The following is a 57,671-nucleotide window of genomic DNA, read 5'->3' as shown; positions in this document are numbered from 1 at the left end:
CCCTCTATGATATCCGCTGCCTTCTCTCCCGCATCGATAATGAACGAATCTTCGTGGTGGCAGAAGCCCTTCGCCGCGGCATCGAACCGGAAGAAATCAATCGTATTACGAGAATCGACCTGTTCTTCATCTATAAAATTCAGAATATTATCAAAATGGAACGCCGCCTCCTGAAGGAAGGACTGACCGAAGAAACACTGAAAGCGGCCAAACGGATCCAGATGCCTGATGAAGCCATTGCCCACTTTGCGGAAGTTTCCGTCAAAGATGTGGAAAACTTCAAGAGAAAACTTAATTTCCATCCGGACTTCAAGATGGTCGATACCTGTGCGGCTGAATTTGAAGCCCATACGCCTTACTACTACTCCACCTATGGAGCAGAAGATGAAGTCAGGCCCCAGGGAAATCATTCTGTCGTCGTCTTTGGCTCCGGTCCAATCCGAATTGGCCAGGGGATCGAATTCGACTACTGCTCTGTCCATGCCTCCTGGGCACTGACAAAGGCAGGGAAGAAATCCATCGTCATCAACAACAATCCGGAAACCGTATCCACCGACTTTGATACCTCCGATTCTCTTTACTTTGAACCGCTTACGGAACAGGATGTGCTGGAAGTCATTGAAAAGGAAAAACCGGAAGGCGTCATCTGTCAGTTCGGCGGACAGACGGCCATCAATCTGGCCACCCCAATGGCCAAGAGAGGCATCCGCATCATCGGTTCCTCCAACGAATCCATCGATATGGCAGAAGATCGTGAACGGTTTGATACCCTCTGCGGTCAGTTGGGCATTCCCCGGCCGAAAGGCTGCCTGGTGGAAAGTGTGGAAGAAGCCATGCAGAAGACGGAAGAGCTGGCTTATCCCCTGATTGTCCGTCCAAGTTACGTACTTGGCGGCCGGGCTATGCAGATTGTTTATGACCAGTCCGAACTCCGTACCTACCTGAAAGAAGCCGTAGTGGCATCTCATGAACATCCTGTCCTCATCGATCAGTACATGGTAGGCCGGGAAGTGGAAATCGATGCCATTTCCGATGGGGTGGATATCTGCATTCCCGGTATTATGGAACAGATTGAACGCTCCGGCGTTCATTCCGGCGACTCCATTGCCGTATATCCTCCGCAGCATCTGTCTCAGGAAGTCATAGATACACTTACGAAATATACGAAAGATATCGCCTGTGCCATGAATGTCAAAGGCCTTGTCAATATTCAGTTCATTGTCGTAAAAGACCAGGTTTATGTCATTGAAGTCAATCCGAGAGCCAGCCGTACAGTTCCTTTCATGAGCAAGATTACAGGGATCAATATGGTTGAATATGCTACCCGTGTGGCTCTGGGCGAATCTTTGAAGTCCCTGGGCCTGCCTCTTGGCCTCGTGCCGGACAAAGGCTATGTGGCCATCAAGGCTCCAGTATTCTCCTTCTCCAAACTGGGCCTTGTGGAAATCAAACTGGGGCCGGAAATGAAATCGACCGGCGAAGTTATGGGCATCGGTCATACCTATCAGGAAGCTCTCTATAAAGCAGTTGTCGCTTCCAATCTGATGGTTCCGGCGGGGGCAAATGTACTCATTACGGTCAGTGACCGGGATAAACCGGAAACGGCAGAGCTGGCAAAAGGTTTCGTGAAACTGGGCTACCATCTGATCTGCACCTCCGGTACCGGCGCTTATTTCAGAGAACTGGGCCTCCCCGTTGAAATCATCAAGAAGATTCATGAAAAAGGTGAAAACTGCGAAAAATACCTGAAATCCGGCAAGGTGGATATGGTACTCAATACCATTTCCTACGGCAGCCAGATTGAACAGGAAGGCTACGATCTCCGCCGTATTGCGGTAGAACTGGCTATTCCGTGCATTACTTCCCTGGATACGGCAAAAGAAGTCCTCCGCGTCATGGCATCCAAAGATGCAGAAGAACTTCATGTAGAAGCCATCCAGGACTATGTGAAGGAGTAAATTATGTCTGGTTATGTAGAAAAAGGGATTATCCGGATCCATAAACAGGTGGGACCGGAAATCTGGCTCATGCAGATTGAGCTGCCCCGCATCGCAAAAGAGGCAAAACCGGGCCAGTTCGTCCATGTGAAAGTGAATGACCCCCGCTATATCCTGCGCCGCCCCATTTCCATAGCCGGTGCCGACGCAGGCAGGGGAATGCTGGAAATCATTTACCGGATCGTGGGGACCGGAACGGAAGCTATGTCTCATATGAAAGTGGGAGATACCATCGACTGCCTGGGCCCTCTGGGTACTTCCTTTGATATGGATAAAGACCATATCGTCGGCGTAGGCGGCGGCGTGGGTATTGCGCCCATCCTCTTCATGTCCCGCCGGGCGAAGCCGGGCCAGATGACCGTCGTCATTGGCGGCAGAAATAAAGAAGAAGTTTTCTGGAAAGATCTTTTCCCGGATTCCCTTAAAAATCTCATCGTCACTACCGATGACGGTTCTTATGGCATTAAAGGCTTCTCCGTATCCGTTCTTCCTGAACTTTTCAAAAAGGAAAAAGTGGATGAAGTCTGTGTCTGCGGACCGGGCATCATGATGAAGATTACCGCCCAGATGGCAAAAGATGCGGATGTGCCCTGCCAGGTATCCATGGAACGGCGTATGGGCTGCGGTATCGGGACCTGTCTTGGCTGCGTATGTGACAGAAAAGACGGCAAAGGCCATTATAAAGTCTGTGAAGACGGACCGGTATTCAATGCGGAGGAGGTTGTATTATGAGTCGTCTGAACGTCAACTTCCTTGGTATTCCCATGGCCAGCCCCGTCATTGGTGCTTCCGGCACTGTAGGCTTTGGACTGGAACTGGCGGATTATGTGGATTTGAAAAAAGTGGGCGCTCTTTCCGGTAAAGGTCTTGCCCCGACTCCCTGGATGGGAAATAACGGCGTACGCATTGCGGAAACCACTTCGGGTATGCTGAACTGCATCGGCCTTGAAAATCCCGGAGCCCCTTATTTCCTGGAACATTATCTTCCGGAAGTGAAAAAGCTTCCTACCGTATTCATTGCCAATATGGTGGGCAAAAGCGTGGAAGAATATGCGGAATGCGCAGCCATGCTGACAGTTCCCGGCATTTCTGCCCTGGAAGTCAATATTTCCTGCCCCAATGTAAAAGTTGGGGGAGCTGCTTTCGGTACGGATCCGAAACAGGCTGCTGCCGTTACAAAAGCTGTTAAGGATGCGACTTCTCTTCCCGTCATTGTGAAACTGTCTCCCAATGTGACAGATATCGTTTCTATAGCAAAAGCTGTGGAAGATGCAGGGGCTGATGCGATTTCCCTGATCAATACACTTTTGGGGATTTCTATCGATATCCGTACGAGAAAACCGGTACTTGGAAATATTACCGGCGGACTTTCCGGCCCTGCCATCAAACCGGTAGCTCTCCGCATGGTATGGCAGGTATCAAAAGCTGTCCATATCCCGGTTTCGGGCCTTGGCGGTGTCATGACCGGCAGGGATGTGGTGGAATTCATGATGGCCGGCGCTTCTATTGTCCAGGTAGGGACGGCAAATCTGGCGGATCCATCGGCTATGGGACGCATCGTGGATGAGCTGGATGAATGGTGCGATCAGAATCATGTTAAAGATGTGAACGAAATTGTTGGAACATTGAAGGCATAAGAGGAAAAGCCGTGAAATGATTTGCCATCGTTTCACGGTTTTTATTTTGTCCTTACATCATCGTAAAATTCCTGTTTTTATCGAAAAAATTTCCTCAACCCCTTTACTTTCTCTCTTTATCGTGATAAAGTATAGCTACGACAAAGATAAGGAGGACCTTATGGCAAAACAACTGGACGACCTGAAGATGGTCCATGAAGAAGAAATGAAAAATTTTGACCGCATCGAAAGTGCAGTCGTTTCAGTCATGAGAAGTCATGGCTGTAAAATTATCCAGACACCTACTTTTGAAGATTACGATACCTATGGGAAATATTTTCCCCAGCTTCAGCGGGAAATGATCAAAACCATCGGTCCTGACGGCGAAGTACTCGTTATGCGGCCGGACGTAACGGTACCCCTTGTGAAGACGGCATCCCGGGAATATCCTGATCCTTCGCAGCTCCTGAAATTCGGGTATGTCTCGGTGGTCTTCCGTGAATATTATGGGAAGTCCACCCATGGGAAATATTTCCTTCAGAGCGGAGTGGAAGTCTTGGGGGATGAGACGCCGGAATGTGATGGAGAAGTCATGGTAATGGCTGCGGAATTTCTTGAATCTGTCGGTATCAGGGATATGCGAATTGATCTGGGAACCGTAGCTTACATGGATGCCCTTTTTGAAGAACTTCATCTGTCCGAAGAGGAACTGTCCAAAGTCCGGGAATATCTGGAGAAGAGAAATCTCGTGGCTTTTGATGCGCTGGTAGACGGGCTTTCCATTACCACTATCCAGAGAAAAGTATTACTGGAGCTGCCGAAGCTGTTCGGACCGTATGGGGCCACGCTGAAAATGGCAGAAGACCTCTGCCTCAACCATAAAATGCTGGAGTCCCTGAAACGACTCAGAAAAGTTTATGAATATCTGGACGTGGCGGGCTACAGTGACCGGGTGAAACTGGATTTTGGTTTCACGTCCCATATGGGCTATTACACGGATCTGGTTTTTAAAATTTATGCCAAAGGAGCCCTGTATTCCCTGATCAGCGGCGGCCGCTATGATTCGCTGGCTGCCCAGTTCCAGGTGCCCAGGCCTGCCTGCGGTTTCGGGATGAATATGAACCTTCTATACGAAGTCATGGCAGAAGCCAACCTTCTGGAGGAAATGGTTCCATCCTGTGACCTTGCCGTGGTTTATGACAATGCAGACAGGAACCTGGTATTGACACTGATGGACTGGAGAAGGAAAGGACACTCCGTCCTGGGAGTCAGCACGAAGAACCGGTTCAATCCGGGCGATTATAAAATGGTCGTATCCTATGGGGATGGACTTTTCAAGATGGGTAAAGACAGCTTCACGAAAGAGGAAATGGAAGCCAAGTTAGGAGGATTCTGATATGCTGCATATAGCACTGGCAAAGGGGCGCATTGCAAAGAAAGTGATGAAATTCCTCGAAGATGGCGGTTTTCATTTCCCTGATTATTCAGATGACAGCAGGAAACTGATTTTCACTGATGACCGGGACCGGATCCGGGTGACCCTCGTCAAATCGCCGGACGTGGCCGTTTATGTCAGGAGAGGCGCTGCCGATGCCGGAATTGTTGGTAAAGACGTACTTATGGAAGATGGGGAAGAGGATGTCTATGAAATAGAAGACCTGGGCATCGGAAAATGCCGTATGGCGGTTTCCGGCATTAAAGGAAACCGGGAGGTCATGAATAAAAGAATTCTCACCGTAGCATCAAAGTATCCTTCTATTGCAAGAAAATATTTCGCAGATCGCTTCCAGCCCATCGATATCATCAAATTGAACGGATCCGTAGAACTGGCTCCTCTGGTGGGACTTTCAGATGTCATCGTGGATATTGTGGAAACGGGAACTACGTTAAAGGAAAATGGCCTGGAGGCCTATGATTATTTCATGGATTTTTCTGCCCGCCTCATCTGCAATAAGGTTTCTTATAAAATGAAGCAGGATGAACTGCAGCAGTTTATCAGCCTTGTAAAGAAAGACTGAATCATAGTAAAATAAACTAAACATAATAAAAGAAAGAAGGATTTTGGTTATGGAATGGATTACAGTACCGGAAAAAGGTTTATCTCTTCGTGAAGTAAGGACCATGACGAACAGAAACGTCAACCTCTCTGAGGATCTGGAAAAGACGGTCTCCGCCATCCTTGAAAAAGTCCGTACCGGGGGAGATGAAGCCATCCGTGAACTGACTCTGAAATTTGATAAAGTGGAACTGAAAGATTTCCGGGTAACGGAAGAAGAAATTGAGGAAGCTTTGACGGAAGTGGGACCGGAATTCATTGAAGTCCTGAAAGAAGCCAAAGGAAATATTGAAGCTTTCCACAAAGAACAGGTCAGAAAGTCCTGGACAAAGGAATTCCGGGATGGCGTAGTTCTTGGCGAACGGTTCCTCCCCATCCAGCGCGTAGGCGTTTACGTTCCCGGTGGACGTGCCGCTTATCCTTCTACCGTTTTAATGGATACGGTTCCTGCAGTAGTAGCAGGATGCCCATCCGTAGCCATGGCTACTCCTCCGGGGAAAGATGGAAAAGTGAATCCGAATATCCTTGCTGCTGCCTATGTGGCAGGAGTCAAGGAAATCTATAAAGTTGGCGGCGCCCAGGGGATTGCCATGCTGGCTTACGGCACGGAAACAGTGGAACCGGTATTCAAAATCGTTGGTCCCGGAAATGCTTTTGTGGCCATGGCAAAACGACTTGTTTTCGGAACGGTTGGCATCGATATGATTGCAGGGCCTTCCGAAGTATGCTGCGTGGCTGACGGAAGCGCCAATCAGAAGTGGATTGCGGCCGACCTCCTTTCCCAGGCGGAACATGATCCGCGGGCTGCCGTATTCCTCATTACTCCGGATAAAGATTTCGGCCTGAAAGTCCAGGAAGAAATGGAAAAGCAGATGAAAGAGCTCTCCCGTTATGAAATCATGAAGAGCTCCGTAGATATGTATGCCAAAGCTTTTCTCTGCAAAGATATTGAGCAGTGCTTTGATATCGTCAATAAAATTGCTCCGGAACATCTGGAAGTGGAACTGGAAGATGCGAAGAAATACCTGCCCCTGGTTTACAATGCAGGCGCTATTTTCCTTGGCCGTTATACTTCTGAACCCATCGGCGATTATCTGGCCGGCCCGAACCATACCCTTCCGACTTCCGGTACCGCGGCATTCTCATCCCCTCTTGGCGTTTACGACTTTGTAAAACACAGCAGCGTGGAATGCTATACGAAAGAAGCGTTTAAGAAGATTTCCAAACATGTCCAGCTTTTTGCGAAGGCAGAAGGACTGACGGCTCATGCTCATGCCATGGAGGTACGTGATGAAGAGTGAATGGTTAAGAAAGACAATCAAAGACTTTGAACCCTATTTCGTGGCTCCAATCGCCGAGAAATATGTCATCAATGCCAATGAAAACTATTTCAATGTGCTTTCCATTCCGTCCGTGAAGAAGGAACTGGTAGAAGCACTGGATACCTTCAAGCCCCAGCTTTATCCCAGGCCCATGGCCGACAACCTCAGGAAAGCCATTTCCGGATATATCGGCTGTGATGAAGATGAAATCATCTGCGGCAACGGCGGCGATGAAATGATTACCTATCTCCTGAATACTTTCCTGAATCCGGGAGATAAAATCCTGGTTCATACACCGACTTTTGATATGTATGAACTGACCGGTGAAGTCCTTGGCGCATCGGCAGTGAAAGTGAAGGATCTGACCGGTTACAGAAGGGACCGGGAAGGAATCCTTGAAGCGGTCAAGAAATATCAGCCGAAAATGACGGTTATCTGTAACCCGAATAACCCAACCGGCGACCTTCTTCCCGCATCTTTTATCGAAGAAGTGCTGAAAGCGGCAGAAAATATCGTTTTCGTGGACGAAGCGTATATGGAATTTGCCCAGCAGGAAAGCGTAATCGGCCTGGTAAAGAAATACCCGAACCTTGTCGTTCTCCGTACTCTTTCCAAAGCTTTTGGTCTGGCCGGCATGCGCTGCGGCTACCTGGTGGCACAGAAAGATTTGATTGAAGCCATTGCCAAAGTGAAAGCTCCTTATAATCTGAATGCCTTCACCCAGCTCTTTGCGCCCATCGTCCTGAAGCATCGGGATGAAATCTTCAAAGTCCGCGATGAAATCGTAAAGGAAAGAAACCGCCTGTATGAAGAACTCGTCAAGATTCCGGGACTGACCGTTTACCCTTCCTGTACGAACTTCCTCCTTGTCCAGGTACAGGTCAAACATGAGGAAATATTCAAAGCACTCAAAGAGAATGATGTATTGGTGAAGATTTACAGGAACAGTGCGGAAATCCCCAATGGCTACCGTATTTCCGTTACCACGAAGGAAGTGGATGACATCCTTCTTTCCGTATTCCGAAAGGAGCTCCAATGAGACAGGCAGAAGTTCAGAGAAAGACAGGGGAAACCGATATCTCCGTTTCCCTTGAAATCGATGGCACCGGCCGGTTTGAAGGAACCAGCGGCATCGGTTTCTTTGACCATATGATGAACCTTCTGGCAGCCCACAGCGGTATGGATATTTCCATTACCTGCAAAGGGGATCTGGAAGTGGATAATCACCATACCATCGAAGATCTGGGGATTACCCTGGGAGAGGCCTTCCTGAAAGCCCTTGGAGACAAAAAGGGGATTCACCGCTACGGATGCTTTTTCTGCCCCATGGATGAAACCCTTTCCCGTATCGTACTGGACCTTTCCGGCCGTCCTTACTTTGTGTATGATGTAAAAATTCCTGTAGAACGGATAGGAAATTTTGAAACGGAAATGACCCGGGAATTTTTCCTTGCCTTTGCCATGCATGGCATGATGAACCTTCATATGGCCTGCCTTTACGGAGAAAACGGGCACCATATCGTGGAATCCCTTTTTAAGGGGATCGGTCATGCGCTGAAAGAAGCAGTTACTGTAGAAGGAAATGCTGTTTTGTCTACAAAAGGGGTGCTCTGATGAAAACGGCCATTATCGATTATGATGCGGGCAACCTGGCCAATGTGGTCCGGGCTGCCAAAAGGGCAGGCCTTGACGTCATAGTGACGAGGAAACCTGAAGAAATCAGGGATGCCCGGTCCCTGGTGCTCCCCGGGGTAGGCGCCATGAAAGATGCCATGGATCACCTCAATGGTTATGGGCTTTCCGACCTGATCAGGGAAGAAGTCAAAAAGGGCAAAAAACTGGCAGGTATCTGCCTCGGCATGCAGGCCCTTTATGAAGTGTCTGAAGAAGATGGGGAAATACCGGCTTTGGGACTCCTTCCCGGGCGGGTTGTCCGTTTCCCCGAGGGTAAACTGAAGGTTCCTCATATGGGCTGGAACGAGCTTGTCATTCACAGGGATCATAAGGTCCTGGCTGATCTTCCTCCCCATGCCTATGTATATTTCGTCCATTCCTATTACAAGACTCCCGGCGATACGGAAGATATCATCGCATCGGCTGATTATGGAGTTACCGTTCCGGCGGTTGTTGGGAAGGATAATATTCTTGGTTTTCAGTTCCATCCGGAAAAATCCGGTCCCGTAGGACTGGGGATATGGAACCGTCTGGCAAAGTGGTTGGTCAAATGAAAATATTTCCTGCAATTGATATAGAAGATGGCCGCTGCGTGCGCCTGCAGCAGGGCAAAATAGAAAATCTCACCGTTTATGGCAATGATCCTGTGAAGATGGCAGAAAAGTGGCAGTCCGAAGGGGCAAAATACCTTCATGTGGTGGACCTGGATGGCGCCTTCAAGGGAAACGGCGTCAATACCCGGATTATTAAAAATATGTGTAAAGCCCTTTCCATCCCGGTGGAAGTGGGCGGAGGAATCCGCACGGAAAAGGCCATCAAAGATTATCTGGATATGGGCGTTTATCGTGTCATTATCGGGTCCAAAGCCGTGGCATCCCCTTATTTTGCCATTCAGGCGGCAAAGACTTATGGAGCAGAGCATATTGCTGTTTCTGTAGATGCCAAGGGAGATGAGGTGGCTACTCATGGATGGGTGGATGGAAGTTCTCAGAAGGTTATGACCTTTGTGAAAACGCTTCTGGGTCATGGCGTAAACAATATCATCTATACCGATATCAGCCGCGACGGCATGCTGGTGGGACCTAACTTTGATATGATGGCAAAACTCCAGTCTCTTCCGGGAATCCATCTTGTGGCTTCCGGCGGCGTATCCTCTGCTGATGATCTCCGGAAACTTTCGGATATGGGAGTCTACGCAGCCATTACAGGCAAGGCCCTTTATGAGGGCAAAGTGACCATGAAGGAAATCGTGGACATTCAGGAATGATGAAATCTCTTTCATAAGATTTCCTTGTTATTCCGAAAGGAGTTTCCTATGCTTGCAAAAAGAATTATTCCCTGCCTCGATGTCAATCATGGCAGGGTAGTCAAGGGAAAGCAGTTCCAGAATCTCATCGACGTGGATGATCCGGCGACCCTGGGAAAGTATTATTCCGACAGCGGGGCCGATGAACTCGTATTTTATGATATTACCGCTACCCATGAGGGACGGGAAACTTTCGTGGATACAGTAAGGGCCATTGCTGAAAAACTCACCATACCCTTCACTGTAGGCGGCGGTATCCGAAAAGCCGATGATTTCCGTACCATGCTGCTTGCCGGAGCGGATAAAGTGTCTGTCAATTCGGCAGCCGTCCTGAATCCCGATATCATTTCCGAGGCGGCAGCCCGTTTTGGCCGGCAGTGCGTGGTACTTTCCATTGACGGGAAAAGAAACGGCCGCGGAGGCTGGGATGTCTATGTGGAAGGCGGCCGTAAAAATACGGGAATCAATGTGGTGGAATGGGCAAAAAAAGGCATGGAACTGGGGGCCGGAGAAATCTGCATGAACTCTATGGATGCCGATGGTGAAAAGGACGGTTATGATCTGGAACTGATGAAGATTCTTTCTGAAGAACTGACCATTCCGATCATTGCATCCGGCGGCGCCGGCAAAATGGAGGATTTCCTGAAAGCCTTTCAGGTCGGTTCTGATGCAGCCCTGGCAGCGTCGGTTTTCCACTTTGGCGAAATCTCCATTCCTGACCTGAAAAAATATCTGGCCGCTCACGGCGTGCCGGTCCGTTTATAAGGAGAAATTATGGAATCTGTTGATATAAAGGATATAAAGTTTGATGAAAAAGGACTGATTCCTGCGGTCATTCAGGATGCCAGGAGCGGGGAAGTGCTCATGGTGGCCTATATGAATAAGGAATCCCTGAAGAAAACCGTGGAATCCGGCGAAACCTGGTTTTGGAGCCGGAGCCGGCAGAAATTCTGGCACAAAGGCGAAGAATCGGCCCATTTCCAGCATGTGAAGCGGATTTATGTGGATTGTGATGCAGATACCCTGGTGGTACAGGTTATTCCTGATGGACCAGCCTGCCATACGAATAACCGCAGCTGCTTCTACAGAAGCCTTTCTGAATGGAATAATACTTCTTCTGAGGGAAACCTGAATATCCTCCATGTGCTCTATGATGAAATCAAAGACCGCCGCATTCACCCGCAGGAAAAATCCTATACCAATTATCTGCAGAGAGAAGGTAAGAACAAGATTGACAAGAAAATCGGCGAAGAAGCTTCTGAAGTCATTATCGCCGACCAGCATCAGGATAAGGAAGAAATCATTGATGAATCCTGCGATCTGCTCTATCATCTTTTCGTGATGTGGGAAAATTCCGGTATCGATCTGTATGACATTATGAAAAAACTGGAAGATCGGGATGAGAAGAAAGGAAATAAGAAAGAAGTGGGGCATCAGGACAAAACATTCTGAGTGCTTAGGCAGTTACTTTCTGAAACATACATAATAAAAGGCAGCATATCATGAGTCATCATGGCAGGCTGCCTTTTTATCGCCAAATTTAAAAGACCGGTGATGTCACCGGTCTTTTAAATACCTTATTCAGCTTTTTTTGCCTTTTCACGAGTCAGTTTGTTGGAATTGTGTTCGTCATCCCACCAAACGATGCCCCTGGTATCAGAAAGGACATTCTTATTGAAAATCGGTTCAAGAATACCTTCCTTGAGCTGTTTTTCATAGTCTTTCAGGCAGGCATGGGCTTTCGGATAGAGAATAATGATTGCCGATACGTTGGTAAGGACCATGAAAGCCATGAAGAGGTCGGCCAGGTTCCAAACGAGCGGAAGGTCTGCAATGGAGCCCCAGAAAATCATAACGGCAATGAGGACGCGGAATAGGTTCAGCGGCCATTTCTTATTGGTGAGGTGACCGATATTGATTTCTCCGTAGTAGTAGTTGCCAATCAGAGATGTGAATGCAAAGAAGAAAATAAGGATGGAAACGGCCTTTGGAGCCCAGTCACCAAAGTACTGTGCCAGATCCCACTGTACCAGCTGGATACCGGTGAGGCCGGTAGAAGCATAATCACCAGTCATGAGGATGATGAAGGCAGAAGCGGAGCAGATAAAGAGGGTATCTACATAGACACCGAAAGCCTGGATCAGGCCCTGTACTGCCGGATGAGATGCATCAGCCGTAGCTGCTGCATTTGGAACGGAACCTTCACCGGCTTCATTGGAGAAGAGACCTCTCTTCAGACCAGTCAGGACAGCTGCACCCATACTGCCGCCGGCAATAGCCTGAAAATCGAAGGCATTGCTGAAGATGATATAAAATGCATGAGGAAGTTCAGTGATGTTATAAATCATGATGCCCAGGGCAGTGATGATATAAACACCTGCCATAATCGGTACCATCCATTCAGTGACTCTGGCAATACGGCCCATACCGCCGCAGATGACGATCATGGCAAATACGGTAACTACACCGCCTACAATCATACGGTCAAAACCAAGGGCATGATTGAGGGCCAGAGAAATGGTATTGGACTGCACAGAATTGTAAATCATGCCATAAGTCACAGAAATCAGGATAGCGAAGAGGGCTGCCCAGAGACCATGGCCAAGACCGTTCTTCAGATAATAAGCCGGACCGCCCCGGAAACCGGCTCCATCGGTTCTGGGAACTTTGTAGAGCTGTGCCAGAGTGGATTCTACGAAACCGGTGGCCGAACCAACTACGGCGATAAACCACATCCAGAAAATAGCCCCGGGCCCCCCGGTTACGATGGCGATGGCAATGCCCGCAATATTGCCAACCCCTACGCGGGAAGCCGTGCTGACACAGAAGGCCTGGAATGGTGAAACTTCATTCCCTTCCGTTTTCGTGCCCGCAGTGCCTGCTATCAGTTTAAACATCCGCCCAAAATAACGGATCTGGACTGCTCTTGTCCTGAAAGTGAAATAAAAGCCGGCCCCTACCAGTAAAATAATGATGACCGATGACCATAAGACGTCATTGATTGCGGAGACAATTGAATTCAGCTGCTCCATTTTTCTCCCCCTTTTCCCTAATAAAAGTGTAAAATGATGTGCCCCATTTAATTATGAAATAATTATAGTATTTTTCTTTAACTTATACAAGAATTTTACATAAATATAAATATTAAAAATCAAAAAGATTCATCACTGTGAAAGGAGAGTTTTATCCCTGCAAAAAACCATGGGCCCGGGGAATACCGGAAATATAATTCTTTGGGATATCTGATCAGAAATAATGCAAATTTCTGTCATTTATCCCCACTGACAGGACATTGGAATTTCAAATTATCAAGGAAAGAGTTAAATAAGACCGATTTTGATGATAAATAGGGTGGTTTTTTACTTTCTTTTACAAAATTGATAAAAAATGGTAAAATACAGGAGTCTACGGAGGTGATTTTTATGCGCACTGCGTGTACATGGGGATGCGCCGCTCTGCTCTGGCTGGCGGCTTCCATGAACGTTTCTGCACAGACTCTCAGCATCGGTATGAATGGCAGCGAAGTCACGGACCTTCAGAACGATCTGGTAGCGGCCGGTTATCTTGCCCGGACTGTGGATGGGGATTTTGGCTCAACCACAAAAGAAGCGGTGGCTTTATTTCAAAAAGCCAAAGGATTGCCGGTCACCGGGAAAGCCGATGATACCACAAGGAAAGCGGTCAAAAAAGCGGCAGGCAAAGGTTACAGGCCCGGAGGCGGCGTCGTTTATGCAGAGGGAAATCGCGGCACCATGATTACCGACATGCAGGAAAGACTGGCGGCTGCCGGTTTTCTGAAAGGGGATATTGACGGCGTTTATGGACAGGATACCACAAAAGCAGTCAGGTCGTTTCAGCAGGAAAAGAAGATTCCTGTTTCGGGCGCTATTGATGAAATGACCTATGCCGCTCTGACTGAAATGAAAAGGATTCCCGCTTCCGCCGAAGAGGAGGGCGAACCTGGACCTGAAGACGATGGGCATTTCGTTTTTGGTATCGGGGACAGGGGAAAAGAAGTTTCTTCGCTCCAGAAAAAATTAATGAAACTGGGCTATCTGGATGGACCGGCAGATGGAATCTACGGCGGGGATACGGCCTCTGCTGTAAAGGGGTTTCAGAGTGATGAAGGTTTACCTTCTACGGGAATGGTTGATGAGGATACACTGGGACATATCACCTCTGTCTATGTATCCCAATCCGGCAATTCAACCCTTTCCAGGGGAGCTTCGGGGAAAAAGGTCATCCGTCTCCAGAATCGCCTTCTTCTTCATGGCTATGATCCCGGCACTGTGGATGGCGTTTACGGAGAAGGCACGGAGGATGCGGTTCGTCGTTTTCAGGAAGAACAGGAACTGGAAGAAACCGGTATCGCCGATGACGACGTCTGGGACCGTCTGGAAAACATGCCTGTCTTTTCCGGAAGCTATAAAAAGATGTTCCATATGCGATCCACGGCCTATACGCCTAATGATGGAGGCGGCGAAGGCAGGACTGCTCTGGGCGGTTATGCAGGAAAAGGCCATGCGGCAGTGGATCCTGAAGTCATTCCACTGGGAAGCATCGTTTTCATAGAAGGTTACGGGTATGCTGTCTGCGATGATATAGGCGGCGCCATTCACGGGAATATCATTGATGTGGGTGTGGATACGTATGACCAGGCCTATCAATGGGGAACAAAAACCAGGGTAACTGTATATCTTGTTCGATAAATCATGGCAGGATTCCAATTCGTGGAGTCCTGCTTTTTGTTATGCAGGCAGCGGGATACTTCGGGCATCCTTGCCTGAACAGAGCTGATTTGCTACAATAAAAGCTATGGGATTTATAAAAACAATAAATGCACTCATGATATATCTTTTATTTGAAAGCAACAGGAGGAATTATGTCCGAATTAACAGCAGTCATTCTGGCAGCCGGACAGGGTACCAGAATGAAATCCCAATTCCCGAAGGTGCTGCATCGGGTGTGCGGCGTGCCTATGGTGGAGCAGGTCATCCGGGTGGTTCGTCAGGCAGAATTCAAAAAGTGCGTAGTCATTACGGGATTTAAAGAGGAACTGGTTCGCCGGGAACTGGAAGGGAAAGAGGTTTCTTTTGTTCACCAGCAGGAACAGCTTGGCACCGGCCATGCAGTCATCCAGGCAGTGCCGGAATTTGAAAAGGACCGGGAAGGTTACGTCCTCGTTATCTGTGGGGATACTCCATTGCTCCGGGCAGAAACACTGGCAGAATTATCCCGGGTATGTCAGGAAAACGATGCGGCTGCCACCGTGCTGACCGCTATTCTTGATAATCCTTTCGGTTATGGCCGTGTCCTTCGGGATGAAAATGGAAATATGACTTCCATTGTGGAACAGAAGGATGGCACGCCGGAGCAGCTGGCAGTCCATGAAATCAATACAGGTACCTATGTATTCAAGGTGGGCCCTCTTCTGGATGCACTGAAAAGAATCGATAATAAGAATGCCCAGGGTGAATATTATCTGACAGATGTCTTTGAAATCATGATCAAAGATGGTCTCAAAGTTATCCCTGTAGCGGCAAAAGACGCTGATGAAACTATGGGTGTCAATTCCAGAATCCAACTGGCTGCCGCTGACCGGATTCTCCGTCTTCGCAAGGCAGAAGAACTGATGGCACAAGGCGTCAGCATCATCAATCCTGAAAATACATATGTGGAGCAGGATGTAGTGGTTGGTCAGGATACGATCCTTTTCCCCGGGACTATTCTCCAGGGGCACACGGTGGTCGGAAAAGGCTGCGAAATTGGCCCCGATACACAGCTTACCAATGTGACCGTAGGAGATGAGACCCGCCTCAATCGTGTCTATGCCCATGAATGCACGATCGGCAGCTTCGATGAAATCGGGCCTTTTGTTCATCTCCGCCCGGATACGGTGCTTCATGATCATATCAAGATTGGCAATTTCGTGGAAGTCAAGAATTCCACTGTCGGCGATGGCACGAAACTTCCGCACCTCATTTACTGCGGGGATTCAGACCTTGGTAAAAACGTTAATTTCGGCTGCGGCACGGTAACCGTTAATTTTGACGGGAAGAATAAACATCGCTGCACCGTCGATGATCATGCCTTTATTGGCTGCAATACGAATCTGGTCGCTCCGGTCCATATTGGGGAAAGGGCCTTTACTGCTGCCGGTTCCACAATTACCAAAGATGTCCCGGCAGAAGCGCTTTCCGTGGCCCGTGCAAGACAGACCAATATCAAGGGCTGGGTCAAGGAAGATACTTATAAAGACTGAAATGAGCTGCATTGGATATTTTCTTGATTTTAGCACTGTTATTTTATACTGAACCTGTTATATAATAAAAATATGAAGTAGTGGACTGGAGTTTCAAGGTATTTCCGCTATTCCAGGGAGAATATTTCATCACTTTCAACATTTGAAAGAAAAGGGAGAGGCAGCAAAATGGACATGGAAGACACTTCAAGACTGAAGATTTTTACGGGAACCGCAAATCCGGCTCTGGCGAAGGAAATTTCCGATTATATCGGTGTTCCCCTTGGCAAGTCCCTGTGCGGACGTTTCAATAATGGTGAAATTCAGGTCATGATCAATGAAAGCGTTCGCGGAAAGGACTGCTTCATTATCCAGTCTACCGGCGCGCCGGTTAATGATAACCTGATGGAAATGCTCATCATGGTAGATGCCCTGAAGAGAGCTTCTGCCCGTCATATTACCGTTGTCGTTCCTTACTATGGATATGCCCGTCAGGATCGTAAGACGAGAGGTCGTGAACCGATCAGTGCCAAACTGGTAGCTGACCTGATGTCTGCAGCCGGTGTAACCAGAGTCGTCACCATGGACCTTCATGCAGGCCAGATTCAGGGCTTCTTCAATGTTCCTGTAGATCATCTGATGAGCGCATCTCTCCTGGCTGATTATGTAAAATCCAAGAACCTGGATAACCTGACCATCGTTTCCCCGGACCTCGGCGGCGTAACGAGAGCCAGAGACCTGGCTGATCGTGTTGGCGCACCGATTGCCATCATTGAAAAACGCCGTCCGGAACCGGGTGTTGCCAAGGTTATGAATATCATTGGTGACGTAAAAGGCAGAAACTGCTTCATCGTCGATGATATCGTAGATACCGCAGGATCCCTCTGTGAAGGGGCTAAAGCGCTTGCTGAATATGGCGCTAAAGGTGTTTATGCGGCTGTATGCCATCCGGTACTGACGGATCCGGCAGCTGAAAGAATCAAAAATTCCAACCTGAAAGAACTGATCGTGACAAACTCCCTGCCGATTTCCAAAGACAAGATGCAGGACAAGCTCACTGTTCTTTCCATCGCTCCGCTTCTCGGCGAAGCCATTCTCCGCATTTTCCATGACGCTTCCGTAAGCCAGCTTTTTGATAAATAATGAAAATCATTGCAGGTCTCGGAAACCCGGGAAAAGAATATGAACATACCCGTCACAATATGGGCTTTGACGTCATTGACGAGCTGGCCCGCCGCTGGAATGTGACGAACTGGAAAAGTGACATGAAGGCGGAAATCGCCCAGGTTATTTATAATGGGGAAAAAGTGCTTCTGGTAAAGCCCATGACCTATATGAATAACAGCGGTGAAGCGGTGGGGGCTATTTCCAAATACTACAAAGTCGGACTTGACGATATTTACATCATCTGTGATGATCTGGATCTGCCTCCGGGCAAAACCAGGATCCGGAAGAAAGGCTCTGCCGGCGGCCATAACGGGATGAAATCCCTCATTGCCCATCTGGGCAGCGAAAATTTCAATCGTTTTCGTATCGGCGTGGGGCATCCGAAGGACGGTCATACGGTGGTGGATCATGTGCTTTCCCGTCCCTATGGGGAAGATATAGAAAAAATTGAAGAAGCAAAGCTTCATACTGCAGACTCTGTCGAAGCAGCGTTGAAGGATGGCGTGGACCATGCCATGAATGCGTTCAATCCGAAAAGAAAAGGATAAAAGAAGAGGCAGTTTCGAAGGAAGCTGCCTTTTTTGTGGAAGAAGGGAGAAATCATGAAAGGAAAGCTCATTGTGCTGGAAGGCATTGACGGAAGCGGAAAAGAGACCCAGGCAAAGCTTCTGGAGCGGAAACTGAAAGATGCAGGGAAAAAGGTCATCCATATTTCCTTCCCCAATTACGAAAGCCCTTCCTCGTCCCTTGTCAAAATGTACCTTCATGGTGATTTTGGAAAGAATCCGGAGGATGTCAACCCTTATGCGGCTTCACTTTTCTATGCGGTCGACCGCTTTGCTTCCTACCGTACCCAATGGAAATCTTTTTACGAGAATGGCGGCATCGTCATCGCGGACCGGTATACCACCAGCAATATGGTGCACCAGATGACAAAGTATGAGAATGAAGACAGCCGGAAACGATTTCTCTCCTGGCTGGAAAAAACAGAATACGGCGAGCTGGAACTTCCCCGGCCGGACCTTGTGATTCTTCTTGATATTCCTTTGGAAATATCGGAACGGCTTGTCCGTGAGAGGGCAGAAAAGGGAGGCTCCATGGATATTCATGAACAGCATCTGGATTACCTCCGGAAATGTCATGATGCTTATCAGGAATTAGTCAAAACTTTCCAATGGACCAGGATTGCCTGTGCGGAGAATGGAAAACTCCGGGCCATTGAGGATATTGGAAAGGATATTGAGACAGCGGTGAATGAAATCCTGTGCTGACTTTGGATGATAAGAATTTTGCAAAATCAGCTTGCGTTTCCATGAGCGTTTGTTATAATGAAAAAAGAATTCAATCTCTTCAGGGCGGGGTGAAAGTCCCCACCGGTGGTAATAGCCCACGAGCCTTTATGGCAGGTCCGGTGTGATTCCGGAGCCGACGGTACAGTCCGGATGAAAGAAGAGTGGAAATGAATTTATATCCACCTCCCTGAACGAAAGGAAGGTGGATTTTTTGCGTATTGATGATGATAGAAAATATATGGCCCGGGCCCTGGAGCTGGCACTTCGCGGAATGGGGCATACCAGACCGAATCCCCTGGTGGGAGCGGTCATTGTCAAAGATGACAGGATTATCGGTGAAGGCTGGCATGAACAGTATGGCGGTCCTCATGCGGAAGTGAATGCATTTAAAAACTGCAGTGAAGATCCGGAAGGGGCTACCCTTTATGTGAGCCTTGAACCCTGTTCCCATTATGGTAAAACCCCGCCCTGCGCAGACCTTATTATCAGGAAAGGGATTGACCGGGTAGTGACAGCCATGGTGGATCCGAATCCCCTGGTGGCGGGCAAAGGAATCCGTAAACTTAAGGATGCCGGAATATTCGTAACCCTGGGAATTATGGAAAAAGAGGCCAGAAAGCTGAATGAGGTATTTATAAAATATATTTCTCAACACAAGCCTTTTATCCTATACAAGGCGGCCATGTCCCTTGACGGCAAGACAGCCTGTCACACCGGTGACTCCAAATGGATTTCTTCAGAAGATTCCAGGGAGGAAGTCCATCTCTTAAGAGGCTGTTATAAAGGCATTATGGCAGGAGCCGGGACGGTTATTTCTGATGATCCCATGCTGACTGCCAGATCGGAAGGGATGGAGGATCCTGTCCGCATCATTGTAGACGGGAAATTGTCAGCTCCCCTGGAAGCCAAAGTATTTAATGAACCGGGACAGGCCATCGTAATTACGACCAGTCAGTCAGATGAGAAAAAGAGAAAAGCTCTTTCTGCACTGGGCGTGGACATCATTATGACGGATGGCGAAAAAGAAGGCCAGGTGGATTTGGAGGCTGCCATGACAGGCCTGGCATTGAAAGGAATTGACGGTATCCTTCTCGAAGGCGGCTCTACTCTTGCCGCTTCTGCTTTTGAAGCAGGAATCGTGGATAAAGTACGCCTTTATATGGCTCCCATGGTTATCGGAGGGGCAGGCGCTCCGGGGCTCATCGGGGGCATCGGGGCATCCGCTGTAAAAGATGCCGTAAGACTCCGGGATATTTCCACGGAACGCTCCGGCCGGGACCTGGTCATCGAAGCTTATGTGGATCATGGTGAAAAAGACCGGGCAGAGCAGCGTATTGAGAAATTGGAAAAAGAACTTGAAAAAAAGCCGGACGTGGATTTTATGGAAGTGAAGGAATCATAAAATGTTTACCGGAATTGTAGAGGAAACGGGAACCATTGCCGGAATCCATAAACAAAGCCACTCGGAAAGGCTGACCATCCGGTGTCATAAAGTCCTGGAAGGAACAAAAATTGGCGACAGCATCGCCGTAAACGGGACCTGTCTTACCGTGACGGCCCTGACAAAAGATACTTTTGATGCCGATGCGACTCCGGAAACCATGAGAAGGACAGCTTTTTCACTTTTCAGACCCGGCAGCCCCGTCAATCTGGAAAGGGCCCTGCGTCTGGGAGATCGTCTGGGCGGGCACATCATGCTGGGGCATGTGGACGGCACGGGAAAGATTATTTCCATGGAAAAAGTAGAAAATTCCGTCTCCATCAGGATTTCCACAGACCGTAAGTGGATGCGTTATATCATTGAAAAAGGATCCGTTGCAGTGGATGGCATCAGTCTCACTGTGGCGGAAAGAAATAAAGATTCATTTTCCATCGCCCTTATTCCCCATACCGGCCTTACAACAACATTATTAATGAAAAAGCCGGGGGAAATAGTCAATATCGAGTGCGATTATCTTGGAAAATATGTAGAGCAGCTCATGAAGCCGGCAGAAACCGGAAACCTGACCATGAGTATGCTTGAAACTTTGGGGCAGGGAGGACACTATGGAGTATAAGTTTGACAGTATAGAAGAAATCATTGATGAAATAAAAAAAGGTCATGTAGTCATCATGCAGGATGCGGAATCCCGGGAAAATGAAGGGGACTATATCTGCGCCGCTGAATTTGCGACTCCCCATAATGTCAATCTGATGGCGTCGGAGGCAAAAGGGGTCATCTGCATGCCCATGGCGGAGGAAATCGTAAATTCCCTGAGGCTCCGTCCCATGATCAATCACAATACCGATAACCATCAGACTGCTTTTCTGGAATCCATTGATTATAAAGATTCCGGTACCGGCGTATCGGCAGCGGCCCGTTCCATGACGGCCCTTGAGGCCATCAAAGATGGGGCAAAACCGGAGGATTTCAGGAAACCCGGTCATCTTTTCCCGCTGAAAGCAAGAAGGTGGGGTGTCCTGGAACGGCAGGGCCATACAGAGGCCACTGTGGATCTGGCCCGCCTGGCAGGCCTCAAGCCGGCAGGCCTGTGCTGCGAAATCATGAATGATGACGGTACCATGGCCAGAAGAGAAGACCTTTTCAGACTGGCCAGAGCCAAAGGCATGAAAATCGGTAATATCCGGGAACTTATCGAATACAGAAAAAAGCATGAAAAACTGGTAGAGGAAGTGACAGAAGCCGACCTTCCTACGAAATATGGTCATTTCCGCATTCATGGCTTTGTCAATCTGGTGAACGGGGAACATCATGTGGCCCTGACTATGGGAGATTTTTCCGATGGAGTCCCGGTACTCTGCCGCATTCATTCTGAATGCCTGACAGGCGACTGCTTCGGATCTCTTCGCTGTGACTGCGGACAGCAGCTTTCGGCCGCTCTCCGCCAGATTGCAAAAGAGGGGAGAGGCATCCTTGTTTATCTCCGTCAGGAAGGAAGGGGAATCGGGCTTATCAACAAAATCCGGGCCTATGCGCTGCAGGATGAAGGCTATGACACGGTGGAAGCCAATCTGAAACTCGGTTTTGCCGCCGACCTTCGGGAATATATGACAGGAGCCCAGATCCTTCACCTTCTGGGAGCCAGCCATATCCGCCTTTTGACCAACAATCCCCAGAAACTGGATGATGTGAAAGAATATGGCATTATCATCACGGAAAGGGTGCCCATTGAAGTGGCGCCAACAAAAGAAGACCAGTTTTACCTGAAGACAAAACAGGAAAAAATGGGGCATATGCTCAAACTTGACAAAGATGTGGAAGAACCGGAAGCATGAACTTCCGTAAATAGAAAGTAAAAAGGAGAAAGATTATGAATATTATTTCCGGAAAATTTAATGAAAGCGATATCAGGGTAGGTATCATTGCTTCCCGTTTCAATGAAGTCATCGTCTCCAAACTGATTGACGGTGCCGTGGACGGTTTGACCCGTCATGGCGTGGATATGGATCAAGTGGATCTGGCCTGGGTGCCGGGGGCTTTTGAAATTCCCCTGGCTGCAAAGAAAATGGCGGAAAGCGGGCGATATGATGCGGTCATCTGCCTGGGAGCCGTCATCCGTGGAGAGACAGACCATTACGAACATGTGGCCACCGAAGTGACAAAGGGAGTGGCCATGGCCTCCCTTTCCAGCGGAATCCCGGTTCTCTATGGAGTCCTCACTACGGATACCATTGAACAGGCGATCAATCGCGCAGGGCTGAAATCGGGCAACAAAGGATTCGAATGTGCCATGGACGCCCTGGAAATGGCCAGCCTTTTCAAAAAACTGGAAAAATAAAAGAAAGCCTGCTGAAAAGGCAGGCTTTCTTCGTGGCGCAGCTGATTTTCCTGAAGAAAAACGATTTCCAAAGATTTGGTAAAAAATGATATAATTAAAAGACAACTTTAAAATTACAATCTGAATTCGGGAGGTCAGTCGTGGAAACAGAACGGCTCAACGGGAAAAAATATTTTACTCTGACATATGGCTGTCAGATGAATGAATCGGATACGGAACGAATCAACGGGCAGCTGGAAGAAATAGGCTATGAACCGGCAGCAAGACTGGAAGATGCGGATATCGTCATTATGAATACCTGCAGCGTCCGGCAGAATGCAGAAGAAAAGGTATATGGCAAAATCGGCGAAATCAAAAAACTGAAGGATAAGAATCCCCATATGCTGCTCGGCATTGCCGGCTGTATGGCGCAGGAAAACAAGGGAAAGCTCATTGAGCGGATGCCGGTCATTGATTTCGTCATCGGGCCCTATCATATCCACGATTTGAAGGACATTATTTCCAGAGAAAATGCCCGGGGCGGCCATGTGGTCAAGACGGAAAGAAATCCTCACAGCGTCAGCGATTACAGTGAACTCCGGGCCGTCAGAAAGTCGAAGATTTTCGCCTGGATCCCGATTATGCAGGGCTGCAATAAATTCTGCACCTACTGCATCGTTCCCTATGTACGGGGAAGGGAAATCAGCCGCACCATCGATGATATCTGCAAAGAAATAAAAAGCCTTGCTGCCGAAGGGTACAAGGAAATCACCCTTCTTGGGCAGAATGTCAATTCCTATGGGCTTGATTTCAGAAACGGGACGAATTTTGCAGATCTCATCCGCGCCATCGATGAAATTGACGGGATTGAGCGGGTCCGCTACATGACCTCTCACCCGCGGGATATGACTTTTGATATGGTGGATGCCATGGCGGCATCTCCCAAAGTGGTCCGTCATATGCATCTTCCCGTACAGCATGGGTCCAATGATATGCTGAAACGGATGAATCGTGGATATACCATTGAACACTTCAAGGAGCTTCTTGCCTATGTCCGTGAAAAGATGCCGGATATTGCGGTGACGACGGACCTCATTACCGGTTTCCCGGGAGAAACGGAAGAAATGCATCAGGAAACACTGAATCTTCTCAAAGAGGTTCGTTTTGACTCTGCCTATACCTTTATCTATTCCCCCAGAACAGGGACTCCGGCGGCCCGCATGGAAGACCAGATTGATGATGCCACGAAACATCGCCGTCTACAGGAACTGATGGATACGGAAAACGTGATTTCTCTTGAACTCAATAAGGCTATGGAAGGGAAAATCCATGAAATCATTGTGGAAGGCCCATCGAAACAGGATGAAAACATCTGGTATGGCAGGACTTCTTCCAATAAAATGATTCTTTTTCCCTATAAGGATGGAATTCAGGTGGGCGATACGGTGGCTGCCAGAGTCAATGTCGGCCAGACCTGGGTGCTGAAAGGTGAACTTGTGTAATCTTGATATCCGAAATTGATGATTTGATTCAGAAGGCCGATGGGAGTACAGCAGGGGTGATACCATGGCAAAAACGCCTTTAATGGAACAATATAAAAAGGTAAAAGACGAATACAGCGATTGTCTCCTCTTTTATCGTCTCGGCGATTTTTATGAACTTTTTTATGATGATGCGGTGACAGCTTCCCATGAACTGGAACTGACCCTGACGGGGAAAAATGCCGGCCCCGAAGGAAGGGTGCCCATGTGCGGCGTGCCTTTCAGGGCGGCGGAGATTTACATTTACCGTCTCATTCAGAAAGGCTATAAGGTGGCCATCTGTGAACAGCTGGAAGATCCGAAAAAGGCAAAGGGCCTTGTCAAGCGGGACGTCATTCGTGTCATCACACCGGGGACGATCCTTTTTGAGAATTCCATTGCTGACAAATCAAATAATTACCTCATTTATATGATGGAAGCAGAAAAGGAAATCGATGCCGTGCTGGCCGATATTTCCACCGGTGAATGCTGGTGGGGTGTCTGGGACCGCAGGAAAGAGCAGGATGATTTTTTCGATATGCTTTCCGTCTATTCTCCTGCCGAAGCCGTCTGTGCCGTTTCTGATGATTTATATGGCAAACTGACCAGCTTCTGCGCTGCCCGGCTTGGAGCATGCCTCATTTCCAGGGCAGCCGGTGAGGAAGAAGGGCCCCTGCCGCCTGCCTGCGATGAAATTGAAAATGAAAATATAAAGCTTGTTTTCCGCCGTCTGGGTGGATATCTCAAGGATGTGATGAAGACGGATGTGGTTGAATTCCACTCCATTTCACCCATTCGGGAAGATCATACCCTAATTTTGTCAGAGGAATCTTTAAGGAATCTGGAAATTACAAGAAATATGAGGGACGGCGGCCGAAAAGGGACACTCTTGGAACTTCTGGATTATACCCATACCGCCATGGGAGCTAGGCTTCTCCGCCGCTGGCTGGAAAGACCGCTCACTGACGTGAACCGCATTACCCTTCGCCAGGATGGTATCGAAGAGCTGACCGGCCATGTGACGGAACTGACCAATCTGGAAGATATGCTGTCCCAGGTGTTTGACTTTGAACGAATCCTGGGCCGTATCGAGGCCAATTCCACTTCTCCGAAAGATCTGCTTGCTTTAAAAGCAAGTCTCAAAATGATTCCCCAGATCAAGAACCTGCTCTCCGGCGCTGGTTCGGTGATCCTTAAGAAGCTGAATACCCAGCTTGGAATCCACGGTCCTGTGTATGACCTGCTTGACCGGTCCATGAACGAAAACGGGACAGGAAATATAAAGGATGGCAAGTATATCAGGGAAGGGTACTCGGCAGAACTTGATGAAGTTCGCGCTCTTTCGGAAAACAGCCAGAAATTCATTGCGGAACTGGAGGAAAGAGAAAAAGAAAAGACCGGGATCAAGCTCAAAATCGGTTTCAACAGCGTATTTGGATATTATTTTGAAATTTCCAATGCCAACAAGATTCCGATTCCCCCCTATTACATGAGAAAACAGACCCTGGTCAATGCGGAGCGCTATATTACGCCGGAACTGAAAGATTTTGAGGCAAAGGCACTGACGGCCAAAGAAAAGACGGAAGAGCTGGAACTTAAAATTTATCAGGCCGTGAAGGCGGAAATCCGCCCGGAAATTCCGGATATGCAAAAAACCGCCAGGGCTCTCGCCCAGCTGGACTGCCTGGCAAGCCTTTCCAGGGCTGCTCTCAAAGACCGGTATACGAGACCACAGATTACGAGTCCCAAAGAAGGCCATATTTCCATTAAGGACGGCCGCCATCCCATGGTGGAACATGCACTGAAACATGAAATGTTCGTGCCCAATGACACGGAACTGAACCACCGGGATCAGGAAATCCTCGTCATTACCGGACCCAATATGGCCGGCAAATCCACTTATATGCGCCAGGTGGCCGTTCTGACCATTATGGCCCAGACCGGATCTTTCATCCCCGCAAGGAGTGCCGTTCTGGCTCCGGTGGACCGTATATTTACAAGGGTCGGGGCCAGTGATGATATTTCTACCGGTCAGAGTACATTCATGGTGGAAATGCAGGAAGTTTCCTACATCCTTAGAAATGCTACGAAAAACAGCCTCATCCTGCTTGACGAAATCGGGCGGGGAACCAGTACCTATGACGGCATGAGCATCGCAAGGGCTGTGGTAGAATATATTGATAAGAAAATTCATGGATATACTCTCTTTGCCACCCATTATCATGAACTTTCGGATATGGCGGAAGAGAGCAGTCATATCAGGAATTACACGGTTACTGTCAAAGAACGGGGAAAGGATATCACCTTCCTTCGCCGGATCGTTCCGGGCTGTGCGGACAGGAGTTACGGGATTCACGTGGCAAGGCTCGCAGGCCTTCCGGAATCGCTCCTGAAGAGGGCCGATGATATCCTCCATGGGCTGGAGGAAGAAGACGGGAAAATTTCTCCTTCTCCGGTCAAAAAGCAGGAAGGCCCGGCAGCACTTGATTTATTTACATCTCCCATTATTGATGAACTGGCTGATTTGGATGTCATGAGCAAGACTCCCATTGAGGCCATGGAAATATTATTCCGCCTCAGCAAGGCGGCAAAGGAGGGCCGGTAATGGCACTGATTCATGTTCTTGATGAAGTGACGGCAAACCAGATTGCGGCCGGTGAAGTCGTTGAACGTCCGGTGAATGCGGTAAAAGAGCTGGTAGAAAATGCAGTAGATGCCGGAGCTCATGAAATCGAAGTGGAAATTGCGGACGGCGGCATGACCTATATCCGTGTCACTGATGATGGCTGCGGCATGAGCGAAGAGGATGCAAAACTCTCAGTCATCCGCCATGCGACAAGCAAAATTTCCAGCGTGGATAACATTTATCATATCGCGTCTCTTGGCTTCCGCGGAGAAGCACTGCCGAGTATCATGTCTGTTTCCCGTTCTTCCATTACGACCCGAAGACCCGAGGATATAGAGGGTACTGTTCTTGAAATGGAAGGTGGAGAAGTCAGGGAAATAAAATCCTGCGGCGCTCCGGCGGGGACGACCGTAGAAGTGCGGGAACTTTTCTATAACGTGCCCGCGAGAAAAAAATTCCTGAAATCGGAAAGGACGGAATCTTCCCGGATCAATACGATGGTGGGGAAACTGGCTCTTGCCAATCCGGATATCGCTTTCCGCCTTATCAATAATGGCCGTACGGTGATTGAAACGGCAGGAAACGGACGCCTTATGGATGCGGTTTCTGCCCTGTATGGCACGAAAACGGCCGGTGAAATGCTCCCGGTCAGTGAAGAAGGAGAAAATGTTTCCCTGGAAGGGATGATTTCCAAACCTTCGCTCTTAAAGAGCAGCCGCCAGTATCAGACAATCATTATTAACCGCAGAGTCGTGGAAAGCGCAGTAGTTTCCAAAGCGGTGGACAATGCGTATCATTCCCTCCTGCCGAAGAATGGCTATCCTTTGATGGTCCTTTCATTCCAGGTGCCCCCGGAAAGTATTGACGTCAATGTACACCCGCAGAAAAGGGAAATCAAGTTTTCCGATGAACAGGGACTTTTCCGGCTTGTTTATCATGCGGTGCTTGGGACTCTGACTTCCCAGACTGCGGCCGACAGCATTGCAAGAGAAATGATTCGGGATCCGGGCCATGAAATCGTTCATGGGGGAAATTTCAAGCCGGGAGATATCCGTGTGGAAGATCATCCCGTCGGTAAACCGGACATCGGCCTTTTCAATAAACCGGCCGCTTCCTGGGGAGAGCCCCGGACCGGATATAATCCTCCTCCCAATCGGCCTCCTTTCCCTATGGGAGAAAAGTCTCATTCATCGGAAACTTCCTTTACGCCTGAACTCAGCAGGAAAGAAATTTTTTCCAATCAGTCTTTCTTCCCTTCAAAAACTCCGGAAGAGGCGAAAATGGTGCCGACTGCCCCGGAAACAGTACCTCTCTTTGAAATCAAAGAAGAATCAGCGCCGGTGATACCACTGGGACAGGTTTCTGACTGTTTTATTCTCTGCCAGCATGGCAAAGATTTGCTGATTATCGATCAGCATGCGGCTCATGAACGGGTCCGTTATGACCGTCTGGCTTCCCGGGCTGAAGGAATCCCGGTACAGGAAATCCTGGTGCCTTATCTGATCCATGTGGATAGTGAAGATATCCCGCTTCTTGATGAACACAGGATGGATATTGAGAGACTGGGTATAACTTTCGAACAGGCGGGGCCGGATGTCATTCGCATCACAGGGGCTCCTGAAGACCTTTCGGAATCGGAAATGGAAAGGGTGGTGAGCGAACTCCGCAAAGCCTTTCATGAAGCCGATATGCCCTCTCCGGAAACCCTTCGCCATCGCATGATGGCCTATGCCGCCTGCCGGGGAGCTATCAAAAGGGGGGATCCCCTCAATATCCGTCAGATGAAGGAACTGATTGTGGACCTCTTCCATACGACACGCCCCTTTGTCTGCCCCCATGGCCGACCGACCATTGTGAAGTTTACGCCTGATGAACTGGGAAGGCTTTTCAAGCGCCCATGAATACGGGAATTACGACAATCCGCAAATGCAGGCCGGCTATCAAAGCAGAGGCGCTGGAACGGGCAGAAACACTCCATCTTCCTTACTTTCAGAGAGAAAATATGCTTTCTGATATGGCTCAAAAGTATGGGATGGAAGGGTTTCTGGTTTATGGGAAAAAACTGCCTTATTACTGGTCCGGCGGAGAGGAATACCGCTTTCATCTGGGCACTTCGGTCCTTCGGATAGAGCAGATGAAAAGGGGAAATCAGGACCGCCTCTGCAGCCTTCTTCCGGAAGGCCATGTATCTGTCCTTGACGCCACATTTGGCCAGGGGGGAGATTCCATGACCATGAGCTGGTTCCTGGGAGAAAGAGGAAATGTGACCTCTCTTGAGAAAAGTACACCTCTTTATGAAATAGGGAGAGCTGCCATTTCCGATTTTGCAGATTCCAGGGAGGAAGAACTTGTTTCTGCCCTTCATCGAATCACTCTCCTTCATGAAGATTTCAAGGATTTTCTCCGGCATGCGGAACCGAAAAGTTTTGATGTGATATATTTCGATACCATGTTTCGGGCACCGGTCAAAAGGAAAGAAAATCATATGGAAGGTTTCCGGAATGCTGCCTGCTATGACCGGCTGGATGAAGAAATCATCAGGATGGCTTTGCATATTGCCGGAAAAAGAATTATAGTAAAAGAAAGACCTTTTTCCATCCTTTTTTCTTCCGGCGTTTTCAGTTCCATCCATGCCCGAAAAGGGCAGACAACCGCCTATGGAGTCATCGACGTATGAAGAAAGATAAACTGATAACCATACTGGGACCTACTGCATCAGGCAAAACGGAGCTTGCCGTCTACCTTGCGGGAGAACTTGGGTCATCCATTATTTCCGGAGATGCCTTCCAGATTTATAAGCATCTGGACATCGGTACGGCCAAGGTAACGAAGGAAGAAGCAAAAGGCATTCCTCATTTCCTGGTGGATGAACTGGAACCGGATGAACCTTATTCAGCGGCAGACTTTCAGGAAAAGGCAGCGAAGATCATCCATGATGAAAATGAAGCCGGCCGCATTCCCATCGTCTGCGGGGGGACCGGTCTATACATTCAGGGGCTTCTGGAAGGATATTCTTTCCTTCCCAAAGTAAAAGGCCGAAGCCGGTGGGAAGCGCTGCTTGAAGAAAAAGGAAAAGAAGCTCTGATCGCTGCACTCCGTGACTTTGGAGAAACCGATATTCCTCCCGATCCCCAGCGCATGATGCGTAAACTGGAACTTTTAGAAGCGGGAGAGGGGAAAAAAGAAGCAAATAAATCAAATTCCCTCATATATGACGGACCTGTTTTAGGAATTGCTATGGACAGGAGCGTTTTATATGATAAAATAAATAAACGAGTCCATCTCATGATAGAAGCAGGACTCTTGAAGGAAGTCGAATCCATTCTGGCTTCCGGAATTTCTGAATCAGCCCAGTCACTGAAAGGAATCGGATACAAGGAAATGATTCCCGTAGTGAAAGGGGAGCGTACCTTAGAGGAAGGGGAAGCGCTGATCCGGAAAAATACCCGGCACTTTGCCAAGAGGCAGCTGACCTGGTATAGACGAATGCCATATATTCACTGGGTGGAACAGGGCCCATCGGCGAAAGACATATGGTACAGGGAAATTAAAGCCTATGTCATTTCATATTTCAGAGGAGAAGAAAAAGATGGAAGGTAAAATGAATCTGCAGGACACGTTTTTAAATGAAGCGCGAAAGGAAAATGTTCCGGTTGCGATTTTTCTGATGAACGGCGTCCAGCTTAAAGGCAAGGTAAAATCCTTCGACAGCTTTACGGTTCTTCTGGTCAGCGAAAACCGCTCCCAGCTCATTTATAAACATGCTATTTCTACCATTCAAAGGATCTGATTAATTTAAATGAATAAGAAACTCGAACAGGTACAGAAAGAGGCGCTCGCTCTTTGTGCGCCTGTTTTTCATGAAATGGAAGAGATTTCCCTCTTCAATACGGAGAAAGTCCTTCAGGCTTTCCGCAAACATCATCTTTCCGCCTACCACTTTGCCGCTTCCAATGGCTATGGCTATGGCGATCCGGGACGTGAAATGCTGGAGGATATCTGGTGTGACGTATTCCATGCGGAAGCTGCCCTCGTACGGCCCCATTTCGTATCCGGCACTCATGCTTTAGCCACTGTACTTCTGGCGCTTCTCCAGCCGGGAGATACTATGGTTTCTGCCGTAGGGGCACCTTATGATACCATGGAAAGCGTTATCGGTATTACCGGAAATGCGCCGGGAAACCTGAAATCCAAAGGAGTTCATTATAAAGAAGTTCCTCTCAAGGGAAATACCTATGATCTGGAAGGTATTGCAGCAGCTGTAGACGAACATACAAAGCTGGTAGAAATCCAGCGTTCCCGGGGCTACATGCTTCGTGATTCTCTGTTTCCTGCCGATATCAGGAAAATTATCGAAACCGTGAAAGCAAAAAATCCGGATACCATCTGCTTCGTGGATAACTGCTACGGCGAATTTACGAATAAAGAAGAACCCATCGAACTGGGTGCCGATATTACAGCGGGTTCCCTCATTAAAAATGCCGGCGGCGGACTTGCCCCGACAGGAGCTTATATCTGCGGCAGAAAAGACCTTGTCGATCTTTGCTCCTATGTATGGACGGCTCCGGGCCTTGGGGCAGAAATGGGCTCTTATGCAGCTTCTTACCGTCCTTTCTTCCAGGGACTTTTCCTTGCTCCCCACATGACCCGGCAGGCCATGATGAGCGCCGAATTCTGCTCCGCCGTTTTCAGCCTTATCGGCTTTAAAACTTCTCCCGAGCCCGGTCATCTCCGCACAGATCTCATTACCACGGTAACTCTCGATTCTGAAGAAAATATGTGCCGCTTTGCCGAAGCCATCCAGAACTGGTCCCCCGTGGATTCCGATGCCACTCCGGTACCGGGACCCATGCCGGGATATGTGGATCCTATCATTATGGCAGCCGGCACTTTTGTACAAGGCTCCACGATTGAAATGTCTGCCGACGGTCCTGTCCGCCCGCCCTATGTCATGTATTTCCAGGGAGGACTTACCTTTGAACATGCTCAGCTCGCCATCATGGGAGCTGCGGAAAAGGTACTGGAAGCCCAGGGAAAACTTTAATGGTAAGCCGGACCTTAAACAAACGAAATAAGGATACTTAACAATTCTGATCAGTTGTGCTATAATAGTTTCCGTTATGGGGCTATAGCTCAGTTGGTCAGAGCGCTTCGCTCACATCGAAGAGGTCTCCGGTTCGAACCCAGATAGTCCCACCAACCCGCCTGATGGCGGGTTTTCTTATGCCTGAAATCATCCGGGTCCGTTCTTTATGGTTTAATTTGATACTTGAATTTAAAAGACTTTTCCTATATAATGTTTATTACATGGCCGGTTAGTCAAACGGTTAAGACGCTGCGTTCTCAGCGCAGAGAGTATGGGTTCGAATCCCATACCGGTCACCATGCAAAAGGAGCACTGAATGTGCTCCTTTTGCTTTTTGGAGGTCTTATGACAAGTGATGGAAAACTGACGGAAAGGGAAATTCATCAGACCATATGGGCGTCGGCCATTGGAGCAGCCTTTATCGGCGGCGGGGCGACTCTTGTTTTCCCCTTTTTGCCGCTGTTTCTTCTGGAACTTGGGGCAGATCGGGAGAATGTGGCTCTCTGGAACTCTGTCGTCGTGTCAGGCATGTTCATCGTGGGAGCCCTGATCATGCCGGTCTGGGGTGCCCTGGCAGACAGGGTGGGCATGAAGAAAATGATTCTCCGCTCAGCACTCTGCCTTTCTATTTCCTATTTCCTTTCTTTCTTCGACCAAAGTCCTCTGCATCTTCTGGGAGCCCGCCTCTTTCAGGGATTCTCTTTCGGCTTCAATCCGGTGAGCCAGGCACTGCTCGCTGAAATTTCGGATATTCATGCCGGTTCTGCCATCGGGACGCTGGTAGGCGGACGGGCGGCCGGCACTATGCTGGGACCATTCCTGGGGGGAATTCTGGGTTCCCTTGCCGGGCTCCGCCTTCCATTCCTCATCGCGGGAATTGGTGACATAGGAGCATTTCTTCTGGTCCTGTTCTTGGTGAAGGAGCCGGCAGTAAAGACAAATAAAAAGCATAAGGGAGGGATTATTACGTCCTTCCACCGTTTGTCGGGAAACAATAAATTTCTTACGCTGATTGGTCTGATCATTATCAACCAGTGCGCCATGCTCATTATTAATCCTCTCATTTCCCTTCATATCATAGAGCTTACGGGATCTTCAGACCATGCAGCCCTCCTTTCAGGCCTGATCTGCGGTGCGTCCGGCATAGCCGGCGTACTGGGCGGACCTTTCTGGGGAAAACGGGGAGAAAAATGGGGATTTAAAAAGGTGATGGTCCTCTCCTTTGCGGGAGCCGGACTGTTTTCCCTTCTGCAATTCCTGGCGCCATCGGTTTTGCTTTTTGGGATGACCCAGTTGGGGTTTGGCTTCTTTACTATTGGCGGCGTCACCTCTATTACCGGCGGAGTTTCAAAAGTAGTGGATCCGGAAGAAGCAGGAAGCGCTTATGGCATCAATGCAGAGGCCATGAATATCGGGAATTGCCTGGGACCGCTTCTTGGGGGCCTCATTGCTTCCCGGACGGGAAGCCTTGGACTGGTTTTTATTTCTTCAGCCATACTTCAGCTGGCAGCGGCGGCATTTATTTATATCAAAGTAAAAGAGCTGTAACCGGAAATCGGTTCAGCTCTTTTTTAATTGAATATATTGGACCGGAAACATATAGCAGGCAGTACCCATGAACAGGGAGAGGAGAACCTGCCTTTTCGATAGGCTTACGGAAAATGGCAAGCATGATGATCATGGAGGGGATAATAAAAGAATGAGGTCCAGGGAAATACAGGCAGCAGGCGAACGTAAGAAATCCGATGACGGCGGTATCATGTTTCTTTTCCTTCAGCAGTTGTTCAAGAAATATGACAAGGAACAGGGCGGTCATGTCAAATCACAGCCCCTCCGTTTTGAAATGAATGAGAGACCCCATCAGTCCTCCGAGGCAGGCGCCGGAGACCCGGTAAAGATAGTCAAGCAGGGACCCGGAACATATACCGGCTTTTATCCACATCATAAGGGATGGAGGCGGAATAATTGAGTGCAAATGTTTCATCGCACATCCAGTAAATGAGGAATGGCTTTTTCCAGCCTGTCCCGCCATATGGATCCAGCATGGCAAGGCCGTAAAAGAGGTGGCGGGCCTGGATGGTCACCGATATCAGGAAAGCCTGCCAGGGGGCAAAATGGAAATATCATTTTCCAGGTGCCCGCATAAATCCGTTTATCTGATCGATCGTTGTGTTATAATTTTATTAAATCGAAACAGGAGGTATTTTATATATGAAGCAGCATAGAAACTGGGTGATTGCCGCTTTTGTCATACTTCTGGCAATTGCCATAGCAGCGGGTACATCCGATTTATGGAGGCCCGGCAAGGTGAATGAAAAAGGAAAAGGGTATGTGGCAGTGATTCGTATCGATGGGCCTATTTATGGAGGACCTGATACAGAAGCCCTTTTTTCAAACGGCGGAAATGTGACCAGCGAACAGCTGATGAAAGAATTCAAAATGGCCCGTCAGGATCCTCAGGCAAAAGCCATCCTTGTACGGATCAACAGCCCCGGCGGTTCTACCGGAGCCACCCAGGAGATTTCTGAGGAAATGGATAAAATCAGGAGCAGCGGGAAACCCATTGTGATTTCCATGGGGGATATGTGCGCCTCTGCCGGTTACTGGCTTGCCAGCAAGGGAAATTATATTTTTGCCACCCCGGCCACCATTACGGGAAGTATCGGGGTATATATGGATTACAGCAATATCGAAGGCCTCATGGACAAGCTGGGGGTTAAAAATGAAAAGATAAAGAGCGGCGCCCATAAAGATATCCTTTCCATGTATCGACCCATGACGGAAGAGGAAAGATCCATGGTCCAGTCCATGGTGGATGATATTTATAATCAGTTTGTCCAGACTGTGGCAGATGGCCGTAAAATGGATGAGGCAAAAGTAAGAACGATAGCCGACGGCAGGATTATGACCGGGAAGCAGGCACAGGATCTGGGCCTGGTTGATGCCATGGGCAACTATTATGATGCCTTGAGCTATGCGGCCTCCAGCGGTGGTATTGAGGGGGAAAATATACCTGTCAAATCTTACAGCGGCGGTATGTCCCTTAGAGGGATCCTTTCCGGCGAGGCAAAGGGATTTGCTGATATTTTTGCGGCAAAGCTGGCAGAGTCCTTTTCAAAAGTGCTGCTTCAGTCCGATTCCCTGATGGTGAAGTAAGGAGGGCGTTATGAATCAGTTACTGGATCTGGCTTATGATATGGTGACAGCGCCCTCGAAGGCCCTCTCTGTCATTGTGAATGAAGAAAAATTGAAAGAGGCCTTCCTGCTCTGGTTGTTCGTGGTATTTGTTATTTCCCTTTCCATTTTTCAGCAGGGGCCCGGGCTTCTCCTCCAGTTTCTCGGCCTTTTGGTTTTTATGGGAGCAGCGCTTCTGATTCACAGTGCAGTGACCGATTATATTTCCGGCCTCTTTGGCGGAATGGGCACTGCCCGGGGAATTACGGCCGGTTTCATGGCTGCATCGCTTCCCTTATCCCTGTCTGTTGTTTTTACTTTTATTGAGGCGATAGGGGTAACGGCGCTGAGCGGTATCGGGGGATTTGTTCTTTTTCTCTGGTCTTTCTATCTGGATGTGGCAGCAATCAGTGAAAATTACAATTTCCACAAGGGAAAGGCTTTTCTGATTGCCCTTGCCCCCTATGTGCTGACTGTTATTTTCCTGATTCTTCTGGCTGCATTGGGAGTAGCCTCTGCATTGGCAGGCATTTCCGGAATCGATGACCTTCAGGGTATTGAATCCATGATAGGACAGATGTAAAATAAAATAGACAAAGGCGTCAGATGGATATCCGGCGCTTTTTTCTGTTTTGATGGAAATAAAGAAATGGTTCATGGTGATTGGGTCATTTTGTGGTAAAAGGATGGTAATTTAAAATTTTTTATACTTATGGTATAATGAACCATAAGTATGAGCTGATTTGACAGCAAAGCCATTAATCTGATACTTTTATCGAATATAAACTCAGAATATAGACAAATTGATAAGGAGGAATACCATATGTGCGGTATTGTTGGCTACGTAGGTAATGGGAATGCTTCTGACTTCCTGATTGACGGACTTCGTCGTCTGGAATACAGAGGCTATGATTCTGCAGGTATCGCTGTATATGATCACGGAGAAATAAAGATTGAAAAGAAACAGGGCCGTCTGGTGAACTTGGAAAATGTTCTGAAAGATCATCCCCTTTCCGGTCATATCGGCATCGGTCATACCCGCTGGGCAACCCATGGGAAACCCTCCGATGTGAATGCCCATCCCCATGGAGACTGCCATAATCATTTCGTCATTGTCCATAACGGTATCATTGAAAATTACATGACCCTGAAAAAGGACCTTATGGCGAAAGGGCATGTATTTAAATCGGAAACGGATACGGAAATCGTGGCCCATGTGCTGGAAGAAGTGGATGACGGGGATTTCCTTTCCACCGTTCAAAAAATGCTGACCATCATCGAAGGCTCTTACAGCCTTGTCATCCTGGATGCCGCTCATCCGGATACCATTATCTGCACAAAGAAGAATAACCCTCTTATTATCGGCCTTGGAAAAGGGGAAAATTTCATTGCCTCCGACATCCCGGCCGTCATCAACCATACAAGAGACATCTACATTCTTCAGGACGAAGAACTGGCCATCGTAACGAAGGGCAGCGTCCAGCTGCTTGATCGGGATGGAAATCCGATTCATAAGGAAATCCAGAAAGTCACCTGGTCTGCGGCAGCGGCTGAAAAAGGCGGCTATCCCCATTTCATGCTAAAAGAAATTTTTGAGCAGCCTAAAGCAGTCCATGACACGGTCGCTATTCATCTGAACAAGGATGGCTCTGTCAATTTTGATGACCTGGGCTGGACAAAGGAATGCTTTGAAGGAATTACCAATATCCTCATTACCGCCTGCGGCACTGCATACCATGCGGGACTGGTGGCAAAACATTATATCGAAAGATTTGTGAAAATTCCGGTATCCGTGGAAATCGCTTCCGAATATCGATACAGCAAGCCACTGACCTCAGAGCATACTCTCTGCATCGTGGTCAGCCAGTCCGGCGAGACCATTGATACCCTGGAAGCGCTGAAGGAAGCCAAACGTCACGGAGCGAGAAGTCTGGCCGTAACCAATTCCATTGGTTCTTCCATTGCCAGGGAAGCTGATCATGTGGTATATACACTGGCAGGCCCGGAAATTGCCGTGGCTTCTACCAAGGCATATACGACCCAGCTCGTGGCGCTCCTCCTTCTTGCCCTCTATATGAGCCAGCTGAAAAACAGTATTTCTGCTGACCTCATTCAGAAGATTACGGAGGGCCTTAAAGATCTGCCGAAGCAGATTGAAAAGGTACTTGGCGAAAAAGACCATATGTCTGATGTGGCAGACCGCCTCATCAAAGCCCATGATATTTTCTATCTCGGCCGGTCCATCGATTATGCCATTGCCATGGAAGGGGCGCTGAAACTGAAAGAAGTTTCCTATATTCACGCAGAATCCTATGCAGCCGGTGAACTGAAGCATGGGACCCTGGCCCTGATTACGCAGGAAACGCCTGTCATCGCCGTAGCAACTCAGGACAATGTAAGTTCCAAGATGTACAGCAATATCCAGGAAGTCAAGGCAAGAGGAGCAGAAGTCCTCGGCATCGGTTATGACGATGATGAGGAAATCGGGAAATACACGACCGAGACCGTCCGCATTCCAAGAGTAGACCCCTTCATTGCGCCCATTCTTTCCGTCATCCCCATGCAGCTCCTGGCATACTATACCAGCATCAAGAGAGGCAACGATGTGGATAAGCCAAGAAACCTGGCAAAATCCGTAACCGTGGAATAATATTTCCTCATGTTTAATGATAAAGCAGGACTGATGCATTGCAGGAGTCCTGCTTTTACTGATTATTGGCCTGAAACATTGCCAAAACGTATTTTAGAGAATAGAATATAGAAAGCAGATATTTCGTGCCCGGCACAAAGTTCCGGGATATCCATTCATTACGGCACGTCCGGTGGATGTACTGACTTTACAGAATCAGGAGTTGTGTTTATGAAAAAAATCATTTTAACCGGTGACCGCCCGACCGGCCACCTTCATCTGGGGCATTATGTAGGTTCCCTTCGTGAAAGAGTGGAACTCCAGAATTCCAATACTTTTGATGAAATCTATATAGAAATCGCCGATGCCCAGGCATTGACAGACAATGCGGACAATCCGGAAAAGGTCAGAAAGAATGTACTCCAGGTAGCCCTTGACTATCTTTCCGTAGGCATTGACCCATCCAGGGCCTGCATTTTCATCCAGTCTGCCATTCCGGCTATTGCGGAACTGACCGTTTATTATCTGAACCTGGTTACCGTGGCAAGGCTGGAAAGAAATCCTACGGTCAAGGCAGAAATCCAGCAGAAACATTTTGAAGCCAGCATTCCGGCAGGTTTCATGTGCTACCCGGTCAGCCAGGCTGCCGATATTACTGCATTCATGGCCACTACTGTTCCGGTAGGGGAAGACCAGGAACCGATGCTGGAACAGACAAGGGAAATTGTCCGTAAATTCAACGATATCTATGGTGAAACCCTGGTGGAACCATCCATTTACCTGACCACCAATAAAGCGGGACTCCGCCTGCCGGGAATCGACGGCAAGGCCAAGATGAGCAAGTCCCTGGGAAATGGCATTTATCTTTGCGATACACCGGAAGATGTGGAAAAGAAGATCATGTCCATGTATACGGACCCGACCCATTTAAGAAGAGACGATCCCGGTCATCTGGAAGGGAATACAGTATTTACCTATCTCGATGCCTTCTGCAGGCCCGAATATTTCCCTGAATTCCTGCCGGAATATGCAAATCTGGACGAACTGAAAGCTCACTATACCAAAGGCGGTCTGGGAGACGTCAAAGTCAAACGGTTCCTGAATAAGGTCATGCAGGCTGAGCTGGAACCCATCCGTGCCCGCCGCCATGAATGGGATCAGCATCTGGATGATGTCATGGATATCCTTAAGGACGGTACCGCCAAAGCCAATGCCAAAGCCAATGAAACGCTGCACAGTGTAAAGAAAGCCATGAGAATCAATTATTTCGAAGATGGCAATCTTCTGAAATAACTTAAAAGCAAAAGCCATGAAGGATGCCCTTCATGGCTTTTATGATGCGATTGATTGAATCTTATTTCTTTTCTGAAAGGTTCAGGGAACGGACCTGCTTCCTGAGCGGAAGGATAGAATAGGGGGCTGCGGAGAATTCATCGACGCCCATGCGGAGAAATGTCTCGGTCATGGAAAGATCTGAACCCAGTTCCCCGCAGATACCGGCCCAGATGCCTTCCTTATGGGCATTTTCCACCGTCATCCGGATCAGCTTCATCACGGCCGGATGATAGGGGTTGAAGAATTCAGAAAGTATGCGGCTTGTCCGGTCTACTACAAGAGTATACTGGGAAAGGTCATTGGTGCCGATGGAGAAGAAGTCCACCTCCTTTGCCAGTTTGTCACTGATGAGGGCAGCTGCCGGGGTTTCAATCATGATGCCCACTTCCATATGATGATCGTAGGCGATTCCTTTTTTATCAAGTTCCATTTTCACTTCATTGAGGATTTCTTTTGCCTTCCATACCTCCCAGACCGAAGTGATGAGGGGGAACATGACAGCGGCCCTGCCATAGGCGCTGGCACGGAGAATGGCACGAAGCTGGGTCTTGAAAATATCCGGATGCTTCAGGCAGATGCGGATGGCCCGAAGCCCCAGGGCCGGGTTTTCTTCTTCTGGCAGATGAAAAGCGGAAACCTCTTTGTCAGCGCCAATATCGAGGGTTCGGATGATGACCCGTTTGCCCGCCATGGTTTCCAGGGCAAGTTTGTAAATATTGAACTGCTCTTCTTCGTCAGGAAGGGACTCTCTTCCCATATAGATAAATTCACTTCTGAAAAGACCGATGCCTTCTGCATCATTTTTGAGAACTGCAGCCAGATCAGAGGCAGAAGAAACATTGGCAGCGATTTCCACCTTTTTGCCATCCTTCGTCACGCTTGGCAGGCCTTTCAGCTGCTGCAGAAGTTCTTTAAGACGGATACTCTGGTCCCGCTTCCCTTTCATTACGGAAAGAATTCCTTCCGTTGGCTCCAGATAGGCAGTACCGGTAAAACCGTCAATAACGGCCGTTTTACCATCGTAGGAATCATCGATATCTATTCCTGTGGATACAATGGCAGGAACTCCCAGGGCCCTGGCCAGAATTGCGGTATGGGAGGCAGGGGTGCCTTCTTTTGTGATAAAGCCAAGAATCTTACCGGTATCCATCTGGATGGTTTCATTCGGGGTCAGATCATCGGCATAGAGAATGCAGGGCTCATCGCCGGCAAGGAGAGCCTTTTTCTGGCAAAGCGTGCGTAAAAGAATGCGGGCGATTTCCCGGATATCGGAAATATGGGATACCATGTAAGCATCAGTATCTGTGCCATAAACCTCGGAAAAATTCTTTTCAGCCTGTGCTACGGCAGCTTCTGCATTGATGCTCTGATTCCTGATCATGGCACGAACGGAATCGATAAATTCAGAGGAAGTCAGCATCTGCTGGTAAATTTTGAAAATAGCCGCGTTGTCAAGGCCTACCCGTGAGACCGCTTCCTGATAGAATTCCTTCATCCTGGCAGCCGCTGCATTTCTGGCGGAGTCGAAACGGGCAACTTCTGTTTCCGGCCGCTCCACTTTTTTCTCTTTGACGTCAAATCCTTTCCTTCTGAAAATGCGGAGCGGTCCAATTGTGACCAGTCCGGCAATACTTTTGCCTGTGATTTTTTCCATGTATGTCAAATCCTTTCATTTTGAAGGCGAATCGTTCGGGATTCGGGGAAGGGGTCAATTTTCAATTCCTTTCCTTCCCATAATTCCTTTATCGTAATAATGTCTGATTTTTTTCATCTCCGTAATGAGATCAGCAGCATCAAGAACTGCTTCCGGGGCATTTCGGCCGGTAAAGACGAGTTCCACATTTTCTTTCCGGGCGGAAAGAATCCGCTTCGTATCCTCATCGGTGGCCAGCTCATACCAGCATGCCATATTATATTCATCAAGGATGACCACATCATAGGAACCGGAGACGGCTTTCACGGCATCATCGATACCTTTCAGCACCATGTTTCTATAGTCCTTCGGAGGATGACCGGCAGGGTACACGACCAGTTTATCTCCCCAGGCCTTGATCTCCTCATCGGTCAACATACCTTCTTTAGCAATAAAATAGGGCTTCCCAAGAGTAATCAGTGTGATACCGGGAAGATTCTTCAGTATCTGTTGTTCGGAATAGGCAAGAGACTTCATGAACTGGATAATGCATACCTTTTTCCCTGCGCCGATAGCACGGATAGCAAGACCGATGGCAGCTGTGGTTTTCCCTTTCCCGTCACCTGTATAAACTTCAATAAATCCTTTCATTTTGAGCTCCCGTCAGAAAGAAAATAATTTTAACCGCTTGAAAATTATATGATTAAAAGGCATTAAACTCAGCAATATCTATAATTCATTTTTATAGCTGCTCATATATTATACAATATTCAGAAATATAGAGAAAGTGATAAATAGTCCGCCTGCTCAAAACAGGAAAATCTGTCTTGGGGCATCATAGCAGAGGATCGTAAATTTTCTGTTAAAAAAAGAGTCCCGAATATTTCAATTCAAGACTCTTTCACAGACAACGGTTATTGAAGAAACCATGTTTCTTATACATTTTACGGATGATACATCCTGCTATAAGCAGGAAAAGAAGTACAATGAAACGTATGCCATGTTCCGAGAAATAAATCAGGTCGTGTCCCAGCCATACTTCTACGATAACGGAAGGAATTTTACCGATTAATGTGGCTTTCAGATGTTCCCGGCTTGTGAGCTTTGTGAGGACGGCAAGGGCGGTAAAAAGAATATTGGGAGAATAGGGGATGGCTCTGGCCATGGCCATATGCTTCACGCAGCTGTATTTATCCAGCTTGGTAAGCATATGTTTCTTTTCTATCAGCCCGCGAGCCTCTTTCCTGAAGAAAATACGGCCGATATGGAAGCTGATTTCAATGCCCGCGACTTCACCGACCCAGGAAATAAGAATCCCCGGCAGCAGCCCGAAAAGGGCTCCGTTCACCGTGAGAAAGGGAATGGTGGGAATGCCAAAGACATTGCAGAAAACAAGCAGCCCGATACTTACCAGGAAGGCACCATATCCGAAGGAAGAAATGTAATCTCCCAGACCATCTACGTCTCCGGCCATAGTCAGATGAAGAATCTGATGATAAAATTCCGGATAAAACGTACGGACGGCATAAAAGGATATGATGGCAGCAACAACAAGGATCAGGAAACCGATCACCTTTTTATATTTGTCAATCATATTTTTATCCTTTTGGCCACGCAAAAGAAGCCGTAACGGTTATCGCAGGCCCATGGGAACCGGTCTGCATAATTGAACGCACAAAGAAATAATCGTCAGCAGCAAAGTAAATGTCTGTCATCAACACGTAAAGTTCTTGAAAATTCACTTTTTCCAACCTATTATAATACAAACGAGGGGCATTTGCCAACATGCATAGTACACTATGTGCGAAGAATATTCCGATATTTTCTGACTTTTCTGCGATTCATTCCCATCCGTGCTGTATGATTTTAAACAAAGAACACTCATGCCTTTAGAAAATGACGAAGGACAGGAAAGACGAAGGACAGGAAAGACGAAGGACAGGAAAGACGAAGGACAGAAAATTTTATTTCCTGTAAGATGGAAATAAAAATGGTCCTTGCTTTTATGGATAAATCCTGCTATTATAACTTCATATACATAGAGGCAAAGATGGGAAGAAGCTGCGGATTTATTTTCAGAGAGCTGCCGGCAGGTGAGAGGCGGTAATGAAGAAACAGCGGGTCACCCCTGAGCCGGCAGTAAGCCCGTGGCGCACGTTATACGCAAATGAGAGATCATTTATGATTATTTAGGTGGTACCGCGGAAGCACTCTTTCGTCCTATAGGGATGAAGGAGATTTTTTATTTTAGGAGTGAAAAATATGGCAGACTTTGAAGATCTTGGAAAATATGATCCCGCCGCAATTGAACAGAAATGGTACAAATTCTGGGAGGACAATGACGTATTTCATGATGAACCGGAGCCGGAGAAAGAACCGTACAGCATCGTTCTTCCTCCGCCAAACGTAACCGGACAGCTGCACATGGGCCATGCCCTGGACAATACACTTCAGGATATCCTGATCCGTTACAAGAGGATGCAGGGCTATAACGTGCTCTGGCTCCCGGGCAAAGACCATGCCGGCATCGCCACCCAGGTCAAGGTAGAAAAGCAGATTGCCGAAGAAGGACTCAACAAATATGACCTTGGTCGTGAAAAATTTCTGGACCGCGTGTGGCAGTGGAAAGAAAAATACGGAAACCGTATCGGCCTCCAGATTCGCAGACTTGGTTCTTCCTGCGACTGGAAGAGAGAACGGTTTACCATGGACGATGTCTGTGCCCGGGCTGTCCGGGAAGTCTTCGTTTCCCTCTATGAAAAAGGACTGATTTATCAGGGATTCCGTATCACCAACTGGTGCCCCCGCTGCCAGACCGCCCTTTCTGATATTGAAGTCGAACACGAAGATGAAGTGGGACATCTCTGGTATTTCAACTATCCTATTGCTGGTGAAGACGGTTATGTCCAGATTGCCACCACCCGTCCGGAAACCATCCCCGGCGATACCGCCGTGGCTGTCAATCCAAATGATGAGCGATACACGAAACTCGTGGGCAAGATGGTGAAGCTCCCCACCACGGACCGGGAAATCCCAATTATTGCCGATGATTATGTAGATATGGCCTATGGTACCGGCTGTGTAAAAATTACCCCGGCCCATGACCCCAACGACTTTGAAGTGGGCCAGCGCCATAATCTGGAAACCATCGTTATCATGAATAAAGACGGTACCATGAATGAAAAAGCAGGAAAATACAATGGCATGGACCGTTATGAATGCAGAAAGGCCATTATTGAAGATTTCAAAAATGCCGGCCTTCTCGTAAAAATTGAAGAAACAAAGCATGCCGTAGGTCACTGCTCCCGCTGCAAGACCGTTGTTGAACCGATGACCACAAAGCAGTGGTTCGTCAAGATGAAACCTCTCGCCGGCCCGGCTATGGATGCCGTTACTTCCGGAAAAACCAAATTCGTGCCGGAAAGATTCTCCCGTACCTATATCCAGTGGCTGGAAAACATCCATGACTGGTGTATTTCCCGTCAGCTCTGGTGGGGTCATCGTATCCCGGTATGGTACTGCGATGACTGCGGCGAAACCAGTGCATCCCGCACAGATTTGACAGTCTGCCCGAAGTGCGGCTCTTCCCATATCCATCAGGATCCCGATGTTCTCGATACCTGGTTCTCCTCTGCTCTCTGGCCATTCTCCACCATGGGATGGCCTGACAAGACCCCGGTTTTGAACCAGTGGTATCCGACCTCCACCATGGTCACCGGCTATGATATCATTTTCTTCTGGGTTGCCCGCATGATGTTCATGTCCATGGAATTCATGCATGAAATCCCGTTCAAATACGTTTTCATTCATGGCCTTGTCCGCGATTCCCAGGGGAGAAAGATGAGTAAATCCCTTGGAAACGGTATCGATCCGCTGGAAGTCATTGACAAGTATGGCGCTGATGCCCTCCGCTTTACCCTGGTTACGGGCAATACCCCGGGTAATGATATGCGCTTCTACTATGAAAAGGTAGAAGGCAATAGAAACTTTGCCAATAAACTGTGGAATGCCACCAAGTTCACCCTTATGAACCTGGAAGACTATGATAAGGATTTCATACCGTCCAAAGACCAGTTCACTCTGGCGGACAAATGGATCCTTGACCGTCTGGCTGCTACAGAAGATTATGTCAGCACCAACCTGGATAAATACGAACTTGGCGAAGCGGCCGATTCCATTTATAACTTTGCCTGGAACTATTTCTGCGACTGGTATATCGAAACCTCCAAGCCCCGTCTTTATGGCGAACATAACACGGACCGCAAAGTCAATCAGTATGTCCTCGTCTATACCCTGACCCGCATGCTGGCACTTCTCCATCCGTTTATGCCGTTCATTACCGAACACCTCTGGCAGCACCTGCCCCATGAAGGAAAGATCCTGGCCCGGGCTCCCTGGCCGACTGCCGATGAAAACCTTCGTTTCCCTGAAGAAGCTGAGCAGTTTGAAAGAATCATGGATTCCATCAAAGCTGTTCGAAATATGCGGGCTGAAGCCAATGTGGCCCCGAACAAGATGTGCCATATCCAGCTTTCCATCTTGAGAGACGACCTGAAAGACTGCGTCACCTCCCATGAAGATTACTTTGAAAAACTGGGCCATGTGGAAAAGATTACTCTTCTGGCAGCAGGAGCACCGAAACCGGAAAATGCACTGACCACAGTGGTTACCGGTATGGAAGTTTATCTGGAACTGAAGGGCCTGATTGATATAACAAAAGAAAAGGAACGTATCGAAAAGAGCAAGGCGGCTCTGGAAAAGGAAATCGCCCGTACCTCCGGAAAACTGAAAAATAAAGGCTTCCTCGCCAAAGCGCCGGCACCAGTGGTTGAAAAAGAAAAAACGAAACTGGCTGAATTCGAGGAAAAGATGAAATCCCTCAATGAACGTCTCGATTTCCTGAACCAGCTCTAATTTATCTGAGAAAATCAGAAAGATGACTCCCTCGCCATGTTTTCATGGCAGGGAGGACTTCTTATGTAAAGGAGAAAATATGAATTATGAAGAATCCGCAGCCTGGCTGGAACAGGCTGCATCCTTCGGCATCAAACCGGGTCTTGAACGCATAAAGGCCATGCTTGAAAAACTTGACCATCCGGAACTGGCTTATAAAGTCATTCATGTTACCGGAACAAACGGCAAGGGCAGTGTCGTAGCCATGATTACAAGTGTACTTGAAAATGCGACTCTCCGTATCGGCCGTTATGTTTCCCCTCATCTCATCAACTACACGGAACGGATCTATGTGGGAGGCCATGATATTTCCCGCGAAGATTTTGCAAAGGCAGCTTCTGTAGTCCGTGAAGCGTCAGAAAAAGTGGTGTCAGATGGAGTAGAAGCGCCGACAGAATTTGAACTTCTCACGGCAATGGCTTTCTGGTATTTCAAAGAACAGAAAGTGGACTATGCAGTCATGGAAGTGGGCATGGGCGGTCTTTATGATTCCACCAATGTCATTCTGCCGGTAGTTTCCGTCATTACCAATGTGGCTATGGACCATATGAAATATCTGGGAAATACGCTGCAGGAAATTGCTCACCAGAAAGCTGGAATTATCAAGGAAGGCATTCCTGTAGTCACCGCGGCCCAGCATGTGGCTTTGAAGCAGCTGAAAAAAGAAGCCCATGAAAAGAAATCCCGCATCTATTTCTATGGCAGGGATTTTGAAATCTCTGCCCGTCAGAGATGGCAGAATGGACAGGTCATGACCCTGAAACGCAAAGATTTGCCTAAGGAACTGGAAGACAGCCTTCTTTATGTTCCTTTTGTGGGCGCCCATCAGGCAGTCAATGCGGCAGTGGCGACCATGGCACTTTCCATCATCATGAAACAGGACCAGCGAATCAATGAAAATGATCTTCGCGAAGGCCTGGCCCGGACAAACTGGCAGGGACGTTTTGAAATCCATACGATCCATGATGTGACATATGTCCTTGATGGAGCTCATAATCCTGCTGGTGCTGAAGCTCTCCAGGAAGCGTTGCAGGAACAGTATCCGAAGAATCGCCGACTTCTTGTATTTACATCTCTGGCCGACAAGGATACGGAAACAGTCATCCAGATGCTTGTCCGCAAGGACGATATCGTATTTGCCTGCGAAGCTCCGACACCGCGTACCAGGAAGACAAAGGAAATCGGAGATATGATTGAAGCCCAGCATATTAAGGCTGAGTTCCATGAAGAACCATCCGTCAGGGAAGCTTTGGAAGCAGCTGCGAAAACAGCTAAAAAAGAGGATATTGTCCTTGTCTGCGGTTCTCTCTATATTCTTGGAGAGGCCATCCGTTTCATTGAAGAAAAAGAAATGGCGGCAAAACAGCAGGAAACGGAAAGTACGAAGGCTGAAGAAACGAAACAGGATAAATAATGAAAAAACAGGATCTGCAAAGGGTCCTGTTTTTTTTCATTGTTTTTATCTATGAGAAAGTTTCATTAAAATATGATATAAAGTTCTAATTGCTCTTTTCGATGGAGTATTGCCATGTTATAATAAGCTTGAACAGAGTATGTGTGCCCTGCAAATCTGAAAGTATAAGATACCGGGGCACTTGAACTGATTTCAGCATTTCAACAGGAGGCTTTCTTATGATTACGGAACATGAAATATTTCTTACCGATCCATCGGAAAAAGCAAAAATTATTGAATTCCTGAAAGAATTTGATTTAACCTTTACCGGCAATATCGATTACACCATGGGGCTTTTTGATGACGGGCAGCTGATTGGCACCGGATCGCTTGGCGGCCGCGTCATGAGGGATATCGCAATTCGTAAAGATTATCAGAAGAAGGGACTCACCCGCAGGATTATCCGAAATCTGCAGGGGGAATCCAATCGCCGGGGGATTACGGGCAACCAGATTTTCACGAAACCAAAGAATGTGCCGGTTTTCGAGCATATGGGCTTTAAATGTGTGGCAGTTGCCGAACCTTATGCGGCTCTTCTGGAACGGGGTACGGATACGCTGGAAGATTATCTTTCCAGGGTGCGTTCCATTCTGGGGACAGGAGAAGGCAAAAACCGCGGGGCCATCGTGATGAACTGCAACCCATTTACACTGGGGCACAGAAGCCTTGTAGAATATGCCCATAACAACTGCGATGAAGTTATCATCTTTGCCGTCCAGGAAGATCGTTCCATTTTTCCGTTCTCTGACCGGTTCTCCCTGATTAAACAGGGGGTTCGGGATATGAAAGGGGTAGAAGTCATCAGCGGCGGCGATTTCATTATTTCCAATGCCACCTTCCCAACCTATTTCATCAAAGGTACCGATGAACTGGCTGCCCAGACAAAGCTGGATGCCACCGTTTTTGCCACCCGTATTGCTCCGGCCCTCAATATCACGGTTCGCTTCGTAGGGGAGGAACCGACCGATAAGACCACCCTGGCCTACAATAATGCCATGAGAGAAGTATTTGCCGAAAATGGTATTGAACTGAAAGAAATACCGAGGGAGCAGAAAGGAAACCAGATCGTTTCCGCATCCTCCGTCCGCAAAGCTCTGGCGGAAGATGACTGGGAAACGGTTTACCGTATGGTGCCAAAGACAACGCTGATTTACCTGAAGAGCGAAGCCGGACAGGCCGTGATCCGCAAAATCAAGATGACCGAAGCTTTCAAGGAAATGGAAGCAAAACTGAAGGCTGAAAAAGCAGCTCAGAAATAAAAAATCAAATGAAAAAAGAGGCAGGAATTTTAGAATCCTGTCTCTTTTTTATTTGTATTATTTCAGCCCCAGTTCATCTTTATGAGCTGTCATGCCATCAATACATGCCTGCATCACGATTCCCTGGTCCAGACCGAGCATGGCAAATCCCTGCTTAATGACGTCCCTGTTGCAGCCTGCCGCAAAACGCTTGTCCTTGAATTTTTTCTTCAGACCTTTCAGTTCCATGCCCGTAATGCCTTCCGGACGCATGAGAGCATAGGCCATGACTACCCCGGTCAGTTCATCTACGGTGAAAAGGCTTTTTTCGATATCCGTAGTCGGTTCTACTTCATCGGTGCAGAGTCCCCAGCCGTGGGAAATAATGGTTTTGATATCTTCTTCGTCCACGCCTTCCGGTGCCAGAAATTCACGGACGTGATGGCAGTGTTCATTGGGAAATTTTTCGTAATCCACGTCATGGAGATAACCGATGGCTTCCCAGTGGTCTTTGTCGGCTCCAAAATGTTCAGCCATGGCTCCCATGGCTGCGCTGACGGCAATGGCGTGGGTAAATAAATGATCTTCTGTCGTGAATTTGGGCAGAATTTCTTTTGCTTTGGCAAGAGTTAGCTGACTCATACAATTCCTCCTTATTTGATGATTGTTTTTAGAATAGGCCATAAAAAAATCGTTGTCAATATGGCAGGTCAAAAAATGGATAAGCGCGAGGCCTTTTTGAGATGAAAATTCATTTTTAAATGGAGCCATGATAAAATAAAAATAGAAATCAATATAAAAGGAGGGATATCATGAGCCCTATGGAAAAACTGGTTCAAATGCTGAAAGGGCATAGCCGCATCGTATTCTTTGGAGGCGCCGGGGTCTCCACGGAATCCAATATTCCTGATTTTCGTGGAAAAAACGGATTGTATCGCCAGAAGAACAACCTGCCCTGGACGCCGGAGGAAATGCTTTCTCACCATTTTTACGAAGAACATCCAAATGAATTTTTTACCATGTTCCGCACCATGAATGAGGGAATGATGCAGGCAAAGCCAAACCGGGCCCACTATGCCCTGGCTAAACTGGAAGAGATAGGGAAACTCCGGGGCGTAGTGACTCAGAATATTGACGGCCTTCACCAGAAAGCGGGCAGCAGAAATGTGATGGAGCTTCATGGTTCCATTTTGAGAAATACCTGTCAGTGCTGCGGGAAATCATATAATCTTTACGAATTCATGAATCTTCCCGGACCGGTTCCGCATTGCCCTTCCTGTGGCGGCATTGTCAAACCGGATGTAGTGCTTTATGAAGAATCCCTGGATACGAATACCATTGAGGATGCCCTTTTTGAAATAGAGCATGCGGATATGCTGATTATCGGCGGCACAAGTCTTGTAGTTTATCCGGCGGCAGGATTTATCAGCTACTTTGGCGGGGATGCCCTTGTCATGATCAATCAGGACCCGACGCCCCGGGATAAAGACTGCAGCCTTGTATTCCATGACAGCGTAGGAAAAGTGCTGGGGGATGCTGTGGAAGCTCTTGGCTGAGGGATTTTCCAGAGAACTGGCGGGTATCCTTTAGAATTCGATATTGACAGTTTCCGTCTGACTCATCTATAATAATGAATAAGCATTGCAGGTCTGTGGCTGAAAGTCGATGGTAGTCGCAGCCAAAGCGATCCACGTAACGCAGAAAAAATTTCTGCTGAGCATGGTGCGGTTTAGAAGTAAGTCCTGCCGGGAAAACCGAGAGGGTGAGTAGTGAGAGGAAGACACCGGGTAGCGAAAGCTCCAGCAGGCGGGTGTGGGGTCAAAAGCCAGGTCAGCTGCTGTGCTTACCATAACAGGCGATGAACAAAAGAAGTACCGGGAGTAATCCTTCAGAGAGGACATGGATGGTGGAAATGTCCGTTGACCTTTCGGGAAATGCCTTTGTGAGCTGAAAAGGGGAAATGAAAGTATCCTTTTCCGTAAGTTTGCGATAAAAACATGGAGCGGCTTATGCCGACAGAGTGGATAACGGGCCACCGTCTCTGTGAGGCGGCGGCTTTTTCTATGGGTATTATCGGTTCCTGTTCATCATGATTCTGGCAGCAGGCCAGATGGTTTACATAATCACTCAGTAATTGGGGGAATAGAAATGGAAGAAATTAAAGTTTACAACACACTGACAAAGGAAAAAGAAGTATTCAAGCCCGTGACGCCGGGAGAAGCTAAAATTTACGTCTGCGGCGTAACGCCTTATAATCATCCGCATATCGGCAACGCCCGCCCGGCCGTGACCTGGGACGTCATCCGCCGGTATCTGGAATATATCGGTTATAAAGTGACTTTTGTACAGAACTTTACCGATGTGGATGACAAGATCATTAATAAGGCCAATGCGGAAGGCTCTGACTGGAAAACGATTTCCGACCGCTATATCGATGCTTATTTCAAGGTCATGGATGCCCTTCATGTACGCCGGGCCAATGTATATCCCCGCGTTTCCGAACACATGAAGGATATCATCCATATGGTCGAAACCCTGATCGAAAAGGGTCATGCCTATGTCCTTGGCGGCGATGTGTATTACGATATTTCCACTTTTGAACATTACGGGCAGCTCTCGGGCAGGAAAATCGAAGATATGCTGGCAGGTGCCCGCATCGAAGTGAATGATGAAAAGAAAAATCCGGGGGACTTTGCCCTCTGGAAGGCGGCAAAACCGGGTGAACCATTCTGGGAAAGCCCCTGGGGTAAAGGCCGTCCGGGCTGGCATATTGAGTGCTCTGCCATGTCCATTCACTATCTTGGAAAGAATTTTGATTTCCACGGCGGCGGATCCGACCTGATTTTCCCGCATCATGAAAATGAGATTGCCCAGTCTGAAGGCTGCACCGGCTGCCATTTCGTGGACTACTGGCTCCACAATGGCTTCATTACCATCAATTCCGAAAAAATGAGCAAGTCCCTGAATAATTTCTTCCTTGCCAAAGATGTGCTTGAGAAATATTCCGGTGATGCGCTCCGTTATTTCCTGCTGTCTACCCATTACAGGAGCCCGCTTGACTTCTCTGATGACCGTCTGGAAGAAGCAGAAAAGAATATGGATAAGCTGAAAGACGTCATTGCCAGGGTCAAGGAACTTTCCGCTAAAGAAGGAAATGAAATCACGGAAGCTTCCGGGGCACTTGTTAAATCAGCCGAAGAGGATATGAAAGTCTTCCACGAGGCCATGGATGATGATTTCAATACAGGCCTTGCGACGGGCGCCATGTTTGATCTGGCAAAGGCGATTAACGTTTATTACAATGAAGTTCATAACGGGGCCGGTTTTGACAAGGCATCCTTTGAAAAGGCGGGAAAGGCATTCAAGACCATCCTGGATATTCTCGGCATCCTTGAAAAGGAATGGAAGAAGCGGGATGCTTACGATGATAAAGACTACAATGACCTGATGAGCGTGATTCTGGAAGTCCGCCAGTCTGCAAGGAAAGCAAAACAGTACAAACTGGCTGATGAGATTCGCGATAAACTGGGTGAAATTGGTATCATCATTGAAGATACGCCAACAGGGGCAAGGTGGAAAAAGCGTGGAGTTTAAAAGAGTCCTCTTTCTGAAGAAGCAGATGGCCCATAAAATCGGAAAAGATTCTCCTGTACTGAGTGAACAGGAAGTCTTTGCCATGGATGCCCTGACACTGGCCTATATGGGAGATGTATGCTGGTCTTTCTTTATCAGGAAAGTGCTTATCGACACGGGCATTTATAATGTGCAGATATTAAACAGTCTTGCTTCCGAAATGGTTTCTGCCCGCTGGCAGAGCCGTATCCTTTTTGAAATCATGGAGCTTTTGAATGAGCGGGAGCTCAAGGTCTGCAAGAGGGCAAGAAATACGAATTCCCATGTACCGAAAAGCGCAACTGTGGAAGAATACCGGGAATCCACGGCTTTTGAGGCTCTCCTCGGTTATCTGAAACTATCGGGAAATGAAGAGAGACTGGATTTCCTGATGGAAAGAAGTTTGAAATATCTGGCAGGGGAAATGAGTCATGAGAACTGATAAGGAGAGACTATCCGGAAAAGTCCTGCAGGAAAGCGAGAAACGGCGGGAAAAACCGCAGAGGAAGAACCGCCGGATTTCCCATGCCGCCGCACCGGCCCAGCCTTTGTGGATCTGCGGGCGCAACAGTGTTGCCGAATTTTTGACAAGCGGTGCCATTCAGAAACTGTTCGTGAAGGCCGGCAAAAAAGATGACCGCCTTATTTCCATCATCAGTCGGGCAGAAAAATCTCATGTGCCCATGGTAGAAGTGGAAGAGGAAAAGCTGGATCAGTTGTCAGGAGGTGTCATTCATCAGGGCATCGGGGCCCTTTTGAAACCTTATGAATTTGCTGACCTGGATCAAGTACTTTCCGACTGGGAAGGAAAGTCGCCTATTCTCGTGCTTCTTGATGGGCTGGAAGATGTCCGCAATTTGGGAGCTATTGTCCGCACTGCCGAGTGTGCAGGAGCAGCGGCAGTACTTCTGCCGAAACATAAAAGTCCTCCGGTAACGGCAGCCGCCATGAAGACTGCGGCCGGCGCTTTTGCTTATCTTCCTGTCTGTCAGACCGGGAATATCAGGCAGACCCTGGAATATCTGAAATCGAAAGGGTTCTGGGTGGTTGGCGCAGATATGGACGGGGAAAGTCTTTATTTCGATGCCAATCTGAAAGGACCTATCGTCATTGTCATGGGAGCCGAAGGGAAGGGCGTAGGTCAGCTCACTCGAAAGATGTGTGATTTCTGTGTACGAATTCCTATGAGCGGTAAGGTTTCCTCCCTGAATGTCTCTGTAGCAGCAGCACTTCTCATTTATGAAGCAGTAAGGCAAAGGAGCTCTTTATGAGAGATTTATACCTGGTTGACGGATATAATGTCATATTCTGGATGCCAGATGTCTTTGACCGGGATGATTTGGAATCAAGCCGCAAGAAACTCATCGACCTGATGCAGGATTACGGCGCTCATAACAATATTGAGGTCATCGTCGTTTTCGATGGTCAGGGACAGTCTATCAAGGCCAGAAAAGAAACCATCACGAAATCATTTTCCGTTGTATTTACGCCAAGCCGCATGACGGCGGACAGCTATATTGAAAAGGAATCATATGTCAGGAGGGATGAATACCGCCATATTTTCGTGGTAACTTCTGACGGAGCAGAGCAGAGCCAGGTCCTTGGTAATGGCGCGTATCGGGTGGCGGTAGCCGATCTTTTCAGGGCCATGAATGAGGATAAGAAGGCGCAGAATACGTTCATCAGCCACAATAACAGGGCCAATCTTCGAAGTGAAATCGGCATGGCCATTCCCTCCTCCGTGCAGGAAAAACTGAATAAACTAAGGACGGGAAAATAAGGGAAATCAGGAATGCTCTTACGGATGGCAGAAAGATTGAATTTCCCTGTTGACTGAATTCACCGGGTAGTATAAAATAAAGCTTGATTATTGGCTTGATTAAATCGTGGCAGCTGTACGATACAGTCTCATACGGCTTTAGAGGAGGATTTAGAGTGAAGTACGTTTTGATTGGATTAACACTGATTGTTTCCCTGTTCCTGATCGTTGTTGTTGTTGCCCAGGAATCGAAACAGGCAGGTATGGGAACCGCTATCGGGGGCGGCACGGAAAATGGAAATAACGGTCAGACTCGCGGCAAGGACGCAGTTCTCTCCAAGTTTACCATGGTATCCGGCGTCATTTTTGCCGTACTCTGTCTTGTGCTGGGAAGATATATGAATACTTTCTGACCAAGAAGGAAAGAGGCTTGCTAAAAGCAGGCCTTTTTTTAATTTATACTTGCACCATGTTTTTATTTCATGTACAGTTAAAGAAGAACAGTTTATTTTCATCCTGAATAAGAAATTGATTGAAATAGAGGAGCAGTAAATGGAGAAGAAAGAACTTTTACCCTATAAGCCGGGCGTGATTCTTCAGGGAACTTATAAATCCTATGGATCCCGGTTCGGCTTCCTTTTGACCGATGAGGATCATGAGGATGTGTATATTGCAGATAGAGATCATCTGAACGCGGTTAATAATGATATTGTAGAAGTAAAGACAATTGCCGGGGAAACCGGCAGGCATAATACGGAGGGCCGGATTCTCCGGGTTGTGGAAAGAGCAAATGATTCTTTCGTATGCACCTACGAGATGGTGGAAGGCGGAGGAGAAGCTGTTCCGATCGATGAAAAAGTGAATATGGTCATCGTCATTCCTGAAGGACAGGAAATGGGAGCTACCACCGGGGCCAGGGTCATGGTGGAAGTCACCCGCTGGCCCGGGGAATGGACGGATGCGGAAGGCCGGGTAACCGAAATTATCGGCTATAAAGGAGATAAAGGAATCGATATCGATATCATCATCGCACAGCACCGGCTGCGTCATCAGTTTTCTGATGAACTGATGAAGGAAGCCGACAGCCTGCCCCGTGCAATCATGCCTGAAGAAGGAGTAAAAGATTTCAGGGATGTGCCTATTGTCACTATCGATGGCCCTGACTCCAAAGATCTTGACGATGCGGTCTATTGTAAAAAGAAAGAAAACGGGCATTTCGAGCTCGGAGTTCATATTGCTGATGTATCCAGATATGTGAAGAAGGGAACTCTTCTTGATGACGAGGCCTATGCCAGAGGGACCAGTGTCTATCTCGCAGATCGTGTCATCCCCATGCTTCCTTTCCAGCTCTCCAATGACCTCTGCAGCCTGAATCATGATGAGGACCGATATGCCATGTCCTGCATCATGGATGTATCCCCGGATGGGGAAGTAAAGACAGAACTCATTACACCTTCCCTTGTACGTGTCGCCAGACGGTGTAATTATCCTGAAATCAATAAAGCATTCACGGAAGGTGTGGCACCGGACGATTTGAAAGTTCACCTTCCCATGCTCCTGGATCTAAAGGAATGTGCCGATGCTCTCCGAAATAACAGGACTCGCCGGGGCGCTCTTGATTTTGATTTTCCTGAATACAAAATCGTTCTTGATGAAGAGGGGACCCCTCTCCGTATTGTGAAAATCATACGCGGCGATTCGGAAAAAATGATCGAAGATGCCATGATTGCTGCCAACGAGGCGGTAGCACGGTTTCTGGAAAGCACCGGGCATACTTCCGTATTCCGTGTCCATGACCATCCGGATCCGGAAAAGCTGGCATCCCTGAAGAGGCTTGCCGCCATCATGGGTCTTCCTATCCATATCCCGGAAGATCCGGAACCCGCAGATATCCAGAAACTTCTGGAATCTGCGAAAGGGAAAGACTTTGAAGCAGTCATTCAGGTCATGACGCTCCGGTCCCTTCCCCAGGCCTGCTACAGCACTGATAATAATGGACATTTCGGCATTGCCAGCACCTGCTATACCCATTTCACATCCCCCATCCGCCGCTATCCGGACCTCATGGTACACCGGCTGATTCGCCAGGCCCTTTGTGATGAAATGACAAAAGCAGACAGGAAGAAACAGACGGAATTCCTTCTCCGCGCCGTGGAACACTGCTCGGAAATGGAGCAGAATGCCACAGAAACGGAAAGAGATGTGGATGACCTGAAGATGACGGAATACATGGTGCCTTTTGTTGGGGAACCGTTTGATGCACGCATCACGGGAGTCACAAGGTTTGGCATATTTGTGGGTCTTGATAATGGAGTGGAAGGTCTTGTCCATGTGGATTCCATGGATGATGATGAATATATTTACCAGGAAGATACCATGACCATGAAAGGCCGATTCTCCGGTACCACCTATGCCATGGGTATGCCGGTCAGGGTCACCCTCGTCAAGGCGGACAAGGAAAGAAGAGAAGTGGATTTCATCCTTGGGGAAATTCATTCACCACTGAATCTGGAAAAGAAGACCCGTTCTTCTTCCAAATCTCATTCGAAAAAGAAAAATAAAAAAGGAAAATCCAAACGGAAGGGAAAGAGATAATTCCCCGGCAGAGGAGGTTTTCATGGCTAAAGAAAAATCGGCGCCCCCGGTATCCGTGAACCGGCAGGCCCGTCATAATTATTTCATACACGATACTTACGAATGCGGCATCGCCCTGACCGGTACGGAAGTGAAATCCATCCGTGCAGGTAAGGTGAACCTTCGGGACAGCTTCGCCAAAATTGAAAGAGGAGAAGCGTATCTATGGAATGCCCATATCAGTCCTTATGAACAGGGAAATATTTTCAATCATGATCCCCTGCGGACAAGGAAACTTCTTCTCCATAAGAAGGAAATCATGAAAATAGAGGGCCAGTTGAAAACGAAAGGCTATACGCTGGTTCCGCTGAAAATGTATTTCCATCATGGAAAAGTCAAGCTTGAAATCGGTCTTGCCACCGGCAAGAAACTGTATGACAAACGGCAGGATATGGCTGAAAAAGCAGCCAAAAGAGATCTGGACAGGCGTATCAAAGAGCAAAGACTGGGTTAATGAAAAAAGGGCAGGAAATCTGCCCTTTTTCGTCGCTTTTTCTTTTTTCCCTTTATAGTCGATCCGATTGCTGGTATAATGATAGAAATATGTGTTTTAGCAAGGAGAAAGAAATGGATAGATCAAAGAAACCTTTTCACAAGGACAACAGGAAACCGTTTCATAAAGACAGAAAGGGAGGCTCCCGTCCTTTTATAAAGAGAAAACTCGAACCGGGTGTTGAATTTGTAGATAGAGAACTGGGCGTCGGTATCGTGCGCAGCGTGACCGAAGACGGCATCACCGTGGCTTTTGGGGACGTAGAAAAAGTCATTCCCCGTAAAAAACGGGATTTTCATGATAAACCGGCAAATAGAACTCCGGCTGCTGCGAAACCTATGGAAAAGAAAGTATTCACCTTTGATGTACAGCCCGGAGATATCCCTCAAAAGAAGGAAACATTCGAAAAAAGCGGCAAAAGGGAAGTTACTGTCGGCCTTGAAGTCAATGATGAGGTACTGGGAAAGGGACTTGTCAGCCGCATTACGGAACGGGGCGTCTATGTTACTTACGAAAAGACCGGCGAAAATGTTCTTTATCCCCTTGGTCTTCCTTCAAAACTTATGAAGAGCGCCTTCCCTGAAGCGAAGAAGGCAAAAAAAGAAACCCAGCCCAAAGGCAGGGGCCGCCTTTACCGGGTTCCGGAACAGAAGAAACCGGAAGAAGCACCGAAAGTGGTTCCTCATAAGGCCAAAGAGACTCATCGCGGAAATACCCATTATATCGATCTCGGGATCGGTACCATGGTCCTTTCCCCGCTTTATGGAGAAGGCGTTATTACAGAAATTGCGGAAGGCCATATGAAAGTTCAGTTTTTAAACAAGACCGCCGACTACACCTACCCTGAAGCATTTGCGAATGGGGACATTGAAGTGGTAGAACAGGAATAAAAACTATAATCATGCGCAAAAAAACAGCTGCCAGAGCAGCTGTTTTTTTAGTGTGCCGGGCATGGTACGATTCTAGCTGGTGAAAGTCCAGTTACAGGTATTTGTCGCCGAGTGTAGCGGAGCGCAAGCTGTAAACAGTAATGTTTGCAGTGAAGGAAGCGCATAGCGAAACTGCGAGCCTACGAACAGAAACCGGATATAAGGCCG

The 57,671-nt window shown here is 48.0% G+C and carries 52 protein-coding genes, 2 tRNA genes and 1 riboswitch (1 of these 55 running past the window's edge); of the genes, 48 read left to right on the top strand and 6 right to left on the bottom strand.

The window, feature by feature from the left end; genetic code table 11:
- The 12 genes from carB to hisIE all read left to right on the top strand — a co-directional run.
- Positions 1-1,958, top strand: partial view of a carbamoyl-phosphate synthase large subunit gene (carB, locus tag VZT47_RS03040; protein ID WP_330223508.1) — the 3' portion only. 1,243 nt of this gene lie to the left of the window's left edge; the window shows 1,958 of its 3,201 coding nt (coding positions 1,244-3,201); its start codon lies beyond the left edge, outside the window; it ends in the stop codon at positions 1,956-1,958.
- 3 nt (positions 1,959-1,961) lie between these two features.
- A complete protein-coding gene (locus VZT47_RS03035) occupies positions 1,962-2,729 on the top strand; it encodes a dihydroorotate dehydrogenase electron transfer subunit (RefSeq protein ID WP_330223507.1) in 768 nt (255 codons plus the stop codon).
- A complete protein-coding gene (locus VZT47_RS03030; protein ID WP_330223506.1) occupies positions 2,726-3,634 on the top strand; it encodes a dihydroorotate dehydrogenase in 909 nt (302 codons plus the stop codon). The genes VZT47_RS03035 and VZT47_RS03030 overlap by 4 nt, the downstream gene beginning before the upstream one ends.
- Before the next feature lie 160 nt (positions 3,635-3,794).
- Positions 3,795-5,009 carry an ATP phosphoribosyltransferase regulatory subunit gene (locus VZT47_RS03025; protein ID WP_330223505.1) on the top strand — a complete coding sequence of 405 codons (1,215 nt, stop codon included), beginning with the start codon at positions 3,795-3,797 and terminating at the stop codon, positions 5,007-5,009.
- Between the two features lies 1 nt (position 5,010).
- The gene (gene hisG / locus VZT47_RS03020) at positions 5,011-5,631 is read left to right on the top strand and encodes an ATP phosphoribosyltransferase (protein WP_330223504.1); all 621 of its coding nucleotides are present in this window, start codon (positions 5,011-5,013) and stop codon (positions 5,629-5,631) included.
- Positions 5,632-5,680: 49 nt separating this feature from the next.
- Complete coding sequence (gene hisD, locus VZT47_RS03015; protein WP_330223503.1) at positions 5,681-6,970, top strand: histidinol dehydrogenase; 1,290 nt, start codon at positions 5,681-5,683, stop codon at positions 6,968-6,970.
- Positions 6,960-8,030 (top strand): histidinol-phosphate transaminase, encoded by a 1,071-nt coding sequence (gene hisC, locus VZT47_RS03010; protein ID WP_330223502.1) that lies wholly within the window; start codon positions 6,960-6,962, stop codon positions 8,028-8,030. The genes hisD and hisC overlap by 11 nt, the downstream gene beginning before the upstream one ends.
- Entirely contained in the window at positions 8,027-8,605 is a 579-nt protein-coding gene (hisB, locus tag VZT47_RS03005; RefSeq protein WP_330223501.1) for an imidazoleglycerol-phosphate dehydratase HisB, read from the top strand. Before hisC ends, hisB begins: the two co-directional genes overlap by 4 nt.
- A complete protein-coding gene (hisH, locus tag VZT47_RS03000; protein ID WP_330223500.1) occupies positions 8,605-9,219 on the top strand; it encodes an imidazole glycerol phosphate synthase subunit HisH in 615 nt (204 codons plus the stop codon). The genes hisB and hisH overlap by 1 nt, the downstream gene beginning before the upstream one ends.
- Entirely contained in the window at positions 9,216-9,932 is a 717-nt protein-coding gene (gene hisA / locus VZT47_RS02995) for a 1-(5-phosphoribosyl)-5-[(5-phosphoribosylamino)methylideneamino]imidazole-4-carboxamide isomerase (protein WP_296953453.1), read from the top strand. The genes hisH and hisA overlap by 4 nt, the downstream gene beginning before the upstream one ends.
- Positions 9,933-9,980: 48 nt before the next feature.
- Positions 9,981-10,736 (top strand): imidazole glycerol phosphate synthase subunit HisF, encoded by a 756-nt coding sequence (gene hisF / locus VZT47_RS02990; protein WP_330223499.1) that lies wholly within the window; start codon positions 9,981-9,983, stop codon positions 10,734-10,736.
- A gap of 9 nt (positions 10,737-10,745) precedes the next feature.
- Positions 10,746-11,423 (top strand): bifunctional phosphoribosyl-AMP cyclohydrolase/phosphoribosyl-ATP diphosphatase HisIE, encoded by a 678-nt coding sequence (gene hisIE, locus VZT47_RS02985; RefSeq protein WP_330223498.1) that lies wholly within the window; start codon positions 10,746-10,748, stop codon positions 11,421-11,423.
- A 125-nt stretch (positions 11,424-11,548) separates the two neighbouring features.
- On the opposite strand, the gene VZT47_RS02980 is transcribed toward hisIE, so the two are convergent.
- On the bottom strand, positions 11,549-13,003 hold the full coding sequence (locus tag VZT47_RS02980) for an alanine/glycine:cation symporter family protein (protein WP_330223497.1): 1,455 nt from the start codon (positions 13,001-13,003) through the stop codon (positions 11,549-11,551).
- Positions 13,004-13,447: 444 nt separating this feature from the next.
- Here VZT47_RS02980 and VZT47_RS02975 point away from each other — a divergent pair, with 444 nt between their 5' ends.
- The 20 genes from VZT47_RS02975 (at position 13,448) to VZT47_RS02880 (ending at position 33,630) form a co-directional block, all read left to right on the top strand.
- A complete protein-coding gene (locus tag VZT47_RS02975) occupies positions 13,448-14,680 on the top strand; it encodes a peptidoglycan-binding protein (protein WP_330223496.1) in 1,233 nt (410 codons plus the stop codon).
- 173 nt (positions 14,681-14,853) lie between these two features.
- Positions 14,854-16,233, top strand: a complete 1,380-nt coding sequence (gene glmU / locus VZT47_RS02970) for a bifunctional UDP-N-acetylglucosamine diphosphorylase/glucosamine-1-phosphate N-acetyltransferase GlmU (RefSeq protein WP_330223495.1) — start codon at positions 14,854-14,856, stop codon at positions 16,231-16,233.
- 168 nt (positions 16,234-16,401) lie between these two features.
- Positions 16,402-17,355, top strand: coding sequence for a ribose-phosphate diphosphokinase (locus tag VZT47_RS02965; protein WP_330223494.1), 954 nt, complete (start codon positions 16,402-16,404; stop codon positions 17,353-17,355).
- Complete coding sequence (pth, locus tag VZT47_RS02960) at positions 17,355-17,927, top strand: aminoacyl-tRNA hydrolase (RefSeq protein ID WP_330223493.1); 573 nt, start codon at positions 17,355-17,357, stop codon at positions 17,925-17,927. The genes VZT47_RS02965 and pth overlap by 1 nt, the downstream gene beginning before the upstream one ends.
- A gap of 54 nt (positions 17,928-17,981) precedes the next feature.
- The gene (gene tmk / locus VZT47_RS02955) at positions 17,982-18,650 is read left to right on the top strand and encodes a dTMP kinase (protein ID WP_330223492.1); all 669 of its coding nucleotides are present in this window, start codon (positions 17,982-17,984) and stop codon (positions 18,648-18,650) included.
- Positions 18,651-18,721: 71 nt separating this feature from the next.
- Positions 18,722-18,837, top strand: a riboswitch (FMN riboswitch).
- A gap of 45 nt (positions 18,838-18,882) precedes the next feature.
- Positions 18,883-20,073: a bifunctional diaminohydroxyphosphoribosylaminopyrimidine deaminase/5-amino-6-(5-phosphoribosylamino)uracil reductase RibD gene (gene ribD / locus VZT47_RS02950; RefSeq protein WP_330223491.1), complete on the top strand. Its 1,191-nt coding sequence runs from the start codon at positions 18,883-18,885 to the stop codon at positions 20,071-20,073.
- A 1-nt stretch (position 20,074) separates the two neighbouring features.
- The gene (locus tag VZT47_RS02945; protein WP_330223490.1) at positions 20,075-20,728 is read left to right on the top strand and encodes a riboflavin synthase; all 654 of its coding nucleotides are present in this window, start codon (positions 20,075-20,077) and stop codon (positions 20,726-20,728) included.
- Positions 20,718-21,947, top strand: coding sequence for a GTP cyclohydrolase II (ribA, locus tag VZT47_RS02940; protein ID WP_330223489.1), 1,230 nt, complete (start codon positions 20,718-20,720; stop codon positions 21,945-21,947). Before VZT47_RS02945 ends, ribA begins: the two co-directional genes overlap by 11 nt.
- Before the next feature lie 35 nt (positions 21,948-21,982).
- Positions 21,983-22,450 (top strand): 6,7-dimethyl-8-ribityllumazine synthase, encoded by a 468-nt coding sequence (ribH, locus tag VZT47_RS02935; protein WP_330223488.1) that lies wholly within the window; start codon positions 21,983-21,985, stop codon positions 22,448-22,450.
- A gap of 140 nt (positions 22,451-22,590) precedes the next feature.
- Positions 22,591-23,931: a tRNA (N6-isopentenyl adenosine(37)-C2)-methylthiotransferase MiaB gene (gene miaB / locus VZT47_RS02930; RefSeq protein ID WP_330223487.1), complete on the top strand. Its 1,341-nt coding sequence runs from the start codon at positions 22,591-22,593 to the stop codon at positions 23,929-23,931.
- A gap of 64 nt (positions 23,932-23,995) precedes the next feature.
- Positions 23,996-26,554, top strand: coding sequence for a DNA mismatch repair protein MutS (gene mutS / locus VZT47_RS02925; RefSeq protein WP_330223486.1), 2,559 nt, complete (start codon positions 23,996-23,998; stop codon positions 26,552-26,554).
- The gene (gene mutL, locus VZT47_RS02920; protein ID WP_330223485.1) at positions 26,554-28,476 is read left to right on the top strand and encodes a DNA mismatch repair endonuclease MutL; all 1,923 of its coding nucleotides are present in this window, start codon (positions 26,554-26,556) and stop codon (positions 28,474-28,476) included. The genes mutS and mutL overlap by 1 nt, the downstream gene beginning before the upstream one ends.
- Positions 28,473-29,252, top strand: a complete 780-nt coding sequence (locus tag VZT47_RS02915) for a class I SAM-dependent methyltransferase (protein WP_330223484.1) — start codon at positions 28,473-28,475, stop codon at positions 29,250-29,252. The genes mutL and VZT47_RS02915 overlap by 4 nt, the downstream gene beginning before the upstream one ends.
- Positions 29,249-30,175, top strand: coding sequence for a tRNA (adenosine(37)-N6)-dimethylallyltransferase MiaA (gene miaA / locus VZT47_RS02910; RefSeq protein WP_330223483.1), 927 nt, complete (start codon positions 29,249-29,251; stop codon positions 30,173-30,175). Before VZT47_RS02915 ends, miaA begins: the two co-directional genes overlap by 4 nt.
- The gene (gene hfq / locus VZT47_RS02905; protein ID WP_330223482.1) at positions 30,165-30,365 is read left to right on the top strand and encodes an RNA chaperone Hfq; all 201 of its coding nucleotides are present in this window, start codon (positions 30,165-30,167) and stop codon (positions 30,363-30,365) included. Before miaA ends, hfq begins: the two co-directional genes overlap by 11 nt.
- Before the next feature lie 9 nt (positions 30,366-30,374).
- Positions 30,375-31,619: a methionine gamma-lyase family protein gene (locus VZT47_RS02900; protein WP_330223481.1), complete on the top strand. Its 1,245-nt coding sequence runs from the start codon at positions 30,375-30,377 to the stop codon at positions 31,617-31,619.
- Between the two features lie 78 nt (positions 31,620-31,697).
- Positions 31,698-31,774, top strand: a tRNA-Val gene (locus tag VZT47_RS02895).
- 110 nt (positions 31,775-31,884) lie between these two features.
- Positions 31,885-31,960: transfer RNA gene (locus VZT47_RS02890), tRNA-Glu, on the top strand.
- 46 nt (positions 31,961-32,006) lie between these two features.
- The gene (locus tag VZT47_RS02885) at positions 32,007-33,209 is read left to right on the top strand and encodes an MFS transporter (RefSeq protein ID WP_330223480.1); all 1,203 of its coding nucleotides are present in this window, start codon (positions 32,007-32,009) and stop codon (positions 33,207-33,209) included.
- Positions 33,210-33,276: 67 nt separating this feature from the next.
- Entirely contained in the window at positions 33,277-33,630 is a 354-nt protein-coding gene (locus VZT47_RS02880) for a hypothetical protein (protein ID WP_330223479.1), read from the top strand.
- Here the strand turns inward: VZT47_RS02880 and VZT47_RS10710 are convergent.
- The gene (locus VZT47_RS10710) at positions 33,563-33,745 is read right to left on the bottom strand and encodes an AzlC family ABC transporter permease (protein ID WP_442877413.1); all 183 of its coding nucleotides are present in this window, start codon (positions 33,743-33,745) and stop codon (positions 33,563-33,565) included. The genes VZT47_RS02880 and VZT47_RS10710 overlap by 68 nt on opposite strands.
- A 127-nt stretch (positions 33,746-33,872) precedes the next feature.
- Between VZT47_RS10710 and sppA the strand changes: the two genes are divergently transcribed.
- The 4 genes from sppA (at position 33,873) to trpS (ending at position 38,757) form a co-directional block, all read left to right on the top strand.
- Positions 33,873-34,817 carry a signal peptide peptidase SppA gene (gene sppA, locus VZT47_RS02875; RefSeq protein WP_330223478.1) on the top strand — a complete coding sequence of 315 codons (945 nt, stop codon included), beginning with the start codon at positions 33,873-33,875 and terminating at the stop codon, positions 34,815-34,817.
- A gap of 10 nt (positions 34,818-34,827) precedes the next feature.
- Positions 34,828-35,418 (top strand): YIP1 family protein, encoded by a 591-nt coding sequence (locus VZT47_RS02870; RefSeq protein WP_330223477.1) that lies wholly within the window; start codon positions 34,828-34,830, stop codon positions 35,416-35,418.
- A 240-nt stretch (positions 35,419-35,658) separates the two neighbouring features.
- The gene (glmS, locus tag VZT47_RS02865) at positions 35,659-37,485 is read left to right on the top strand and encodes a glutamine--fructose-6-phosphate transaminase (isomerizing) (protein ID WP_330223476.1); all 1,827 of its coding nucleotides are present in this window, start codon (positions 35,659-35,661) and stop codon (positions 37,483-37,485) included.
- Between the two features lie 210 nt (positions 37,486-37,695).
- Positions 37,696-38,757: a tryptophan--tRNA ligase gene (gene trpS / locus VZT47_RS02860; RefSeq protein ID WP_330223475.1), complete on the top strand. Its 1,062-nt coding sequence runs from the start codon at positions 37,696-37,698 to the stop codon at positions 38,755-38,757.
- 61 nt (positions 38,758-38,818) lie between these two features.
- Here trpS and ptsP read toward each other — a convergent pair whose 3' ends face one another.
- The 3 genes from ptsP to VZT47_RS02845 all read right to left on the bottom strand — a co-directional run bounded on the left by ptsP (position 38,819) and on the right by VZT47_RS02845 (position 42,026).
- Complete coding sequence (ptsP, locus tag VZT47_RS02855; protein ID WP_330223474.1) at positions 38,819-40,453, bottom strand: phosphoenolpyruvate--protein phosphotransferase; 1,635 nt, start codon at positions 40,451-40,453, stop codon at positions 38,819-38,821.
- A gap of 54 nt (positions 40,454-40,507) precedes the next feature.
- Positions 40,508-41,083 (bottom strand): cob(I)yrinic acid a,c-diamide adenosyltransferase, encoded by a 576-nt coding sequence (locus VZT47_RS02850; protein WP_330223473.1) that lies wholly within the window; start codon positions 41,081-41,083, stop codon positions 40,508-40,510.
- Positions 41,084-41,333: 250 nt separating this feature from the next.
- On the bottom strand, positions 41,334-42,026 hold the full coding sequence (locus tag VZT47_RS02845; RefSeq protein WP_330223472.1) for a TVP38/TMEM64 family protein: 693 nt from the start codon (positions 42,024-42,026) through the stop codon (positions 41,334-41,336).
- A 668-nt stretch (positions 42,027-42,694) separates the two neighbouring features.
- Here VZT47_RS02845 and VZT47_RS02840 point away from each other — a divergent pair.
- From VZT47_RS02840 to citC, 3 genes are all read left to right on the top strand, one after another.
- Positions 42,695-45,346, top strand: a complete 2,652-nt coding sequence (locus tag VZT47_RS02840; protein WP_330223471.1) for a valine--tRNA ligase — start codon at positions 42,695-42,697, stop codon at positions 45,344-45,346.
- Between the two features lie 79 nt (positions 45,347-45,425).
- Positions 45,426-46,799 carry a bifunctional folylpolyglutamate synthase/dihydrofolate synthase gene (locus tag VZT47_RS02835; RefSeq protein WP_330223470.1) on the top strand — a complete coding sequence of 458 codons (1,374 nt, stop codon included), beginning with the start codon at positions 45,426-45,428 and terminating at the stop codon, positions 46,797-46,799.
- 218 nt (positions 46,800-47,017) lie between these two features.
- A complete protein-coding gene (gene citC / locus VZT47_RS02830; protein WP_330223469.1) occupies positions 47,018-48,097 on the top strand; it encodes a [citrate (pro-3S)-lyase] ligase in 1,080 nt (359 codons plus the stop codon).
- Between the two features lie 57 nt (positions 48,098-48,154).
- On the opposite strand, the gene VZT47_RS02825 is transcribed toward citC, so the two are convergent.
- Positions 48,155-48,718 carry an HDIG domain-containing metalloprotein gene (locus VZT47_RS02825; RefSeq protein ID WP_330223468.1) on the bottom strand — a complete coding sequence of 188 codons (564 nt, stop codon included), beginning with the start codon at positions 48,716-48,718 and terminating at the stop codon, positions 48,155-48,157.
- A 170-nt stretch (positions 48,719-48,888) separates the two neighbouring features.
- Between VZT47_RS02825 and VZT47_RS02820 the strand changes: the two genes are divergently transcribed.
- The 9 genes from VZT47_RS02820 (at position 48,889) to VZT47_RS02780 (ending at position 57,464) form a co-directional block, all read left to right on the top strand.
- Positions 48,889-49,632 (top strand): NAD-dependent protein deacylase, encoded by a 744-nt coding sequence (locus VZT47_RS02820; protein ID WP_330223467.1) that lies wholly within the window; start codon positions 48,889-48,891, stop codon positions 49,630-49,632.
- A 592-nt stretch (positions 49,633-50,224) separates the two neighbouring features.
- Positions 50,225-51,670 carry a cysteine--tRNA ligase gene (gene cysS, locus VZT47_RS02815; RefSeq protein ID WP_330223466.1) on the top strand — a complete coding sequence of 482 codons (1,446 nt, stop codon included), beginning with the start codon at positions 50,225-50,227 and terminating at the stop codon, positions 51,668-51,670.
- Positions 51,660-52,130, top strand: coding sequence for a Mini-ribonuclease 3 (locus tag VZT47_RS02810; protein ID WP_330223465.1), 471 nt, complete (start codon positions 51,660-51,662; stop codon positions 52,128-52,130). Before cysS ends, VZT47_RS02810 begins: the two co-directional genes overlap by 11 nt.
- A complete protein-coding gene (rlmB, locus tag VZT47_RS02805; protein ID WP_330223464.1) occupies positions 52,120-52,959 on the top strand; it encodes a 23S rRNA (guanosine(2251)-2'-O)-methyltransferase RlmB in 840 nt (279 codons plus the stop codon). Before VZT47_RS02810 ends, rlmB begins: the two co-directional genes overlap by 11 nt.
- Positions 52,956-53,468 (top strand): NYN domain-containing protein, encoded by a 513-nt coding sequence (locus tag VZT47_RS02800; protein ID WP_330223463.1) that lies wholly within the window; start codon positions 52,956-52,958, stop codon positions 53,466-53,468. Before rlmB ends, VZT47_RS02800 begins: the two co-directional genes overlap by 4 nt.
- A 155-nt stretch (positions 53,469-53,623) precedes the next feature.
- Positions 53,624-53,860 carry a preprotein translocase subunit SecG gene (gene secG, locus VZT47_RS02795; protein WP_296953525.1) on the top strand — a complete coding sequence of 79 codons (237 nt, stop codon included), beginning with the start codon at positions 53,624-53,626 and terminating at the stop codon, positions 53,858-53,860.
- Between the two features lie 139 nt (positions 53,861-53,999).
- Positions 54,000-56,042, top strand: a complete 2,043-nt coding sequence (gene rnr, locus VZT47_RS02790) for a ribonuclease R (protein ID WP_330223462.1) — start codon at positions 54,000-54,002, stop codon at positions 56,040-56,042.
- 22 nt (positions 56,043-56,064) lie between these two features.
- Positions 56,065-56,535 (top strand): SsrA-binding protein SmpB, encoded by a 471-nt coding sequence (gene smpB, locus VZT47_RS02785; protein WP_330223461.1) that lies wholly within the window; start codon positions 56,065-56,067, stop codon positions 56,533-56,535.
- Positions 56,536-56,648: 113 nt separating this feature from the next.
- Positions 56,649-57,464 (top strand): hypothetical protein, encoded by an 816-nt coding sequence (locus VZT47_RS02780; protein ID WP_330223460.1) that lies wholly within the window; start codon positions 56,649-56,651, stop codon positions 57,462-57,464.
- The last annotated feature ends 207 nt before the right edge of the window (positions 57,465-57,671 follow it).

The sequence above is a fragment of the Dialister sp. genome (assembly GCF_036343215.1).
GTDB lineage: Bacteria > Bacillota > Negativicutes > Veillonellales > Dialisteraceae > Dialister.
This window is presented reverse-complemented; position numbering and strand designations above follow the sequence as displayed.

Excerpts from the sequence above, each read along its gene's own strand:
- hisG (WP_330223504.1), top strand. The coding sequence starts at position 5,011 with ATGCTGCATATAGCACTGGCAAAGGGGCGCATTGCAAAGAAAGTGATG.
- VZT47_RS02915 (WP_330223484.1), top strand. The coding sequence starts at position 28,473 with ATGAATACGGGAATTACGACAATCCGCAAATGCAGGCCGGCTATCAAA.
- VZT47_RS02965 (WP_330223494.1), top strand. The coding sequence starts at position 16,402 with ATGGACATGGAAGACACTTCAAGACTGAAGATTTTTACGGGAACCGCA.
- VZT47_RS02825 (WP_330223468.1), bottom strand. The coding sequence starts at position 48,718 with ATGAGTCAGCTAACTCTTGCCAAAGCAAAAGAAATTCTGCCCAAATTC.
- VZT47_RS02820 (WP_330223467.1), top strand. The coding sequence starts at position 48,889 with ATGAGCCCTATGGAAAAACTGGTTCAAATGCTGAAAGGGCATAGCCGC.
- VZT47_RS02880 (WP_330223479.1), top strand. The coding sequence starts at position 33,277 with ATGAACAGGGAGAGGAGAACCTGCCTTTTCGATAGGCTTACGGAAAAT.
- hisF (WP_330223499.1), top strand. The coding sequence starts at position 9,981 with ATGCTTGCAAAAAGAATTATTCCCTGCCTCGATGTCAATCATGGCAGG.
- hisA (WP_296953453.1), top strand. The coding sequence starts at position 9,216 with ATGAAAATATTTCCTGCAATTGATATAGAAGATGGCCGCTGCGTGCGC.
- glmS (WP_330223476.1), top strand. The coding sequence starts at position 35,659 with ATGTGCGGTATTGTTGGCTACGTAGGTAATGGGAATGCTTCTGACTTC.
- tmk (WP_330223492.1), top strand. The coding sequence starts at position 17,982 with ATGAAAGGAAAGCTCATTGTGCTGGAAGGCATTGACGGAAGCGGAAAA.
- hisB (WP_330223501.1), top strand. The coding sequence starts at position 8,027 with ATGAGACAGGCAGAAGTTCAGAGAAAGACAGGGGAAACCGATATCTCC.
- hisIE (WP_330223498.1), top strand. The coding sequence starts at position 10,746 with ATGGAATCTGTTGATATAAAGGATATAAAGTTTGATGAAAAAGGACTG.
- VZT47_RS02800 (WP_330223463.1), top strand. The coding sequence starts at position 52,956 with ATGAGAGATTTATACCTGGTTGACGGATATAATGTCATATTCTGGATG.
- mutS (WP_330223486.1), top strand. The coding sequence starts at position 23,996 with ATGGCAAAAACGCCTTTAATGGAACAATATAAAAAGGTAAAAGACGAA.
- hisH (WP_330223500.1), top strand. The coding sequence starts at position 8,605 with ATGAAAACGGCCATTATCGATTATGATGCGGGCAACCTGGCCAATGTG.
- VZT47_RS02980 (WP_330223497.1), bottom strand. The coding sequence starts at position 13,003 with ATGGAGCAGCTGAATTCAATTGTCTCCGCAATCAATGACGTCTTATGG.
- citC (WP_330223469.1), top strand. The coding sequence starts at position 47,018 with ATGATTACGGAACATGAAATATTTCTTACCGATCCATCGGAAAAAGCA.
- rnr (WP_330223462.1), top strand. The coding sequence starts at position 54,000 with ATGGAGAAGAAAGAACTTTTACCCTATAAGCCGGGCGTGATTCTTCAG.
- VZT47_RS03025 (WP_330223505.1), top strand. The coding sequence starts at position 3,795 with ATGGCAAAACAACTGGACGACCTGAAGATGGTCCATGAAGAAGAAATG.
- glmU (WP_330223495.1), top strand. The coding sequence starts at position 14,854 with ATGTCCGAATTAACAGCAGTCATTCTGGCAGCCGGACAGGGTACCAGA.
- rlmB (WP_330223464.1), top strand. The coding sequence starts at position 52,120 with ATGAGAACTGATAAGGAGAGACTATCCGGAAAAGTCCTGCAGGAAAGC.
- VZT47_RS02845 (WP_330223472.1), bottom strand. The coding sequence starts at position 42,026 with ATGATTGACAAATATAAAAAGGTGATCGGTTTCCTGATCCTTGTTGTT.
- VZT47_RS02835 (WP_330223470.1), top strand. The coding sequence starts at position 45,426 with ATGAATTATGAAGAATCCGCAGCCTGGCTGGAACAGGCTGCATCCTTC.
- cysS (WP_330223466.1), top strand. The coding sequence starts at position 50,225 with ATGGAAGAAATTAAAGTTTACAACACACTGACAAAGGAAAAAGAAGTA.
- VZT47_RS02900 (WP_330223481.1), top strand. The coding sequence starts at position 30,375 with ATGAATAAGAAACTCGAACAGGTACAGAAAGAGGCGCTCGCTCTTTGT.
- trpS (WP_330223475.1), top strand. The coding sequence starts at position 37,696 with ATGAAAAAAATCATTTTAACCGGTGACCGCCCGACCGGCCACCTTCAT.
- hisC (WP_330223502.1), top strand. The coding sequence starts at position 6,960 with ATGAAGAGTGAATGGTTAAGAAAGACAATCAAAGACTTTGAACCCTAT.
- VZT47_RS03035 (WP_330223507.1), top strand. The coding sequence starts at position 1,962 with ATGTCTGGTTATGTAGAAAAAGGGATTATCCGGATCCATAAACAGGTG.
- mutL (WP_330223485.1), top strand. The coding sequence starts at position 26,554 with ATGGCACTGATTCATGTTCTTGATGAAGTGACGGCAAACCAGATTGCG.
- hfq (WP_330223482.1), top strand. The coding sequence starts at position 30,165 with ATGGAAGGTAAAATGAATCTGCAGGACACGTTTTTAAATGAAGCGCGA.
- hisD (WP_330223503.1), top strand. The coding sequence starts at position 5,681 with ATGGAATGGATTACAGTACCGGAAAAAGGTTTATCTCTTCGTGAAGTA.
- VZT47_RS02945 (WP_330223490.1), top strand. The coding sequence starts at position 20,075 with ATGTTTACCGGAATTGTAGAGGAAACGGGAACCATTGCCGGAATCCAT.
- sppA (WP_330223478.1), top strand. The coding sequence starts at position 33,873 with ATGAAGCAGCATAGAAACTGGGTGATTGCCGCTTTTGTCATACTTCTG.
- VZT47_RS02850 (WP_330223473.1), bottom strand. The coding sequence starts at position 41,083 with ATGAAAGGATTTATTGAAGTTTATACAGGTGACGGGAAAGGGAAAACC.
- ribH (WP_330223488.1), top strand. The coding sequence starts at position 21,983 with ATGAATATTATTTCCGGAAAATTTAATGAAAGCGATATCAGGGTAGGT.
- ptsP (WP_330223474.1), bottom strand. The coding sequence starts at position 40,453 with ATGGAAAAAATCACAGGCAAAAGTATTGCCGGACTGGTCACAATTGGA.
- VZT47_RS02840 (WP_330223471.1), top strand. The coding sequence starts at position 42,695 with ATGGCAGACTTTGAAGATCTTGGAAAATATGATCCCGCCGCAATTGAA.
- VZT47_RS02870 (WP_330223477.1), top strand. The coding sequence starts at position 34,828 with ATGAATCAGTTACTGGATCTGGCTTATGATATGGTGACAGCGCCCTCG.
- smpB (WP_330223461.1), top strand. The coding sequence starts at position 56,065 with ATGGCTAAAGAAAAATCGGCGCCCCCGGTATCCGTGAACCGGCAGGCC.
- ribA (WP_330223489.1), top strand. The coding sequence starts at position 20,718 with ATGGAGTATAAGTTTGACAGTATAGAAGAAATCATTGATGAAATAAAA.
- VZT47_RS02780 (WP_330223460.1), top strand. The coding sequence starts at position 56,649 with ATGGATAGATCAAAGAAACCTTTTCACAAGGACAACAGGAAACCGTTT.
- VZT47_RS03030 (WP_330223506.1), top strand. The coding sequence starts at position 2,726 with ATGAGTCGTCTGAACGTCAACTTCCTTGGTATTCCCATGGCCAGCCCC.
- miaA (WP_330223483.1), top strand. The coding sequence starts at position 29,249 with ATGAAGAAAGATAAACTGATAACCATACTGGGACCTACTGCATCAGGC.
- VZT47_RS02975 (WP_330223496.1), top strand. The coding sequence starts at position 13,448 with ATGAACGTTTCTGCACAGACTCTCAGCATCGGTATGAATGGCAGCGAA.
- VZT47_RS02885 (WP_330223480.1), top strand. The coding sequence starts at position 32,007 with ATGACAAGTGATGGAAAACTGACGGAAAGGGAAATTCATCAGACCATA.
- pth (WP_330223493.1), top strand. The coding sequence starts at position 17,355 with ATGAAAATCATTGCAGGTCTCGGAAACCCGGGAAAAGAATATGAACAT.